The sequence below is a fragment of the Actinoplanes hulinensis genome, assembly GCF_019429605.1.
In the GTDB taxonomy this organism is placed as follows: Bacteria; Actinomycetota; Actinomycetes; order Mycobacteriales; family Micromonosporaceae; genus Actinoplanes; species Actinoplanes campanulatus.
Genome location: NZ_JAHXZI010000005.1, coordinates 56322 through 113101, shown reverse-complemented (window position 1 = coordinate 113101; position 56780 = coordinate 56322). Strand labels below are relative to the sequence as shown.

Below are 56780 nucleotides of genomic sequence, written 5' to 3'. Positions count from 1 at the left end.
CGAGGGCGGCCTGGATGGCGGAGATCTGGGTGAGGATGTCGATGCAGTAGCGGTCGTCCTCGACCATCCGCTCGATGCCGCGCACCTGGCCCTCGATGCGGCGCAGCCGGGACTGCAGGTTGTCCTTCGTCGCGGTGTAGCCGCGGGTCGGGGCGGGATTGGTCATGAGGACCATGCTACATCGCTTGGGTACCCCTACCGGGTATGTGTATGGTGAGGAGACATCACGACGAAGGGGGCACTTATGAGGACGCCGGTACGGCTGGCCGCGTTCGCGCTCGGGCTGGTCGCCGTCTTCGGGGTGGCGGCCGGCGCGGGGCGGCTGATCGGCCCGGACGTGCTGCCCGAGCCTGAGCCGGCGCACGGCGAGGCCCACGCGCCCGCCGCGCCGGAGATCCCGGGCGGACTGCAGATCGCGCAGGGTGGCTACCGGTTGAGCCCGGCCACCACCCGTCTCACCGTCGGGGAGCCGGGGCCGTTCGCCTTCCAGGTGCTCGGGCCGGACGGGAAGCCGGTGACGTCGTACACCCGCAACCACGACAAGGACCTGCATCTCATCGTGGTCCGGCGGGATCTGTCCGGCTATCAGCACCTGCATCCGGTGCTGGGCGCGGACGGCACGTGGTCGGTGCCGATCGGCGTGGACACCCCCGGGCAGTACCGGGTGCTCGCCGACTTCCAGCCGGCCGCCGAGCCGGAGGCGCTCACCCTGGGCGTCGACGTGCCCGCGCCGGGCGACTACCAGCCGGTGCCGCTGCCTCCGGCGGCGCGGACCGCCGAGGTCGACGGCTACACCGTCACCCTGGCCGGCGATCTCGCGGCCGGGGCCTCGTCGGAGCTCGACTTCACCGTCAGCCGGGACGGGCGGCCGATCACCGACCTGGAGCCCTATCTGGGGGCGCTCGGTCACCTGGTGGTGCTGCGCGAGGGAGACCTGGCCTACCTGCACGTGCACCCGGCGAGCGCGACCGCGCTGAGCTTCCGGGCCGAGGTGCCGTCGCCCGGGGTCTACCGTCTCTACCTGGATTTCCAGCACGCTGGAAAGGTGCGCACCGCCGAGTTCACCGCGACGACGACCGGTGTCACCCAGCCGCCGGCCCCGACCGAGACCGCCGATCCCGGGCCCAGCGCCGACGGACACGGCGCCGACGGCCACACGCACGACTGAGGGGGCAATCGCCATGAGCCTGCAAATCTCTCCTCAGCTGATCGAACTCGAGATCGGCGGGATGACCTGCGCGTCCTGCGCGGCCCGGATCGAGAAGAAGCTGAACCGGATGGACGGGGTGACCGCCACCGTCAACTACGCCACCGAGAAGGCGACGGTGACGGCCGACCCGGGCGTCACCACGGCCGACCTGATCGCCACGGTCGAAAAGACTGGATATTCCGCGAAAATTCCGGAAAAGGCGGAAGAAGCGCTGCCAGCGCATGATCCACTCCGGACCCGGCTGATCGTATCGATCGTGCTCAGCGTGCCGGTGATCCTGCTGGCCATGGTTCCGGCCTGGCAGTTCACCTACTGGCAGTGGGCCTCGCTCACCCTGGCCGCGCCGGTGGTCGTCTACGGCGGCTGGCCGTTCCACCGGGCGGCCGCGATCAACCTGCGGCACGGCGCGGCGACCATGGACACGCTGGTCTCGCTGGGGACGATCGCGGCGTTCGGCTGGTCGCTGTGGGCGCTGTTCTTCGGCACCGCCGGGGAGCCGGGCATGACGCACCCGTTCAGCCTGGCCGTCAGCCGCACCGACGGCGCCGGGGCCATCTACCTGGAGGCGGCCGCCGGGGTGACCATGTTCATCCTGGCCGGGCGGTACTTCGAGGCCCGGTCCAAGCGGCGTGCCGGTGACGCGCTGCGGGCGCTGCTGGAGATGGGCGCCAAGGACGTCGCCGTGCTGCGCGACGGCCGGGAGGTGCGGGTACCCGTCGAGGATCTGCGGACGGACGACCGGTTCGTGGTCCGCCCGGGCGAGAAGATCGCGACGGACGGCGTGGTCGAGGAGGGGTCGTCGGCGGTCGACCGGTCGATGCTGACCGGCGAGAGCGTCCCGGTCGAGATCGGGCCGGGCGGCGAGGTCGCCGGCGGCACGGTGAACGCGGGCGGCCGGCTGATCGTGCGGGCCACCCGGGTCGGCGCCGACACCCAGCTGGCGCAGATGGCCCGGCTGGTCGAACAGGCGCAGGCCGGCAAGGCGGAGGTGCAGCGGCTCGCCGACCGGATCTCCGCGGTGTTCGTACCGATCGTGATCACGCTGGCGGTGGCGACGCTGGGCTGGTGGTACGGGACCGGCGCCGGCTGGACGGCCGCGTTCACCGCCGCGGTGGCCGTGCTGATCATCGCCTGCCCGTGCGCGCTCGGCCTGGCCACGCCGACGGCGCTGCTGGTCGGCACCGGCCGGGGCGCGCAGCTCGGCATCCTGATCAAGGGTCCGGAGGCGCTGGAGTCGACCCACCGGGTGGACACGATCGTCCTGGACAAGACGGGCACGGTCACGACCGGCGTGATGAAGCTGGTCGCCGTGCTGCCCGACGATCCGGAGCTGCTGCGTCTCACGGCCTCCGTGGAGGCGGCGTCGGAACACCCCATCGCTCACGCGATCGCGGCCGGGGTGAGCGATCACCTTCCGGTGAGTGGGTTCACCAGCTTCGAGGGCTTGGGCGTACGGGGAACCGCCGGCGACCGTGACATTCTCGCCGGGCGGATCGGTCTGCTGGAGCGGGAGGGTTTCGAGGTCCCCTTCGAGGTCGCCCGGATCGCCGCCGAGCACGAGGCGGCCGGCCGCACCGCGATCGTGGCCGGCTGGGACGGTAAGGCCCGCGGTGTGCTGGCCGTCGCCGACATGGTGAAGCCGACCAGCGCCACCGCGGTCGCCGGGCTGCGCCGCCTGGGCCTGACCCCGGTGCTGCTGACCGGCGACAACGAGACGGTGGCGCGGGCCGTGGCGGCCGAGGTCGGCATCGACGAGGTGATCGCCGGGGTGCTGCCGGCCGGCAAGGTCGACGTGATCCGGCGGTTGCAGTCGGACGGCCGGGTGGTGGCGATGGCCGGGGACGGGGTGAACGACGCGGCCGCCCTGGCGCAGTCCGACCTGGGGCTGGCCATGGGCACCGGCACCGATGTGGCGATCGAGGCGTCCGATCTGACCCTCGTACGGGGTGATCTGACGGCCGCGGTGGACGCGATCCGGCTGTCCCGGCGGACCCTGCGGATCATCAAGAGCAACCTGTTCTGGGCGTTCGCGTACAACGTGGCGGCGCTGCCACTGGCCGCCGCCGGGCTGCTCAACCCGATGATCGCCGGCGCCGCGATGGCCTTCTCCTCGGTCTTCGTGGTCGCCAACAGTCTCCGCCTGCGCCGCTTCCGGCCCCTCCACTGACGGTTCGGCCCCGGCGTCCTCGCAGGCGCCGGGGCCGGCCCGTATCAGTCCAGGACGGCGGTCACCGTGCCGGCGGCGACCGTGCGGTTGCCCTCACGGACCGCGAAGCCCATGCCGGCCTCCAGTGCGATCGCCTTGCCCAGGGTGACGGTCACCCGGTCCAGGGTGTCGCCGGGCATGACCAGGTCACGGCCGCCGAGGTCCATCCCGCCGGACACGTCGGTGGTGTGGAAGTAGAACTGCGGCCGGTAGTCCGCCGCGAACGGCGTGTGCCGGCCACCCTCGGCGCTGGTCAGCGCGTACATCCGGGCCGTGAAGACCCGGTGCGGGCGCACGCTGGACGGCGCCGCGAGAACCTGGCCCCGCTGCACCTGCTCGCGCTTGACCCCGCGCAGCAGGACGGCGGCGTTGTCGCCGGCCTGCGCCGACTCCAGGACCTTGCCGAACGTCTCCAGGCCGGTGGCGACGCTGGCGACTGTCGGCCCGAGGCCGACCACCTCGACCGGCTCGCCCACGCGGAGCTCGCCACGCTCCACCTTGCCGGTGACGACGGTGCCGCGGCCGCTGATCGACAGCACGTTCTCGATCGGCATGAGGAACGGCTCGCCGAGTTCGCGCGGCGGGATCGGCACGTAGGTGTCGACCGCGTCGAGCAGCTCGGCGATCGACGCCACCCAGCGCGGGTCGCCGTCGAGCGCCCGCAGCGCGCTGACCCGGACCACCGGCACCTCGTCGCCGGGGAAGCCGTAGGCCGACAGCAGCTCACGGACCTCCAGTTCGACCAGGTCGAGCAGCTCCGGGTCCTCGGCCATGTCGCTCTTGTTGAGGGCCACCACCAGGTACGGCACGCCGACCCGCTGGGCGAGCAGCACGTGCTCGCGGGTCTGCGGCATCGACCCGTCCTGCGCCGAGACGACCAGGATCGCGCCGTCCACCTGCGCCGCGCCGGTGATCATGTTCTTCACGTAGTCGGCGTGGCCGGGCATGTCGACGTGGGCGTAGTGGCGGGACGCGGTCTCGTACTCGACGTGGGCGATGGTGATGGTGATGCCGCGGGCGGCCTCCTCCGGGGCCTTGTCGATCCCCTCGAACGCGACGTACCGGTTGGTTGCCGGGTCGCGGTCGGCGAGAACCTTCGTGATCGCGGCGGTCAGGGTCGTCTTGCCGTGGTCGACGTGACCCATCGTGCCGATGTTGAGGTGTGGCTTCGTACGGATGAACTGGCTCTTGGCCATTTTGCGAGTCCTCACTGGATGCGAGGCGGGAGGTGGAGCGCGGCCCGATGCCAGCCGGGACGCGCCAGAACCACGCACGGGGCAGCCACCCCTCCCCTGGGTTCTGCTGCTGGCGGGGAGGGGTCAGACTCGCGAATCAAGGCGCGCGGGAGCCGCCACGAGGGGCAGCTGCGGACCGGGCGCGAAGAACATGCCGAGAGGTTAGCGCGGCTCCCGGCGGGCGACCAGCGAATTAACGACGTCGATGATCGGGGCGGGCGGCAGGGGCGTCAGCCAGTTGGGGCGCACGTCGACGAACCGGACCCGGCCGGCCCGGTCGGCGACGACCACGGTGGCGAACGGCAGCACCGACCGGCCGGTGCCGAGCGGCTTGTCGGCGCCGGGGCTGCCGAAGCCGATGTTCAGGGCGTCGATCAGGACGTGCCGCGGGTCGGAGGCGACCAGCATGCGCAGGTCGTCGCGGTGTTTGAGGTCGGCCAGCCGGCCCGGCGCCTGGGTGCTGACGGCGACCAGGTGGGCGCCCAGGCCGGTGAGCGCGGGTTCGAGCTTCTCCGAGTAGGACCGCAGCAGCGCCTCGCAGTCGGCCGAGCCGGCGTAGCGGATGAAGACCAGCACGAGCGGGCCGGTGTGCAGGAGCCGGTCGAGGTGGATCGGTCCGAGATCCACCTCGAGCAGCGGCATCAGCGGCAGGCGGTCGCCGGCCTTGACCATTCGCTTCCAGATCGCGTTGCGGTCGAGAAGCCGCCGGAACGCTTCGTCGTCGACCCGGCGCAGGTCCTGCACGGTCGTCATCGTGGTCTCCAGTCCTCAGGGTGTGACCATAATACCCATCGGACCGATAGGATTACTAGGCTTACCCGACCCGGGTTCGCCGATCAAGAGGGTAGCGGGCGGCTCACGTCCCAGTGCTCGACGATCAGCCCGTCCTCGAAGCGCCAGATGTCGACGACCGCCTCGGACGGGCCCTCGGCCGGGATCAGGGTGTAGTGGGCCACCACGAACTGGTCGTCCGCGATGACGTGTTGCAGGTCGAGCTGGGCGGTGGCGATCGGTGAGTCGACGATGAACTCGATCCAGGCGTCGCGGCCGGCCGGGGCGCCCGGGCTGTGTGACAGGAAATCCTCGCGGAGGATCTCGCGGAGGACCTCGACCTCGCCGGCCGCGAACCGGCCGAAGGCATCGAGGAACCGTCTCTTGTTCTCTTCCGCCACATCGATGTCAGTCATGGGGACACCGTCGCACCTCGCCGATCGGGGTTCAAGGCGCTCAGGCGCGGGGGCGGACCAGGCCGGCGTTGAAGGCGGCGATCACCAGTTGGGCGCGGTCGCGGGCGGCCAGTTTGGCGAGCAGGTGGGTGATATGGGTCTTGACCGTCTTGACCGAGATGGCCAGCGCCGTGGCGATCTCGTCGTTGGCCAGGCCGTTGCCGATCAGGGCGAGCACCTCCACCTCGCGGGGCGTGAGGTGCCGCAGCGCGCGGACCCGTTCCGGACGGGGCGCCGCCACGTAGTGGGCCACCAGCCGGGTGAGGATCGACGGGGCGAACAGCGACTCGCCCCGGCCGGTGCGCCGGACCGCCTCCACCAGGTCCTCCGGCCGGGCGTCCTTGAGCAGGAAACCGGACGCTCCCGCCTGGAGGGCCTCGTAGACGTACTCGTCCAGCTCGAACATGCTGAGCACCAGCACCCGGATGCCGGTCAGGGCCGGGTCGGCGCAGATCCGCCGGGTCGCTTCAAGACCATCGACACCAGGCATGCGTACGTCCATGAGCACCACGTCCGGCCGCGCCGCCCGGGACCGCAGCACCGCCTCGGCCCCGTCCGCGGCCTGCCCGGCCACCTCGATGTCCGGCGCGTGCCCGAGGATCATGGCGAGGCTCTGCCGGAGCAGCGGCTGATCGTCCACCACCAGGACGCGGACAACCCCTTCCGCTGGCCGCTCTTCGCTCATTGCGACTGAGCCTGATGATTCGCTCGCAAGCCCGCTCATCGCGGCTCGTCCGGGATCCGGGCGGTGAGGCGGAAGCCCGCCTCGACCCGCTCCGCCGACAGCGTGCCGCCCAGGCTGCCGACGCGTTCCCGCAGCCCGGCGAGGCCGTGCCCGGCGCCCGGGGTGGGCCGCCATCCGTGGGCCGGGCCGCTGTCGGCCACGCTGACCACCACGTGTCCCCCGTCGCGGCGCACCCGGACCGTGGCATCGGCCGGACCGGCGTGCCGGGCCGTGTTGGCGAGGCCCTCCCGGACCGTCCGGCAGATCGCCACCTGTACGCCCGGCGGCACGTCCCCGAGCTCGCCGGCGTCCAGCCGGGCCCGCACCCCGGCGGCCGCGGCCGCGGCGACGATGCCGGGCAGCGCGCCGAGGCCCTCCACCGGCGCGCGCGGGCCGGGCGCGGTGGGCTCGCGGAGCACGCCGAGCATGCGGCGCAGTTCGGCGGTGGCGTCTCGGCTGGTCTCCTCGATGTCGTCGAGGGCGGCCCGGACCTCGGCGGGCGCGGGCAGGTGCCGGGTGGCCGCCGCCCGTACGGTGATCAGCCCGAGCCCGTGCGACACGAGATCATGCAGGTCGCGGGCGATGTGCAGCCGTTCGGCCAGCACCGCCTCGGTGGCCGCCCACTCGGTGAGCCGCCGCTCGTAGGCGGCCCGGTCGGCCCGCCACCGGCGCACCGCCCACACCGCCGCGGTGGCCGCCCCGCCGCCGATCACCACCGGGATGATCCGGGACAGCGGGCCGGACGCCCCGACCGTGCACATGGCCATGATCAGCACCGCGGCGACGGCCACGACGACCGGCACGGCCCGGCTGCTCCAGGCGGGCCGTGGGTTGGCGTTCACCGGGCCGACTCTATTCCTCGGACCTGGGTCGTAGACGGATGGCGGAATCCCGGAGCACGGTCCGATGCGGCCGCCCCGGGCCGCCGGTTGACTCCTCCTATGATCACGATCGATGGTGTCACCCGGGTTCGCGGCCGGACCCGGGTCCTGCACGAGGTGAGTTTCACGGCGCGTCCCGGGCGGGTGACCGGGTTCCTCGGGCCGAACGGCGCGGGCAAGACGACCACGCTGCGGGTGCTGCTCGGCCTGGATCGTCCGCAGGGCGGGACCGCCCTGATCGACGGCCGCCGGTACGCCGACCACGACCGCCCGCTCACCGTGGCCGGAGCGTTGCTGGACGGCAGCGGGGCCCACCGTTCCCGGTCGGCGCGGTCGCATCTGCGCTGGGTGGCGGCGAGCAACGGGCTGCCCCGCTCCCGCGTCGGCGAGGTGCTGGACCTGGTCGGGCTGGGCGCCGAGGCGGGCAAGCGGGCCGGCCGGTTCTCGCTCGGGATGAGCCGCCGTCTGGGGCTGGCCACCGCGCTGCTCGGCGATCCGCCGGTGCTGATCCTGGACGAGCCGGTGAACGGGCTGGACCCGGCCGGGATCCGGTGGATGCGCACGTTCCTGCGGGACAGCGCGGCCGCCGGGCGGACAGTGCTGCTCTCCAGTCACCTCATGGGTGAGCTCGCGGAGACCGTGGACGACGTGGTGATCATCGACCGCGGCCGGGTGGTGGCGGCCGGTGAGCTGGCCGAGGTGGTCGGCGGGCACGCCACCCTGGAGGACGCGTTCCTGGCGAAGACCGGGAGCGAGGGCGTGTCGTGGTGAGCCTGCTCGACGCCGAGCTGCGGAAACTGCTCGGGCTGCGGACCGCCTGGATCGGGCTGCTGGTGGGTTTCCTGGCCGCGCCGGCGCTGGTGTTCGTGTCGGCCGGCAGCACCCGCCGGGCGATCGCCGAGGGCCTCTGGACCGACTCGTCCGACCTGGGCTTCCAGACGCTGGGCATCGGCGTGCTGGGCGCGATGATCCTCGGCGTGGTGACGGTGAGCAGCGAGTACACGCCCACCGGGGACGACGCGCCGGGCGCCCGGCAGCTCACCACCACGCTGGCGGCGATGCCCCGGCGGGCACGGCTGCTGACCGCCAAGGGCGCCGCGCTGACGCTGGTGGTGGCGGTGCAGGGGCTGGTCACGACGGTGGCGACGCTGGCGCTGACCCGGCTGGTGCACGGTTCGCTGGTGCCGTCGCCGGCGCCCGGGCGGCTGGCCGGGGCGGTTCTCTACTGGGTGCTGATCGGGCTGCTGGCGTACGCCCTCACGCTGATCTTCCGCAACGGGATCGTCACGCTGACCGTGCTGGTGGTGAACACCTCGGTCGTCTCGGTGTCCTACCTGCTGACCAAGGTGACCAGCGCGGCCGTCTACCTGCCGGACATCGTGGGGGCGCACATGTTCCTGAACGAGGTGGGCGACCACGACGTCGCCCCGGTGACCGCCGGGCTGGTGATGTCGGCGTGGGTGGCGGCGCTGCTGGCCCTGGCCGGGTGGCTGTTCGGCAGGCGGGACGCGTGAACGCGGTCCGGGCCGAGGTGGGCAAGCTGCTCACCCTGCGGTCGCTGGCGCTCACCCTGGGCCTGACCTGGGCGGTCACGCTGCTGCTGGACGCGCTGGATCCGCCCGGTGGCTCGGTGCTGCCGTACGGGCAGGTGGGGTTCCTGATCCTGGGCGTGCTGGCGACGTCCCACGAGTACCAGGGCGGCGGCCAGATCCGGACCACCCTGCTGGCCATGCCGCGGCGGTACCGGCTCGCGGCGGCGAAGGCGGTGGCCCTGGTGGTGCTGGCGGCGCCGGCCGCGCTGCTGGTCGCGGGCACCGCCGGGGAGCCGGGCGGGACACTGTCGCTGGTGGTGGACACGCTGGTCGCGGCCGGGGTGGGGTTGCTGATCCGGCATCCGGTCGGGGCCGCGGGGGCGGTGCTCGTCGCGTACGAGATCGGGTTGCCCTTGATCCGCACGCACTGGGGTGAGGTGAACGACTGGCTGCCGCTCACCGGTGTGTTGATCTTCGCGGTGGCGTCCGTGGTGTTCGCGCGCCGCGACGGGGCAGACGGATCTTGACTCCGGGGTGTTCAATACGCGCAGCGCGGGGTCCCACCCCCAGAAGAACCCTCGCGCTGTACAGGCCGAGGAGAGACAGCGATGGCACAGCGCCCCTCGCTCGCGGAGATCCGTGAGCGCACCTATAAGCGCCGGGACTCCTGGTGGACGGTGTGGCTGGTGGATCCGCTCGCGTCCCGGCTGGTGTGGCTGGTCGCTCCGTGGCGCCGGGTCACGCCGAACGCGCTGAGTCTGGGCGCGTTCGTGCTGGGCCTGGGCGCGGCGGCCGCGTTCTGGCAGGCGGAGTACCGGTGGCTGCTGGCCGGCGCGCTGCTGTTCCACCTGGGTTTCGTGCTGGACTGCATGGACGGCAAGATCGCCCGGCTGAACGGGACGGGGTCGCTGTTCGGCACCTGGCTGGACTACGTCTTCGACCGGTTCCGGGTGGTGGTCTGCTCGCTGGCGCTGTTCGGCGGGCAGTGGCACCACACCGGCGAGACCCTCTACCTGTGGCTGGCCGCGACCGTCATCTTCCTGGACATGTTCCGCTACCTGAACGCGCTCCAGATGCAGAAGGTCAAGCTGACCATGAAGGAGAACCTGACGGCCGCGGCCGGGGCCGGGGCCGCCGGCAAGGCGATGGAGTACACGGACGAGACCGACGAGGAGATCCCGCTGGACGGCGAGGAGGCCCGGTCCGCGATCGACGTGCACGGCGACTTCCGCGCCCGGTTCGGTGGTTTCCTCAACTTCCGCAACTTCTTGCTACGGCAGCGCATCCGCGCACACGTCTTCAGCGGCATCGAGTTCATGATGTTCGTGTTCATCATCGGGCCGGTGGCCGGGTTGCTCGTGCCGGTCACGGCCGTTGCCGGCCTGCTGCTGCTGGCCTTCGAGTCGCTGCTGGTCTACAAGCTCTGGACCACCACCAGGACCTATCAGAGGCGGATCGCCGTCCTCTGAGCACACAGCTCACACGGGAACGTCACCTGGGAGTCCGGCGGCAACCGGTCGTACACCACCGGCACCGCGTCGGCGTACACCGTCAGCGACACCTGGAAGTAGCGCAAGGCTCAGCGGCCCGCCTCATGTGACGCGCACCGGCACCACGTCCGGAGCGCCGAGGCGGGCCGCGTCCGCCGTCTCGTCGTCCTGCTGCTCCTGGGACGCCCGTTCGGCCGCCACCCGCAGGCGGTAGTTCTCCACCTCACGGTCGCGCTGCTCGACCGTCCAGCCGAGCACCCGGCCCATCAGCTCGGCCGCGTGCGGGGCGGCGACCACGCCACGGTCGAACGTCTCGATCGAGATGCGGGTCCGCCTGGTCAGCACGTCCACCAGGTGCCGGGCGCCCTCCGCGGCGGCCGCGTAGACGAACTCGGCACGCAGGTAGTCGTCGGCGCCCTCGATCGGGCGGCCCAGATCCGGGTCGTCACGGATCAGCGCCAGCACCTCGTGGATCAACGCGCCGTACCGGCCGAGCAGGTGCTCGACCCGGGCCACGTGCAGGCCGGACTCGACGGCCAGGATGCCCCGGCGGTTCCACAGCGCCGGATAGCCGTCGGCGCCGACCAGCGGCACCCGGTCGGTGACCGAACGCGGCACGGTCCGCGCCAGGTTGTGCACGCAGGCGTCGATCGCGTCCTTCGCCATCACCCGGTACGTCGTGTACTTGCCGCCGGCCACCACCACGAGCCCCGGCACCGGGCTCGACACCGAATGCTCCCGGGACAGCTGCGATGTCGACTCCGACTCGCCGGACAGCAGCGGCCGCAGCCCGGCGTAGACGCCCTCCACATCGGCGCGTTCCAGCGGTGTCGCGAGGACCTTGTTGACCTCGCGGAGCAGGTAGTCGATGTCCTTGCCGGACGCCGCCGGGTGCGCCTTGTCGAGCCGCCAGTCGGTGTCGGTGGTGCCGATGATCCAGTGCCGGCCCCACGGGATGACGAACAGCACGCTGGTCGCGGTCCGCAGGATCAGCCCGGTCGACGACTGGACCCGGTCGCGGGGAACCACCAGGTGGATGCCCTTCGAGGCGCGTACGTGGAACTGTCCCCGCTCGCCGACCAGGGACTGGGTGTCGTCGGTCCACACCCCGGTGGCGTTGACGATCTGCTGCGCGCGGATCTCGTACGTCCGGTCGTGTTCCAGGTCGTGCACCCGTACCCCGGTCATCCGGGAACCCTCCCGGAGGAAGCCGACGACCTCGGTCCGGGTGACCACGTGGGCGCCGTACGCGGCCGCGGTCCGGGCCAGGAACATGGTGTGCCGGGCGTCGTCGACCTGCGCGTCGTAGTACTGCAACGCGCCGACCAGGGAGTCCCGGCGCAGCGACGGGCAGGCCCGCAGCGCGCCGCGCCGGGTCAGATGCCGGTGCCGGGGCATGTTCGCCCAGCCGGCCAGGGTGTCGTAGAGGGTGACGCCCGCCCCGGCGTACAGGCGTTCCCAGCCGCGGTGCTTGAGCGGGTAGAGGAACCGGACCGGGCGGGCCAGGTGCGGCGCGAGGCGGTGCAGGATCAGCCCCCGCTCCCGCAGCGCCTCGCGGACCAGCCCGAAGTCCAGCATCTCCAGGTAGCGCAGCCCGCCGTGGATCAGTTTGCTGGACCGGCTGGACGTGCCGGAGGCGAGGTCGCGCGCCTCGACGAGGCCCACGGTCAGTCCCCGTGTGACCGCGTCGAGCGCGCAACCCGCCCCCACCACTCCCCCACCGATCACCAGCACGTCGACCTCCCGCTGCTCGAGAGCTTGCGAGGCGGCGTCCCGGTACGAAGGAGAGAGAGCCGTCATGATCAGTCCACATCCACCCAGTCGAGGGTCCGCTGCACCGCCTTCTTCCACTTCCCGAAGCCCTGGTCGCGCTGTTCGGCGGACCAGCCCGGCTGCCAGCGCTGCGACTCGTTCCAGTTCTCCCGCAGCTCGTCGGTGTTCTTCCAGAACCCGACCGCGAGACCGGCCGCGTAGGCGGCGCCCAGGGCGGTGGTCTCGGCGACCACCGGCCGGCTGACCGGCACCCCGAGCACGTCGGCCTGGATCTGCATGCACAGGTTGTTGACGGTGATGCCGCCGTCCACCTTGAGCACGTCCAGGGTCACGCCGGAGTCCTGCGCCATGGCGTCGACCACGTCCCGGGTCTGGTAGCAGATCGCCTCCAGGGTGGCCCGGGCGATGTGCGCGCCGGTGTTGAACCGGGACAGCCCGACGATCGCGCCGCGGGCGTCGGAGCGCCAGTACGGCGCGAACAGCCCGGAGAACGCCGGGACGAAGTAGACGCCGCCGCTGTCCGGCACCTGCGCGGCCAGCGACTCGCTCTCCCCGGCCGAGTTGATGAGGTGCAGCTGGTCGCGCAGCCACTGCACGGCCGAGCCGGTGACCGCGATCGAGCCCTCCAGGGCGTAGACCGGGGCGGCGTCGCCGAACTTGTAGCAGACCGTGGTGAGCAGCCCGTTCTCCGAGCGCACCAGGTTCGTGCCGGTGTTGAGCAGCATGAAGTTGCCGGTGCCGTAGGTGTTCTTGGCCTCGCCCGGGTTGAAGCAGACCTGCCCGACCGTGGCGGCCTGCTGGTCGCCGAGGTCACCGGTGAGCGGCACGTCCCCGCCGAGCGGGCCGTCGACGTGGGCGATGCCGTACCCGTTGGGGTCGGACGACGGGCGGATCTCCGGCAGCATGGCCCGCGGGATGCCGAAGAAGGACAGCAGTTCGTCGTCCCAGTCGAGGGTCTCCAGGTTCATCAGCATGGTGCGGCTGGCGTTCGTCACGTCGGTGACGTGGTTGCCGCGCGTGATGTTCCACAACAGCCAGGAGTCGGTGTTGCCGAACAGCGCGTCACCGCGCTCGGCGGCCTCCCGGACCCCCTCGACGTTCTCCAGGATCCACTGGATCTTGCCGCCGGAGAAGTAGGTCGCGGGCGGCAGGCCGGCCTTGCGGCGGATCACGTCGCCGCGCCCGTCCCGGTCCAGAGCGGAGGCGATCCGGTCGGTACGGGTGTCCTGCCAGACGATCGCGTTGTAGTACGGCCGCCCGGTCCGCCGGTCCCACACCACCGTGGTCTCGCGCTGGTTGGTGATCCCGACCGCGGCCAGGTCCGAGGCGCTCAGGTTCGCCTTCTGCATGGCGGTGCGCACCACGGCGACCGTGCGCTCCCAGATCTCGATCGGGTTGTGCTCCACCCAGCCGGCTTGCGGCAGGATCTGCTCGTGTTCGAGCTGGTGCCGGGCCACCTCGTTCCCGCCATGGTCGAAGATCATGAACCGGGTGCTGGTGGTGCCCTGGTCCACTGCGCCTACGAAGTCAGCCACGGTTGGCCTCCACGGTGGTCTGGTCTGTCGGTGTCGGAACGCGCCCCGGCTCCGGCGGCTCGGCCGTGGGCAGGAAGCGTCCGATCAGAGTCTGGTACAACCCGGCGCCCACGATGCCACCGATGACGGGCCCGACTATCGGGATCCAGAAATAGAGATACCCGGTCTGGTCACGGAACGCCGTCTCGTACCCGGTCAGGAAACTCGCGAGCCGCGGCCCGAAGTCGCGGGCCGGGTTGATCGCGTAGCCGGCGTTGGTGCCCCAGGCCATGCCGATCGCGACGACCAGCAGGCCCACCACGACCGGCCCGAGGTTGGCGGCCGGCGCCGTGTTGTTCATGTCGGTCAGCGCCAGGATGACGAAGAGCAGGATCGCCGTACCGATGATCTGGTCGCGGAAAGCGCCCCACTCGCCCACCGGAAGCGTCCCGTTGCCGGGCAGTGTGGAGAAGACGCCCTGCGTCTTGATCGTCAGGCCGGGGTCGGCGGCCCGCAGCACCTCGGTGTAGTTCCAGCGCACGATCAGCGCGGCGACGAACGCGCCGAGGAACTGGGCGATCGAGTAGGGGGCCACCTTCCGCCAGGAGAAGCCCTTGAAGACGGCGAGCGCGATGGTCACCGCCGGGTTGAGGTGCGCGCCGCTGATCCGCGCCGCGACGTAGACGCCGAGTGTCACACCCAGGCCCCAGGCCCAGGCGATGCTGTCGTGGTCCCCGATCTCGGCGGCGGCGACCTGCGCCACCACCCCCACGCCGAACAGAATCAGAATCATGGTGCCGGCGAACTCGGCCGCCAACTCGCCGGCGAGCCCTGGAAGTTTGAGTCGTGTTGCCATGCTCCCTCCCTGTGTCAGACGCCTCGGACGCTAGGCAGGGGCCGGAAAGGGAGCAATGAACACCGGTCGGCATTGTCGAACATCAATTACAGCGGGTCGTCACAGGGTGGCTTAGAGTCCGGAACATGCCCGGAACGGTGCAGGCGATCGAACGAGCGGCCGCGATCCTGCGGACCCTCGCCGGTGGGCCGGGCCGTCTCGGGCTCAGCGAGATCGCCCGCACGCTCGACCTGGCCAAGGGCACCACCCACGGCATCCTGCGCACCCTGCAACTGGTCGGGTTCGTCGAGCAGGACCGGGTCTCCGGGCAGTACCAGCTCGGCGGCGCCCTGCTCCACCTGGGCACCAGCTATCTGGACATCAACGAGCTGCGGTCCCGGTCGATCAACTGGGCCGACCCCCTCGCCGCACGCAGCGGCCAGGCGGTCCGGATCGGCACCGTGCTGGAGGGGCAGGTGCTCGTGGTGCACCACGTGTTCCGGCCGGACGACACGTTCCAGACCCTGGACGTCGGCGCCCTGCTGCCGCTGCACGCCACGGCGCTCGGCAAGGTGCTGCTCGCCTACCGGGCCGGCGGCCCGGCGCCGAACCTGGAGCCCTTCACCCGCCGCACCCTCACCGATCCGCGCGCGCTCGCCGTCGCGCTGGAGGGGGTACGGGAGTCCGGCTGGGCTTTCGAGGTGGACGAGTTCCTGATCGGCCAGGCGGCGGTGGCGGCGCCCATCCGCGGCTACGGCGGGCTGGTCGTCGGCGCGATCGGCATCTCCGGCCCGGTCGAGCGCCTCTGCGACAGCCACTACCGGCCGCTGCCGAGGCTGGTGACCTACGTCCGCGACGCCGCCCGGGCGATCTCCCGGGATCTGGGGGCCACGCGATGACCGAGAAGTATGTGCTCGCGATCGACCAGGGCACCACCTCGACCCGGTGCATCGTCTTCGACCGGCGGGGGCAGCTGGTCTCCCTGGCCCAGCAGGAGCACAAGCAGTACTTCCCCCGGCCCGGCTGGGTGGAGCACGACGCCATGGAGATCTGGCGCAACGTGGAGCGGCTCGCGCCCCGGGTGCTGCGGCGGGCCGGGATCGGGCTGGACCAGCTGGCCGCGCTGGGCATCGCCAACCAGCGGGAGACCACGGTCATCTGGGACCGGCGTACCGGTGTGCCGGCCGGGCGGGCGATCATCTGGCAGGACACCCGGACCGACGCGCTGGTCCATTCGCTGGCCGCATCTCCCGCCGCCGCCGACATCTCCGAGATCTCAGGACTTCCCCTGGCGACCTACTTCTCCGGGCCGCGCCTGCGCTGGATGCTCGACCACACGCCGGGCCTGCGCGCCCGGGCGGAACGCGGCGAGGTGCTCTGCGGAACCATGGAGACCTGGCTGATCTGGAACCTCACCGGCCGGGCCCAGCACGTCACCGACGTGACGAACGCGAGCCGGACCATGCTGCTCGACGTGCGCGGTCTCGACTGGTCACCGCGGGCGCTCGACTTCTTCGGGATACCCCGCGCCATGCTCCCGGAGGTGCGGCCGTCGATCGGCGGCTTCGGCACCGCGTCCGAGGCCTTTCCCGGGGTACGGATCGGGGCGGCGCTCGGCGACCAGCAGGCGGCGCTGTTCGGGCAGACGTGCTTCACCCCCGGCGAGGCGAAGTGCACCTACGGCACCGGCAGCTTCCTGCTCCTGAACACCGGCGCGGAACTGGTCCACCCGGGGAACGGGCTGCTCAGCACGGTCGCCTACCAGATCGCCGGCGCCCCGGCCGTCTACGCCCTGGAGGGCTCGATCGCGATCACCGGATCCCTGGTCCAGTGGTTCCGCGACCAGCTCGAACTGATCTCCAGCGCGCCGGAGATCGAGACCCTGGCCCGGACCGTCGCCGACAACGGCGGCTGCTACATCGTGCCCGCCTTCTCCGGCCTGTACGCCCCCTACTGGCGCAGTGAGGCACGCGGCGTGATCGTGGGCCTCACCTCGTACATCACCAAGGGTCATCTGGCCCGTGCCGTGCTGGAGGCGACCGCCTGGCAGACCCGCGAGGTGGTGGACGCCATGAACGCCAACTCCGGTCTCACCCTCACCACCCTCAAGGTGGACGGTGGGATGACCGCCGACAACCTGCTGATGCAGATGATCGCCGACGTGCTGGACGTGCCGGTGGTCCGCCCACTGGCCGTGGAGACGGTGTCGCTGGGCGCCGCCTACGCGGCCGGCCTGGCCGTCGGCTACTGGCCCGACCTGGACGGCCTGCGCCGCAACTGGCACATCGCCGGCCAGTGGATGCCGGCCATGGACCCGGCCCTGCGCGACGGCGAGTACGCCAACTGGCGCCGCGCCGTGGAACGCACCTTCGACTGGATCCAGCCCGCCTGACCGGCTCAGATGGCGGCCCGCAGGCGCGGGTCGGCCTTGCGGAAGCCGAGGCAGTGGCCGCACACCATGTAGTGGCCGGCCGGCTTGACCGGGAACAGCGGCACGAAGAACAGGGTGAACTTCGTGGTGCGCCGGATCAGCTGCTGCGGGGCCTCCCAGCGGCAGATCTCACACGTCATCGTCCGGGTGCCGACCAGGTGGTCCTTGCTCCGCAGACCGAACAGCACGAACATCGGGCAACTCCTCGGATCGCCGGCGGTTTCTCCTCATGGTCATACCCACCGGCAAACGCGAGGTGCGCCCGGCGACCCGATCCGCCCGAATCGGCGCGGGAGTTTCTTCCGATGCCCCGGCCCCGCACCGCTCGGTACGGTCGCAGTCAGGTACGACAGCGGCGCGGAAAGGGTGCGTCACGTGTACGACGACGAGTTCCGGATCGACCCGGCGATCACCGTCTCCGTCCATCGCCTCCGGTCCGGTGACGTGCTGGCCCGGGTGGTCGGGGAACTGGACCTCCAGAGTGCTCCGGCGCTGCTGCGGGAGTTGCGCCCCGCGCTCGGCGAACGGGAGGTCACGACGCTCCGGCTCGATCTGGCCGGCGTCACCTTCTGCGATCAGGCCGGGCTGCGGGCGCTGCACGCGCTGAGCGCCGAGGCCGGGCCGGACCGGGTGCGGATCGTGGCCGTCCACCAGTGCGTGGACGTCCTCCTCCGGCTCTGCGGCATCGACGTGTTTCTGGGCTGGAGGGCGGGGGCGACCACCCGGACCGGCTGATCGGCCAGCCCCTGACGAGGGGTGTGCGCACCATGATGGAGGGGTGGGCGCACACCTCGACAACGGACGGATCACGGCCGAGATCGTCCGGATCGCGGCGATGCCCGGCGGTGCCCGGCAGCGGGCCGAGGCACTGATCGACAGTCTGCGCCCGCTGCTGCGGCACGACGCGGCCTGGCTGAGCCTCCTCGACCCGGAAGGACGGCGGCAGCAGCCGATCACCGCGCCCGGCCACACCGGCCGGCTCCAGCGGCACCTGGCCGGGCGGGAGTTCATGGCCGTGCTGGAACGGGTCGGCCTGCACCGCGCGCGCCGCCCGATGCGGGTGTTCGAGTCGCCGGTGCCGGCCGAGGAGCTGCCGTCGTGGGTGGACTACTTCCGGCCGGACGGGTTCGCCGAGGGGGTGGCCCTTCCCCTGGTCACCACGGACGGCCGATACCTGGGCCTGCTGGGCGCGCACGCCGGATCGCCGGATCCGTTGTGCGACGACCTGTGCGACCTGCTGGCGACGCTGGCCCCGTTGATCGCGCACGCGGTGGACCCGCTGCGCACGCTCACCGCCCTGGCCGGGATGGTGCACGGCGCGACGGCCGGGGTGGTGCTGACCCGGGCGGGGCGGACCGAGCTGCTGCCCGGCATGCCCGGCCCGGACGCGTTCGGGGTGGAGCCGCCGGCGCTGCATCTGGTGGGGGCGCTGCTCGCGCCGGGCCGGTCGATCGCCCGGTTCATGGTGCCCAGCACCGACCCGGAGCGCGGCCTGGTACAGGTGACCGCACTGGCCTGCCCGCCGGAGCCGCCCGGCCACCACCGGGCGCTGGTGCTGCTCGGGCCGCCGCCGGAGACCTACGGCCTGACCCGCCGGGAGATGCAGGTGCTGGGGTTGCTGGTGGAGGGCCGCAGCAACGCGGCGATCGCCGGCGCGCTGCGGATCACGCCGCGGACCGCGATCGGCCACCTGGAACACATCATGGCCAAGATGGGGGCGGAGTCGCGGACGGCCGCCGCGGTCCGGGCCGACCGGCAGGGCCTCTACGTCCCGGCCGAGCTGCTGCGCCGCGGCTCCTGAGTGTCCCGCAACAGAGCCCACACCATCTTTCCGGTACGGGTGGGCATGGCGCCCCACGCCTCGGCCGCCGCGTCGACGATCCGCAGCCCGTACCCGCGTTCGGTCAGCAGCGTCTCCAGTGGCGGCTCGTTCCCGCCGGGCATCGGCGGCAGCGCCGGGTCGCCGTCCACCACGACCAGGTGCAGCAGGTCCGGGCCGCGCCGGGAGATGAGCACATCGATCGGGGTGCCGGCGTGCTCGGCCGCGTTGACCACCAGCTCGGACAGCACGATCCGGGCCCGGGGCACCAGCCGCGGCATGCCCCACCCGGCGCAGGCCTCGGACACCACCTGCCGGGCGGCGACCGCGGCCGACGGCTGCGGGGGCAGCCGCAGCCGCATCTGACCGGTCAGCGGACGCCGGGCGGCCAGGAAGGACCGGGCCAACGGCACGGTGGCGAAGACCGGCAGCACGCCCTGGGCGGGCGGGAGGTCGAGCCGGGTCGCCAGGCGGGTGAGGACCGGCAGGCTGGCCGCCACGCGTACCGTCGGATCCATCCGCGTTCCCTGGGCCGCGGCGGTGAGCCAGAGGGGCGCGCTGCTCGCGCCGGGGTCGTCGAGTCCGTGCAGGTCGAGCAGGACGCCGGCGGGGTGCTGGGCGAGGCACTTGTGCAGCGCCTGGTAGGCGGAGAGCCACAGGGGCCGCCCCCAGGAACCGCGCACGGTCAGCTCGACGAGCCAGCTCTCGTCGTCCACCACCGCCGTGACCGATGGGACGGGCACCGCCTGACCGCCTGACCGAGTTCTCCGGAATGTTTCCAGAAACGGTATATCCGCGGCGCGCCGATGCCAATCACCGGTGGGCATGCCACGTCCCGTTGGCGGACGGGACGTGGCATGCGGTCTCTCAGCGTTCGCCGAACGTGTCGTGGGTGATGTACTGCCCGGTCGGCGGGGTGACCGTGGTGCGGTTGGCGCCCGGCTCCCAGGTGACCGTCCCGTCCGGGTCCTTGACGATGTACTTGAACTCGACGGCGGTGTTCGGCGGCAGGCCGGCGTTCCCGGTCCACACCGGATAGCCGTCGGCGGTCAGCGGCACGGCCCGCGCCGGATCCCATCCGCCCAGCTCGGGGAGGTTTCCGGCGACGAAGACGTTCTGGCCGTACCAGGTGGTGCGGGTGACGTTGAAGGTGGCCGCGATCCGGTTCGCGGGCGGGCGGAAGGTCACCCCGGCGCCCTCGGTGAGAACCGGGGCGTCGACGCTGTACGCCAGCCCGTCCGTCCCCGTCGCGTTCTCGATGCCGATGGTCGCGCTGTTCCCGGTGGCGCGGGTCCCGGTCAGGCCCCGGTACCGGTAGGTGACCGTGCCGTCGGCGTGCAGGATCGCGCTGATCGAGATCCGGTCCGCGGTGGTCGGGTAGAACCTGACGTTGCGCCACTCCACCACGAAGGTGTCCGCGGTCGCCGCCGTCCAGACGCCGGCCTGGTCGTCGACGATCAGGTCGTCCCAGAGCGCGAAGAGGGTGTCGTTCGGCTCCAGGCCGCTCGGCGGCGCCAGGTTCATGTACGACGAGCTGACCGTCCCGAACCCGATCACACCGTTGGTGCTGACCCAGGCGCGGGTGCGGGCGGTTCCGTAGTGCGGCACGGCGAACGGCAGGGTGATCTCGGTGGCCGCGTCGTCGCCGGTGAGGGCCAGCAGGTCGGTCCCGGCGCGGTACTCCTCGGTGGCGGCGGCGCAGCTGTGCCCGTACCGGTCGGTGTTCTGATCGAGCGGGACGTCGAGCGTGAGGTCGCCGCCGACCGTGAGGGACCGGGTGGCGGCGGTGAAGCAGCCGCCGGGCGGGCGGACGGTGAGCTCGTAGTCGCCGACCGGCGCGGCCAGCCGGAACCCGCCGTCGGCGCCGGTGGTGACCGTGACCGGCGTGCCGGTGAGCGCGACCGTGGCGCCGGCGAGTGCTGCCCCGGCGCCGCTGACGTGCCCGGAGACGACACCGGAACGGCTGGTGGCGAGTGCCGCGTCCACGTCGGAGCCGTCGTTCGCGGTGATCGTCACGCCGGTCTCGTAGGTGTCGTAGCCGAACGCCGTCACCCGGATCCGGTAGTCGCCGGCCGCCAGCCGCCCGAAGCGGTAGCCGCCGTCCGCGCCGGTCGTCGCGGCCCGGGTGGCGGTTCCGCTGAGCGAGACGGTCGCGCCGGCCAGGGGCACACCCGCGCCGGTCACGGTTCCGGTCAGGCGTCCGGCCGGGCGCAACGCCAGATTCACCGCGGCGTACGCGTCCAGCCGCCCCTGCCCGAACACGTTGTTGTCGGTGGCCGTCCCGCCGCAGCCGGTGTCGTTCGTGTCGATCGCCGTCTCGTCCAAAATCTCCCGGGTCGCGGTCACGTCGCGGCGCAGTGCGGGCGCCGCCGACCAGATCAGCGCCACCGTGGCGGCGGTGTGCGGGGAGGCCATCGAGGTGCCGCTGTAGGAGGCGTACCCGCCGCCCGGGACGCTGGAGCGCACGTCCACGCCCGGCGCCGACAGGTCCGGTTTCACGCCGCCGTCCTGGCCGGTGCCCCGGCTGGAGAACGAGGCGATCGCGTCGTTGACGTCGGTCGCGCCGGAGGAGTAGGTGTCGGTGTAGGAGCCCGGCGTGGACGCGGTGGCACAGCCCGGGCCCGCGTTGCCGTTGGAGAAGGCCGGGAAGATCCCCGCCGCCACCCACGACCGCACCACGTCGGAATACCACGGATCGAAGCCGGACGCCCCGCCCCACGAGTTGTTCACGACATCCGGCGCGAGGTCCGGCCGCGGGTTCCGGCCGTTGCGGTCGGTCGGTGCGACGATCCACTGCCCGGCCCCGAGCAGCGCCGCCACCGAGCACGAGTTGGACTCACAGCCCTTCGCCGCGATCCAGGTGACCCCGGGCGCCACCCCGATGCCGCCGGCCCCGGCCATCGTCCCCATGGTGTGGGTTCCGTGCCCGTTGTTGTCGCACGGGTTCGCGTCCGGGCAGACGTGCGCCGGATCGAACCAGTTGTAGTCGTGCTGGACGGTGCCGTCCGCCTGCCGCCCCCGGTAGTTCGCCGCCAGCGCCGGGTGGTCGAACTGCACCCCGGTGTCCACGTTGGCGACCACGATCCCCTGACCGCGGTCGTCCCGCTCGCCCCACACGCGGGGCGCGCCGATGCGGTCCACGTTCCACTCGTTGGCGTCGACGGCCGCCTGCACCGCACCCGCGGCCGGCGCCGGCAGGGTGACCGGCGTGTCCGGCAGCACCGCCTTCACCTCGGGCCGGGCCGCCACCTCCTCGAGCAGCGCGGCGTCGCCGGTGACCTTGACGGTGTCCGCGATCCAGAACTGCTCGAACCGTGCCTTCCGCTCGGTCAGCAACTTCCGCAGCCCGCCCTGGTGCCGGGCCGTGCTGGCGCGCGCCGCGTCGTGGACGGCCTTCGCCCGCGCCCTGCCCTTGGCCTTGGCGGCCGGGGCGAGGTCGGGACGGTCCCGCAGCACCACCCAGAAGGTGGCGTCGCGCCCGCCCTCGACCGCATCGGCCACCGCGGCCGCGACCTTCGGCTCGCTCTCCGCCGCCCGGGCCGGGTTCGGCGCGCCGACCAGCGCGATCAGCATGGCGCCCGCGCCGATCAGCGCGGTGGCGGTCCGTCGTCTCCGCTCGTTCCGTTCCGGGTCCGGGCCGCTCCGGTCCTGTCGCATGACGTCTCCCTCGGTCGAATGCCGCGCGCTCCACCGGGATGGGGCGCGATACGGACATGGCCGGCCGGACCACGGAAACGAACGCTATTGACATCCTCCACTCTCTGCAAGTTCTTGCAGTTCTTTCACAATGTTTCAGGCCGATGTCAAAATGCGCGCGGCACAGTGGACAGTGCAGCTAGAAGTCCCGCGCCACCTGCGCTTTGATCATCTCGGCGATACTCCGGATGACGAATGTCACTGCCATCCGGCATCGCTTCCACGCACAAATATTTCAGCCCCGAGTTGCGCATGTTTCATCGTCTTTCAACCCCGGGGCGACCCTCACCCCGGGGTGGATTCGGCGACGTGCGTACACAATGGGGTCAGCCCGGGACGGCCACCGACTGGCGGGTGAGGCGGGCGACCGTGCGCTGCTTCAGGGCGAAGCCCTGTTTGGCCGCGTCGCGCAGGTGGGCGACGAGCGGCGACCGGGAGCGGCGCGCCCACGGGACCGGGACCTCGGTGGTGCCGTACTTGACCTTGTACGCGTTCCCGCCGACGAAGTCGAACTCGGTGACGCCACGCTCCTTCGCCCAGCGCAGCGCGTGCCAGATCAGAGCCTCGTTGGGGCGCAGGTGCTGGAACGGGCGGTAGCTGGCGCCGCCCCAGAAGTACATGGTGCGGTGGTACCAGGGCAGGACGGCGGTGGCGATGCTGCGGCCGTCGGCGTCGCGGGCCCGCAGCAGCAGGAGGTTGCCGGCCGGGGCCAGGTGACGGATCAACGACCGAACCCTGTCCACCGAATAGGTCGGCACCAGATTCTGTTTGGCGAATACATCACGCAATTGATCGTAGAATTCGTCGGCGAATGCGGGATCATCACCCGCGTCCTCGATGACGACGCCGGACTTCGCGGCCTTGCGGATGTTTCGGCGGCATGCGCTCGCCATCGCCCCGAAGAGTTGATCCTCTGTCGGATTCAGGTCGATGACCGCGGTGGGCGCGGCATCCCAGCGCAGTCCGAGGCCGCCGAGATCGTTTTCCGTCAGGCCACGATCGCGGATCTCCAGATGGGCGGCGCCGGCCTCGCCGAAGGCGAACGGCATGAGCGCCTCCAGCGCGGCGCGGCGGGAGACACCCGGGCGCAGGTTGAAACCGACGTACGACGTGGTCCAGCCGGCCATCGGACTGCCCAGGATCCGCATGCCGAAACGCCTGGCCAGGAGCCCGGTGAAGTGGCCGACGGGCCGACCGCCGTCGGTGACGACGGCGAGCAGCGGCTCGGCGCGCTGGCACTCGGCGACGAAGCGGATCCACTCCCGGGTGTGAAAGATCAGGCGATCCTCGTAGGTGGCCCGGTCCGCCCAGAGCTCAGCGGACGGTTCCACCCGGTGCAACTTCAACATGGGGTCCCCGATCGAATTACAGCACGGCCGGCACGATGATGCTCAACCATAAGACCATTCCGCAAGAAGCCGATCGGGCCTATTTTCAATTGACGCGAATATCTTTCGCGTTCATTATGACAATTGCTACTGCCGCACCTCTCGCGCATTTGCAATCGTGGGTGAAGGCCGCGGGGCGACGACCCGTGGCCGTGACCTGTCGAACGAGCGGGAGGGTGCCGATCCCATGCAGCCGCCCACAGCCTTCAAACGACGCCTGAACGAGCTGGGCCTGCGCAGCCGGCTGCGCGCCCGGCCCCGGTTGCAGGGTCGCATCCTGGCCGCGGCGGGGCTCCGGCGCCGCCTGCCCAGTACCCCCGGCCTGTACTTCCCCTTCTACCACGACGTTCCCGCGGAGTACGCCCGCGACTTCCGCCGCCACCTGGGGGCACTGTCCGCGATCGGGCCGATGGTGTCCTGGGACGAGGCGTTACGGGTGCTCGGCGGTGAGCTCCCGCTGACCGAGCCGATGTTCTGTCTGTCCTTCGACGACGCCCACCTGACCTGGCGGGACGTGGCCGCGCCGGTGCTGCTGGAGATGGGCGTGCCGGCGATGTTCTTCGTCACCTCCGGCATGGTCGGGCAGCCGGGGAACCTGACCTGGCAGGACTGCCGGGAACTGCGGGCCGCCGGGTTCGCCTTCGGGTCGCACACGGTCAGCCATCACCGGCTCGCCGACCAGGACGACGCCGCGGCGGCCCGGGAGATCGTCGACTCCAAACGGGAGATCGAGGACGAGCTGGGTGTGGAGGTCCGGGACTTCGCCGCCCCGTACGGCCATCCCGCCGTCGACTTCCGCAAGCGGGACGTGGAGGTGGCCCGCGAGGCCGGCTACCGCAGTTTCGCGACCACCCTGCGGCCGGCCATGCACGCCGGCGGCGATCCGATGTTCATCCACCGGCAGGGTCTGCACCCCGCCTGGCCGATCCTGGCGGTGAGGACGCGCGTCCATGACTGACACCCGCATCTACCTGTCCCCACCGGACGTCAGCGACCTCGAGCGCAAGCTCCTGCTGGACGCCTTCGACTCGAACTGGGTGGCCCCGGTCGGCCCCGACCTGGACGCCTTCGAGGAGCAGGTCGCCGAGGTCGTCGGCGTGCGGCACGCGGTGGCGCTGAGCAGCGGCACCGCCGCCCTGCACCTGGCCCTCATCGCGGCCGGGGTACGGCGCGGCGACACCGTGCTGGTGCCGTCGTTCACCTTCGCGGCGACCGCGAACGCGGTGGTCTACCTGGGTGCCCGCCCGGTGTTCGTGGACTCCACCCCGGACAGCTGGAACGTGGACCCGGCCCTGGTCGCCGAGGAGCTGCGGGCCCGCGCCGAACGGGGCCAGCTCCCCCGGGCGGTGATCACCGTCGACATGTACGGCCAGTGCGCCGACTACGACCCGCTGATGGAGGCGTGCGACCGGTACGGCGTCCCGCTCATCGAGGACGCCGCCGAGGCCCTGGGCGCCTCCTACCGGGGGCAGCCGGCCGGGTCGTTCGGGCTGGCCGGGGTGCTGTCCTTCAACGGCAACAAGATCATCACCACGGGTGGCGGCGGAATGCTCGTCACCGACGACGGCCGGGTCGCCAAGCAGGCCCGGCACCTGTCCACCCAGGCCCGCGAGCCGGTGCCGCACTACGAGCACCGCACGGTCGGCTACAACTACCGGCTCAGCAACCTGCTCGCCGCGGTGGGCCGGGGCCAGGTGCAGCGGCTCGACCAGATGATCGCGGCCCGGAAGGCGACGTTCGAGTACTACCGGGCCGCGCTGCCGGAGCTCACCTTCATGCCGGTCGCCGGCTACGGCACCCCGAACTACTGGCTCAGCTGCGCGCTGGTGGACGGCGACGACCGGGACCGCCTCATCGCCCGTCTCGCACAGCGCAACATCGAGGCCCGGCCCGCCTGGAAGCCGATGCACCTGCAACCGGTCTTCCAGGACTGTGTGGTGCGCGGCGGCGGGGTCAGCGCCGACCTGTTCCGCCGCGGGATGTGCCTGCCCAGCGGATCCGCGTTGACCGAACACGACCGGGAACGCGTCGTCGGCGCGATCCGGGAGGGCTGAGCCGAGATGCGGATCGTCTACATCCACCAGTACTACTGCAACCCGGGCATGGCCGGTGGGATCCGCTCGTACGAGCAGGCCCGCCGCCTGGTCGCCCGCGGGCACACGGTGGACGTGATCACCACCGACATCACCCCGGGCGCCCGGGACCTGGGCTGGCGCACCACGGACGAGGACGGCGTCACGGTCCACTGGTTCCGGGTCCCCTACAACAACAACATGTCGTACGCCCGGCGGATCCGCGCGTTCGCCGAGTTCATGATCCTGGCCACCGCGAAGGCCGCCCGCCTCCGGGCCGACCTGGTCTTCGCCACCAGCACGCCGCTCACCGTGGCGGTGCCCGGCGTGATCGCCGCGAAGCTGCGCCGGGTGCCGTTCGTCTTCGAGGTCCGCGACCTCTGGCCGGAGGTCCCGATCGAGATGGGCGCGCTGCGCAACCCGGTCGTCCAGCGCCTCGCCGGCGGCCTGGCGACCTTCGCCTACCGCAACGCGTCCGAGGTTATCGCCCTCTCCCCCGGCATGGCCGCCGGTGTGGTGGCGCGCCGCCCGGGCACCCCCACCACGGTCATCCCGAACGCCGCCGACCTGGACCTGTTCGCCGTCGACGAGGAGCGGGTGCGCCGGTTCCGCGAGTCGCACGACTGGCTCGGCGACCGGCCGCTGCTGGTCTACACCGGGGCGCTGGGCGTGGTGAACGGCGTGGAGTACCTGGTCCGGGCCATGCGCCGGGCCCGTGAACTGGACTCGGACGTGCGGTTCCTGATCGTCGGCCACGGCAAGGAGTGGGAGCCGACCAAGGCGCTCGCCGCCGAACTGGGGCTGCTCGGCGACGTGGTGCACATGTGGGAGAAGGTGCCCAAGTCGGAGCTGCCGGTGATCCTCGGCGCGGCCACCATGTCGAGCAGCACGGTCCGGCCGATCCGCGGGCTGTGGGACAACTCGGCGAACAAGTTCTTCGACGCGCTGGCCGCGTCCCGGCCGATCGCCATCAACTACGGCGGCTGGCAGGCGGACCTGCTCACCGAGACCGGGGCCGGCCTGGTGCTCGACCCGGAGGACACCGACGAGGCCGGTTATCAGCTGGTCCGGCACCTGCGTGACGAGGTGTGGCTGAAGCGGGCCCGGGAGGCCGCGTACCGGCTGGCCGTCGAGAGGTTCTCCCGGGACCTGCTGTTCGACGAGTTCGAGGCGGTGCTGAACCGATCGGCACGCCGGAAGAAGCAGTCCGTCCAGTCCTGACGAATCGGGGGAAGTCAGCGTGGAACTGCGCGCTTACGTACGGGCCTGCCGGCGCCGATGGCTCTGGCTGGTGGTTCCGGTGCTGGTGGCGGCCGGCATCGCGGCGGGCCTGACGGCGGCCGGATCACCCGGCTACAAATCGTCGCTGACCCTCTTCGTCAGCGTCGGCACCGGCGATCCGGACGCCGGGGCACGGCGCCTCAACTCGTACATCGCCCTGCTGACCGGCCCTCGGGTGGCCCAGGCCGTGGTCGACCGGATGGGCCCCGACGTCACCGCCGGCGAGGTGCAGAAGAGCCTGTCGGCGCAGGTGCGTGAGGGCACCGACCTGCTGGTGGTGTCGGCGGTCGCCGACTCCGAGGAGGAGAGCCGGCAGATCGTCACGACCGCGGCGGCGGTCCTGGTCGGCCTGGCCCGGCAGATCGGCGCGCCGGCCGACCCGCGGGACGGTCCCGCCCCGGCGGTCTCGATCGTGCAGGACGCGGTCACCGTGGAGGAACCGGGCAACCTGGGCCGCAACGCCGGCTTCGCCGCCGTGCTGGGGCTGCTCATCGGGGCGGTCGCGGTCGCGGTCCGGGAGGCGACGGCGCGTACGGTCACCGACGAGGCCGACCTGCGGCGCCTCGGCCTGGACTCGGTCGGGGTCATCTCGATCGGCGGGCGGCCCCGTGACGGCCACCCCGATCAGGCGCTGGCCGAGGCGTTCCGGCGGCTGCGCAGCCTGCTGCCGGTGCTCGCCGACCCGCACGCCGGCATCCCGCGGCGCGGCCGGTCGCTGCTGCTCACCGGTGCGAGCCGGAAGGAGGGCACCACGGCGGTGGCGTGCGGGCTGGCCATAGCGATGGCCGAGACCGGGGCGCGGGTCGTGCTGGTCGACGCCAACATGCGTACGCCCGGCGTCGGCCGCTACCTGTCGCTGGAAGCCTCGCCCGGCCTGGCCGAGGTGCTCGCCGGGACCGCCCGCGTGCCGGACGTGCTGCAGAGCTCGCTGGGCGGCCGGGTGACGGTGCTCCCGGCCGGGGAGCACGCTCCGGACCCCGGTGAGCTGCTGGCCTCGCCCCGGCTGCCGGCCACGGTCCGGACCCTGACCGAGCGGTACGACATCGTGCTGGTGGACGCGCCCGCCCTGCACGGGGTGGCCGACGCGTCGGTGCTGGCCCACGTCACCGACGACGCGCTGCTCGTGGTGCGGGCCAACCGGACCCGGACGGCCGATGTGGAGAAGTCGATCGACCTGCTGCAACGGGTCGGCGCCCGGCTGGCCGGCGCGGTGCTGAACTCCCTGCCGCGCAAACTGCCGACCGGCGGCTCCTGGCAGGACTCCGCCCAGGTCGGCGGCGCGGACAGCCCCGATCTGATCTTCGGGTTGGACGGGGATCAGCCGTCCGCCCGGTTGGAGGACACGTTCGTCTCGCTGCCCCCGGTCGGGACGGCGCGCGGCCGGGCCCGGGTGGTGAAGCCGGAGATCGAGAAGGCGCCCGAGGCTGAGACGCCGGAGGTTCCCACACAGCGCGAGGCGTCGCGGGAGGAGCCGGCGGCCACTCCGGACGAGGAGCAGCAGCGCGGTGAGTGAGCTGCGGGTCGAGGAGGCCGCCCCGGCCCGGGCGGCACTGGCCGGCCGGGTGCTGCGGGAGCCGTCCGTCCAGCTCCTGGCCTCGCAGGTGCTGACCGGTGGGGTGGCGATGGCGGCCAACATCCTGATGGTCCGGTCCCTCAGCCCCACCCATCGTGGTGAGGTCGCCCTGATGCTCCAGGTGGTGTACCTGGCCACCCAGGTCCTGTTGATGGGCACCGAGCGCAGCTTCGTGGCCGCGTACCACAACGTGGCGCCCGCTCCGGCGGTGCGCGCGTACGCCCGCCTGCTCGCCGTACCGTGTCTGGTCTTTCTCTCCGGGGCGGTGATCTGGCACCTGGCCGCGCCGGACCGGTTGACACCGAGCGGGGTGATCGTCGCCATGCTGGCGGTCTTCGCGCTGATCGAGGCCGCCAGCCTGGCCACCCGGTCGATCGCGATCGCGGTGGGCCGGGTCCGGGACTTCCTGGTGGCCCGCATCCTCGAGGCGCTGCTGCTGCTGGCCATGCTGATCGGCCTGTACGTGTCCGGCGCCGCCCGTCCCGAGCTGTGGTTCCTGGCCTACCTGTTCGCCGGCGCCACGCCCACCGTCGTCTACCTGCTGATCTGGACGCGGCTTCCGGTGAGCGCGGCCGCCACCCCGCTGGACCCGGCGGTGAACCGTCAGGTCCGGCGGGAGGGCCTGGCGCTGTTCCCGGCCGCGCTGTCCAACATGGCGATGCTGCGGGTGGACCGCCTGGTCATCCCGGCGCTGGCGTCCACCGCGGCGCTCGGCCACTACGCGTCGGTGGCGACCATGACCGAGCTGCTGGCGTGGCCGGTGCGGGCCTACGCCGACTCCCGGCTGGGCCGGTGGCGGGCGTCGCACCGGGAGGGGACGCTGCGGACCGCGCCGATCCTGCTGGCCGTCGGCGCGTACGCCCTGGTGGTGGTCCCGATCGTGGCCGGTGGCCTGTACCTGCTGATCGAGCCGCTGTTCGGCCACGACTACGCGGACGCCAAGGTGGTCGTGCTGCCGCTGGTGGTGGCGGCCGGTCTGTACGCGGTGTCCCGGGTCAGCCTGGGCCTGCTGATCGCGAAGGGGCACGGCGGGCTGGTGTCGGCCGCCGAGATCATCGGTTTCGTGGTGAGCTTCGCGGCGTACATCCTGCTGATCCCGCGGATCGGGATCCTCGGCGCGGCCTACGGGTCGCTGGCCGGGTACGGCGCCTGCCTGGTGTTCGCGATGATCGCGACGAACATCGTGAGAGAACGATGAGGCGGGCGTTCCTCGCCCCCGGCCTGCTGCTGATCCTCGTGGCGATCGGCGGCCGGTACACGCTGGACCGGGCCGGGCTGATCGATCTGGCCTGGGTGGACCTGCGGGTGATCGGCGTGCTCATCGCGCTGGCCGTCCTGATCCTGAATGCCGCCGAGCTGAGGAGCGGGAAGGCGGGACGGGAGGGCTGGATCATCGTGGCCCTGCTGTTCTTCCTCTTCCAGATCGCCTCGGCGCTGTGGGCCCCGCCGGCCGCCCGGGTCGGCCCGCAGGTGCTGGACCTGGTGCTGCTGGGCGTGCTGCTGGTGGCGACCTACCAGTACACGACCGGCGACCCGGAGACCGTCATCCGGTTCACCTTCCAGCTGTTCTTCGTGGCCGCGATCGTCTACGCGCTGGCCGCGATCTTCATCAGCGGGCCGGGCGAGCAGGGCCGCTACTCGGCCTTCGGGGGCGGGCCCAACGTGTTCGCCCGGATCGAGGTGCTCGGCGTGATCAGCGCGATCGCCCTGTTCATGCTGACCGGCCGGATGCTGCCGCTGCTGGTGATCCCGCTCTTCCTGCTGGCCACGGTGCTGTCCGGTTCGCGCGGCACGCTGGTGGCCGGTGGAGTCGTCGGTTTCGCCGCGCTGCTCAAGCTGCGGCACCGGCTGAGCGCCGCCGGGATCGCGGCGTCGGTGGTGGTGTCGCTGGTCGCGGTGGGCCTGATCTGGGTTCTGGCTCCGCCGGAGTTCACCGACCTCTTCCAGGAACGGTTCGTTGAACAGACCGTGCAGGAACAATATCTCTCCGGACGGACCGACATCTGGATGGCCGCGGTCCGCCTCTTCGCCGACCATCCGATCGGCGGCGCCGGCATCGACGGGTTCTACGGCCTGATCGGCGTCAACCAGGCCGTCGAATATCCACACAACTACGTGCTCGCGGTCGCGGCCGAGGGCGGGCTGATCGGTCTCGGGCTGCTCACCCTGTCGGTGCTGCTGTGGACCCGGATCGTCCACGGTGGCGGGCACCGGCCCCAGCTCGCCGGGCTGGCCGTGGCGTCGGCCGTATTCGTGGCGCTCAGCGGCCTGTTCTCCGGTGACTACTACGACTCCCGGCTGGCCTGGATGTTCGCGGCGATGGCGGCCGCGGCGGCCCTGGTCGCGCCGGCGCCGGCGCCCACTCCCGTGACTCCGTTGGCGACGGTGGCGCAATGAGGCGGCGGGCGCTGTTGGCGGCCTCGCTCGGCGGGGCGGCGGTCGCGGGCGCGGTCGGGCTGCACCTGGTCCGGGCGGCGGGCGAGGACGTGCCGGACGTCCGTGATCCGATGCCGGTCCCGCCGCCGTCGATGCAGGAGGCGCTGAAGATCAAGACGGTGGCCTACTGGACCGGGGTCTATCTGCGCAGCTGGGACTTCTCGCTGCGCAACGGGCTGCCGCTGAGCCGGTCCACGGACAGCCGGGACCACTACGACCTGGCGTACGACATCGACGCGTGCACCGCGATGTTCCGGGCCACCGGCGACCACCGCTACCTGGACCGGGGGCTGACGTTCATGGAGAACGTGGTGGCCTCGGCCCGCCCGTCGAAGTCGCTGCCGAAGAGCTCGTTCCGGGACCGGTTCTCCGGCTGGGCGTCCAGCCGCTCCGGCGAGGGCGGCGACGAGGTGCCGCTCTACGAGTCGTACCTGTGGCGGTACGGCACGAACCTGCTGGTCGCCATGAAGGGCCTGACCAACGCCGGATACCGGGCCCGCTACGCCCGGCTGCTCGCCTTCGCCGAGACCGACGTCTTCGACAAGTGGCACACCCGGGGGACGAAGGACTACCTCTACCGCGAGCGCACCCACATGGCGTCGCACTGGGCGCTGATCGCCATGAACCTGGCCCACCTCACCGCCGACCAGGGCCGCAAAGCCCGGTGCAACGCGGTGGTCGACGAGATCAGCACCCGGTTGCGCGGGCAGTTACGGCGCAATCCGGCGGAGCCGACCGCCTGGTTCTGGAGCGACGTGTGGGGCTCGATGAAACGGCCCGGCCAGGACGTGGGCCACGGCAACGCGGTGGTCACCTACGTGGTGGAGGCCCACGACCGCGGCCAGGGCTGGTCGACGGCGGACATGGCGGCGTTCTCGGCCCTGCTGACCAAGGTGGTCTGGCCCGGCGGGACGACCTATCACGCCTACGTGGACGGCACCGGAACCGACAACGGCTGGTGGTCCGACGGCTTCGTGAAGCTGGGCCGCTACGACCCGGCCGTGCAACTGCGGCTGGAGAGACACCAGGTGGTGAACGATCAGTTCGCCGCGAACATGGCGCTCAACGCCCGCCTGCTGCGGGCCTGAACGCCGGAAGGAGACAACGCGACATGACGGCATCGCTGCTGGATCCGGCGGCCCGCGAGTGGAAGGAGACGCTCCAGCACGTCGGTCACGACATGTACCACGTGCCGGACTACGTGGTTCTGGACGCCCGGCTCTACGGCGGGGCGCCGGCCGCGTTCCACTACGAGAGGCACGGCCGGCGGGTGCTGATCCCGCTGATCCTGCGGGAGATCCCGGACTCCGGGCTGCGGGACGCGATCTCCCCGTACGGGTATCCCGGCCCGGTCGGCCGCGGTGACCCGGTGTTCTGGGACCAGGCGTGTGCGGCGTTCGTCGCGACGCTGCGGGAGGAGGGCATCGTCTCGGCGTTCATCCGGACGCACCCGCTGTTCGACGCGCCCGCGCCGGTCCTCTCCGCGCACGGCGCCCTGGTCCTCCACGGCGAGACCGTCTCGATGGATCTGACCGTCTCCGAGGAGGAGATGTGGAAGCAGACCCGCAGTGACCACCGCAACCACATCAACCGGGCGAAACGTGCGGGCACCGAGATCGTGTTCGACGACTGGAGCCGGCTCGGCGAGTGGGTCGACGTCTACCACGACAACATGCGGCGGGTCGGCGCGACGTCGTACTACTTCTTCACCGTCGAGCACCTGACGGCGCTGCACGACGCGGTCGGTGACCGGATGCACCTGGTCGTCGCGCTGGAGGACGGCGAGGTGGTGGGCGGCAACACCTTCTTCTCGTACGACGGGATCGCCACCGGATACGTCTCGTCCACCCGGCGGGCGCCGAAACGGTACGCCGACGAGCTGCTCTACGACTCGGTGCGCCGCTGGTGCAAGGAGCGCGGCGACCGGGTGTTCCACCTGGGCGGGGGCAAGGGCGGCGCGAACGACTCGCTCTTCTCGTACAAGGCGGGGTTCTCGCCCAGCCGGCACCCGTTCCACACCTGGCGCGTGGTCGCCGACCCGGCGGCGTACGAGGACCTGGTCCGCGAACGCAAGCCCGGCGCCGACCCGGCCGACCTGACCACCACCTTCCCGTCCTACCGCTGAGGAGCATCGTCATGCGGATCACCTGCGTCGGCGGCGGTCCCGCCGGCCTGTACTTCGCGACGCTGGCGAAGCTCGCGGACCCGGCGAACGAGGTCACCGTCCTGGAGCGCAATCCGGCCGGGGTCACCTGGGGCTGGGGTGTCGTGTTCTGGGACGACCTGCTCGACGACCTGTTCGAGTACGACCCGGTCAGCGCCGGGCGGATCTGGGACGCCGCCTACAAGTGGGACGAGTACGCGGTGCGGGCCACCGGCAAACCGGACACCCACCTGGCCGGCTACGGGTTCAGCCTGGGCCGGCACCGGCTGCTGGAGATCCTCGCCGAGCGGGCCGTCGAGCTCGGTGTGGACATCCGGTACTCGGACGAACTGGCCGACCTGTCCGATCTGCCGCCGTCCGACCTGATCGTGGCGTGCGACGGGGCACGCAGCCGGATCCGGGAGGCGCACGCCGAGCACTTCGGCGCCGAGGTGGAGGTCGCCCGGAACCGCTACATCTGGCTGGGCACGCCGAAGGTGTTCGACACGTTCACCTTCGGGTTCGAGGAGACCGAGGCCGGGTGGATCTGGTTCCACGCGTACCCGTTCGATTCCAAGACCAGCACGTTCATCGTGGAATGCACCCCGGAGACGTGGGCCGGCCTGGGCTTCGACCGGATGGACGCGCGTGCCGGGACGGCCCGGCTGGCGGAGATCTTCACGAAGCATCTGGACGGCGCCGAGCTGATCGACCATCGGGCCGAGGTCGGCGGCACCGGCTGGCTGAACTTCCGCCGGGTCACCGCCCAGCGCTGGGACCACGGGAACATCGTCCTGATGGGAGACTCGGCGCACACCACCCACTTCGCGATCGGCTCCGGGACGAAGCTGGCCATGCAGGACGCGATGGCGCTGGCGGACGCCGTCGCATCCGGCGACGATCTGCCGGTGGCCCTGGAACGCTACGAGCATCGCCGCAAGGCGGCGCTGGCGCCGTTGCAGAAGGCGGCCCGGGCGAGCAGCGCGTGGTTCGAGCGGATGCCCGAGTACGCGAGTCTTCCGGCCAAACGTTTCTCGTACGCGCTGTCGAACCGGCGCGGCGAATATCCGACGTGGCGTTACCTGCTGCACATGGCGACGCAGAGCACGGTCCCCCGCACGCTGCTGCGGTGGACGTTGAGCGCGCGCCGGGCCGGCCGGGCCCGGCGCCGGCCCACGACGGCCCAGATGGCGACGCGACAGGCGATACCGCATACGGCGTGACACCCGACCGAAGGGATGACCGATGGCCGAAGGCGCCCTGCTGCACCCCGGCGACCCGGCGTGGACCGAGGCGCTGCGGCGTGTCCACCACGACGTCTACCACCTACCCTCCTACGTGACGCTCGACGCCCGGCTCTCCGGGGGTACGCCGATCGCGTTCCGGTACGACGAGATGGGCCAGGTGTTACTGCTTCCCCTGGTGCTGCGCGACGTGCCGGGCACCGGTTTACGGGATGCCGTCTCCCCGTACGGCTACCCCGGGCCGGTCAGTGACGTGCCACCGTCGGAGACCGGGTTCTGGGAGCGGGCCACCCTGGCGATGGCCGGTGTGCTGCGCACCAACGACGTGATCAGCGTCTTCGCCCGGCTGCATCCGCTGCTGCCGTCGGCGGCGGCCGTGCTGGCCGGCACCGGGACGGTCGTCCACCACGGGGAGACCGTCTCGGTGGACCTCACCCTGAGCCCCGAGCGGCTCTGGCAGGAAACCCACCGGAGCCACCGCAATCAGATCAACAAGGCGGGCCGGGCCGGGGTGGAGATCGTCGTCGACGACTGGGGGCTGCTCGACGCGTGGGTGGAGACGTACCACGCCACCATGCGGCGGGTCGGCGCCACGGCGTTCTACTTCTTCGACCGGGATCACTTCCAGCGGCTGCGGGAGGCGCTCGACGGGCACGTCCACCTGGCCGTGGCGCTGCGGGACGGGGAGGTGCTGGGCGGGAACCTGTTCTTCGCGTACCGGCGGATCATGCAGACGCATCTCCAGTCCACCCGGGACGGGCAGATCTGGTGGGCGGACAAACTGCTCTATCACGAGGTACGGCGGTGGGGCCGGGAGCACGGCAACCTGGTGCACCATATCGGCGGCGGGGTGGGCGGGGCGGACGACTCGCTGTTCCGCTACAAGGCGGCCTTCGCGTCCGGGCGCCAGGACTTCCACACGTGGCGGATGGTGACCGACCCGGTCGCGTTCGAGAAGCTGGCCGGCACCCCGACACCCGACCTCATGTCAGGACGATTCCCTCCGTACCGATGATTTGGCATCATATCGGACATGAGGCCGGAGACGATCGACGAGTACACCGAGCTGAACGACCGGATCCTGGCCCGGCACCGGGTCAGCCGGCGGGCGGCGCTGCGGGCCGCGCTGACCGGCGGCGGTCTGGTGTACGCCCAGTACCGGCTGGCCGGTGCGGCGTTCGCGGCCGGCGGGGGCAGGGCCGGGCGGGCGGGGGTGGTGGTCTCCGGCCGCCACCTGTCGTTCGTCCCCGGGGCCGACGGCGTGCCGCGGCGGGCGATGGCGGTCACCGCTCAGCTCGTGAGCAGCACCGGCAAGCTGCCGACCGGGCTACGGGCGATCGTCGAGGTGGGCACCGCGCCGGGCGGCTACGGCGCGACCTTCCCGGCCGAGATCCGTCACCTGACCGGCAGCGACGCGATCATCGGCGGCCCCGTGTGCAGCCAGTTCTACGTCAAGGCGGTGATGGACCGGCTGACGCCGGGCGCCGTGCACCACTACCGGATCCGCCTCTCCGACGGCACCGTGACCGGGGACGCCCACTTCACCGCCGCCCCCGGGCCGGCGGCCGCCCGGTTCTCCGCCGGGTACGGCACGGTGGCCGCGCCGTTCACCTTCACCGCGTTCGCCGACGTCGGCACGCACACGGCGCCGACCGACCCGCGGCACTCCTGGCATCAGCAGCCGGCCGTGGTCCGCCGGGCCGGAGGCGCCTGGCCCGCCGCCGTATTCGACAACAACTCCTACCTGAGCACCGATCCGGTGGCCGGGGCCGGTGGCGCCGATCCGTGGCCGGCGGTCACCCAGGTCGATCTGATGCGCACCCAGAATCCGGTGTTCGCGCTGCTCGCCGGGGACATCTGCTACGCCAACCCGAGTGGCCAGGGCCTGCCCGCCGACGACAGCATGGCCATGTCCCGCACCGCGCCGACCGGAAAGAACCTCTTCAACCCGTACGTGTGGGACGTCTTCCTCAACCAGATCGAACCGCTGGCGGCCTTCGTCCCGTGGATGTTCACCACCGGCAACCACGACATGGAGCCGATCCACGGCGACCACGGCTACGGTGGCCATCTCGCCCGGCTGGACCTGCCCGGCAACGGCCCTCAAGGCTGCCCGTCGGCGTACCGGTTCGTCTACGGCAACGTCGGCTTCCTGGCCATCGACGCCAACGACCTGTGCGCCGAACTCCAGACCAACACCGGCTACTCGGGCGGCCGGCAGGTGCGCTGGGTGGAGTCGGTGCTGCGGGAGTGGCGGTCCGGGACCACGGTCGACTTCATCGTCGCGTTCTTCCACCAGTGCGCCTACTCGACCTCGGACAAACACGCCTCCGACGGCGGTGTCCGGGACGCCCTCGACCCGCTCTTCTCGAAGTACCGGGTGGACCTGGCCATCCAGGGCCACAACCACCAGCTCGAACGGACCGACCCGATCCGGTTCGGCCGTAGGACCCGCTCCGCACCGGACGGCTCCACGATCCGCCCGGCCGACGACGGCGTCACCTACATCTGCGCCGGCGCCGGCGGGCGGCCCCGCTACCCGTTCCGCCCGGCGCCCGGCCCGGAGGCGCCGGCCCCGCCCGGTGTGAAGCCGTCCGGCGCGCACACGCTGCCCGAGGGTGAGCGCTACCGCGGCTACCGGCCGAGGAATCCGGAGAACAACACGGAAAGCGTCGACAACAGCTACGTCTGGTCCGGTGCGACGACGGTGATCGGCAAATCAGGACAAAAAGCGGGGGTACGGGTCCCGGAGGCGATCGACTGGTCGCAGGTCCGCTACGACGCCTACGCCTTCCTGGCCGTCGACGTGGTCCCGGCCGCCCCGGGCGGGACCACCACACTGACCGTGCGGACGCTGGCCGACGCCCTGCCCGGCACCAAGCAGCCCTGTACCGAGATCGACCGGATCACCCTCGCCCGGATCGCCGGCCGCGGCATGGTCACGGTCGCCCACTGACCGCGTACCGCTCCACCAGGCCGGCCAGGATGTCCCGCGTGCGGTGCAGGTCCGCCATCTGCGCCTCCACCCGGCGCAGTTCCTCGCCCAGCCGGCCGGCCAGCCACGGCGTACGGATCGCCTCGTCGGCCACGCACGGCAGCACGTCCCGGATCGTGGCGGTGGACAGCCCTGCCGCCAGCAACGTCCGGATCAGGCCCACCCGCTCGGTCGCCGCCGCCGGGTAATGCCGCTGCCCGCCCGTGCCGCGCTCGCTGCCGAGCAGCCCCTGCTCCTCGTAGTACCGCAACGACCGCGCGCTGGCGCCGGTGGCGGCGCTGAGTTCCCCGATCCGCATACCTGTCTCCCGGCTCACAACGCTTGACCCTCACATCAGTGTCAAGTCTTAGCGTCACCCCATGGCAACGACAACCGCCCACCGCTCTCCCGCCGCCGGCCCGCTCGGCCTGGCCGCCGCGAACGTCCCGTTCACGCTCGCCGGGCTGGATCTGCCCACCCGTTTCGTGATGGCGCCGATGACCCGTTTCCGCTCCCCCGGCGGCGTGCCCACCGCGGAGGTCGCCGACTACTACCGTCGCCGGGCCGAGAACGGCGTCGGCCTGATCGTCACCGAGGGCACGCTGGTCGGCCACCCGAGCGCGAGCCACGAGACCACCGTCCCGCGAATGACGGCGGGCGCGGCCGAGGCGGGCTGGCGCGGCGTCACCACGGCGGTCCACGCCGTGGGCGGCCGGATCGCCGCCCAACTGTGGCATCTCGGCAGCGAGCGCCGCCCGGTCGACGGTGTCGAGGCGTGGACCCCGTCCGGGGTGGGCGGCCACGCCATGTCCACCGCCGACATCGACACCATCGTGGCCGCCTTCGCCGAGTCGGCCCGGGTAGCGGCCCGCGCCGGGTTCGACGCCGTGGAGATCCACGGCGCCCACGGCTACCTCCTGGACGAATTCCTCTGGCCGGCCACCAACCACCGCACCGACGCCTTCGGCGGCTCCCCCGCTCGCCGTGCCGCGTTCCCGGCCGAGGTGATCCGAGCGGTCCGCGCCGAACTCCCGGTGATCTTTCGCTTCTCACAGTTCAAAGAACGCGACTACCAGGCCCGCATCGCCCAGTCCCCCGCCGAACTCGCCGACATCCTCACGGTGCTCGCGGACGCCGGCGCCGACGCCTTCCACGCCTCCCAGCGCCGTTTCTGGGAACCGGCCTTCCCCGGCTCCCCGCTCAACCTGGCCGGCTGGGCGAAGAAGCTGACCGGCCGCCCGTCGATCACCGTCGGCTCGATCGGCCTGACCAGCGATTTCCCGCAGCTCTCCCGCCTGGCCGAGGGCCTGACCACCGGCGAGTACGACCTGGTCGCCGCAGGTCGGATCCTGCTCGGCAACCCCGCCTGGGCCCGCCTGGTGACCGAGAACCGCCTGACCGAGATCCGCGACTACGACAAGTCCCACGAGGACGTCTACTTCTGACGTGCCTCATCCGGTAGGGACTCGAAACACGAACTGTTTCCTCGGGGGCAAGGGATGACCCAGCCGGTATGCCCAGCCCGGAGATCAACCACAGGTCATTTATAGACTTCGATGTTTCGATGCGGTTTCCCCCAACGGCAGAAGGAGGAACCCATGCAGGACAACGAAGCCTTCGTGCGCGAGGTGCACGACAAGGGCCTCGCCTACGACCTACCCGTCATGACACGGCGGCGGATGCTGTCCACGATCGGCGGGGCCGGCGCCCTGGCCGTGGCCGGTGGCGCAGAGCGTCACCAACCTGAGCCGGGTCACCCTGGCCAGTGACATGGTGTTCGGTGACGACCTGGCCGCCACCCAGATGGCGACCGTGACCGGATCGGTGTCGGCCGGCTACGTGGCGAACCTGACCATCACGGTTCCCTAGAAGCGGTCACCGGCGCAGCACGCCGTGCGGGTCCAGCACGTACTTGCGGGCCGCCCCCTGGTCGAACTCCTGGTACCCCCGCGGAGCCTCGTCCAGGGGGATCGGCGTGGCGTTGACGTTGCGCGCGATCCGCACCCGGTCGTGCAGGATAGCCATCATGAGCTGGTGGTTGTACTTCATCACCGGACACTGGCCGGTGACGAAGGAGTGCGACTTCGCCCAGCCCAGGCCGAGCCGCAACGACAGCGAACCGGTCCGCGCGGCCTCGTCCACCCCGCCCGGGTCACCTGTCACATACAGACCGGGCACGCCGATCGCCCCGCCCGCCCGGGTGAGGTCCATCAGCGAGTTCAGCACGGTGGCCGGCATCTCGGTCGACGAGTCCCGCCCGTGTCCCCGGGCCTCGAACCCGACCGCGTCGACAGCCGAGTCGACCAGCGGCTGCCCGATCGCGGGAGCCGCCCGCCCGAGGATCTGCTGCACCTGCTCGACCGGGTCACCGTGCGCCACGTTGATCGTCTCGCACCCGAAGCTGCGGGCCTGCGCGAGCCGCTCGTCGTTGAGGTCGCCGACGATGACGACCGCCGCGCCGAGCAGGAACGCCGAGGTGGCGGCGGCCAGCCCGACCGGTCCGGCGCCGGCGATGTAGACGGTGGAGCCGGTGGTCACGCCCGCGCTCACACAGCCGTGGTAGCCGGTCGGGAAGATGTCGCTGAGCATGGCCAGGTCGAGGATCTTCTCCATGGCCTGGTCACGGTCCGGGAAACGGAGCAGGTTCCAGTCGGCGTACGGGACCATCACGTACTCCGCCTGGCCACCGACCCAGCCACCCATGTCGACGTACCCGTACGCTGATCCGGGCCTGTCGGGGTTGACGTTGAGACACACGCCGGTCTTGCGCTCCTTGCAGTTGCGGCACCGGCCGCAGGAGATGTTGAACGGCACCGACACGATGTCGCCGACCCGGACGAACTCCACGTCGGGTCCGACGTCCACCACCTCACCGGTGATCTCGTGCCCGAGGACCAGGCCCTCCGGAGCGGTGGTCCGGCCGCGGACCATGTGCTGGTCGCTGCCGCAGATGTTGCTGACCACGGTCTTGAGGATCGCTCCGTGCGGGGTCCGGCGGCCCACGTTCTCCTTGTTGACCCCCGGCCCGTCCCTCATCTCGTACCCGGGGTAGTCGATGTCGTGCACCTCGACCCGTCCGGGGCCCTGGTAGACAACGGCTCTGTTGCCCATGGCGCCTCCTTCACTAGTCACGGCCAGTCTCATCCGCAGCGTGACGTGAAGAAAACCCTCAGTAGTGACAAATGATGCCTAGACGGGCCGCGGCCCGTACTTGCCCTCCAGTTCCGTAATCAGCGCCGTGTCCTCGAAATTCAGCCGGCGCTCGTCGTAGCGGGCATCGTCGCCGGTGTCCCAGACATACACGGTCACGTTACGCAGCGGTGCCAGCTCGCTCGTCCAGATCACCTTGGTGGTCTCCTCCGCCACCGGCCCGAGATCGGCGCCCTCCCGAACGCCGACGCTGGCATCCAGTGACTTCCCGGCGGTGATGTTGTTCTGATAGCTCAGCGTCGTCCGCACAACATCGGGATTCTCCGCCAGCACCGCCTCCATCCGTTGCGTGATGGCGTTGTTCGCCTCCCGGGTCTCCGGGCTCTGAGCGCAGCCCGATATCCCGAGAATCAGCAGCATGACTGCCAGCGGTATCCAACGGCGGTTCACGGGGGCTCCTGTCATGGTTCGCGGCTCAACTCGAAGACGCGGGAGGTCACAGCCGCGTCGCCGGAGGGAAGGAAGGCGGAGGCACTGTTCCGGAAGCCCACGACCGACGGGTGCGTGCTCCCGTCGAGGTTCCGGCCGGCCGGAAGGTAGGACTCGGTCGTTCCGTGATTGCCCTCGAAGGTTCCATGCTGGTCGCCGAAGGTCACGGTGGTCCGGTTAGGGCGGTCGGGATTGTCGGCGGCGTCGAGGTGCGGCACGATGTCGTTCTTGTTCTCCAGGGAGAGCACCTGAACGTCGTCCGGAACCTCGATGCGGCCGACCGGCGAACCGGCCGTCACCACGTGGGTGACGTTGAAGTCGAAGTCCGCGGTTCCCCGGTCGTGCGCGGCCTGCATCGCCACCATGCCACCCTGCGAATGCCCGACCAGCATCACGGGATCGGTGCTACTGGCGCCGGCCTGCTGCAGCGCCATCGCGATCGCGCGTTCCCGGGCGGTCACGTCGCCGCCGAGCACGTGCACATTCGTGCCGAGGTCGTTCAGTTCACGGTTGAATCCGTCGGTGGGCAGGTTCCAGTCCTTGGTACCGGGCAGGTTCACGACGAACGACTTCGTACCGTCCGGACCGGCGATCTGCTTCACGTCGATCCGGTCCGGCTGCCCTTCGGTCACGGTGCGGTTCTGATGATCGAGGCCCTCGAAGATGTCGCCCAGGTTCCTCGGCACCGCCTGTGCGCGATTGTCGATGCCCTCGACCTCGGTGACCCTCGGCGTGCCGTCCGGGTAGAGGCCGGCGATCAGGTCGGCGCCGCCCTTCACGTCGGTGACCACCGCGCCGCCGGAGAGCAGGTTCAGCAGCCCCGGCGCCCCGCCCACGACCGCGTCCACGATGCCCGGGTGGTCGGTGATGATCCGCTGGAACGAGCCCGGATCCTCGATCAGCCCGGTCACGATGCCCGGGTCGGTGATCAGCAGCCCGGCGATCCCGGCCGGCAGCGTCACCGGCGCCATCGCTCCGGCGCTCCACCGGACCGCGTCGATCAGGGCCGCCCCGGCGGCGTCGGTGGCCTCGTACGACGCCGAAGCCGCCCGCAGCCCCACCGCCCGTACCCCGAACTCGGCCGCCTGCCCGCTCAGCCCGCCGGGTCCGTCGAGCGCCTCCACCAGCGCCGCCTCGAAGCGGGCCGCGGTGATCGGCGACAGCACCGCCGAGGCGAGAACGTCCGGGTCGGCGGCGACGGCGTGGCAGTCCACACTGATCCGTCCCAGGGTGAGGGCCAGGTCGTCGCTGCCGCGGGCCAGCATGTCCAGGTCCGCGTAGTCGGCGCTGACCCCGCCCGCGCCACCGGTGATCTCCGGTTCAGCCATGGGAGGCCTCCAGCACGGTGGTCAGTGCCGGGGCCAGCCAGCTCGGGAAGTCGGCCGCCTCGACCGGCTCGAACCGGACCCTCCGGCCGGGCAGCGGCCGCATCCCGGTCCACCGGTCGCCGGTACGCAGCCACACCACCCGCCCGGCGAGCACGCCGGAGTTCGGCGCCCGGCCGGTGACCAGCGCCGACAGCGTCCCGTGGGTGACGGCGCGGGCCCGGGCCACCGGTCCCGTCGTGTCCCGTGGCAGCCAGGTGAACCAGGCCGGATCCGGCTCCCGCAGCTCGTCCAGCGGCACGGTCCCGGTGAGCACCGAGGCCGGGTTGAGCACCGACAGCACCGAGGCCGGCTCGTCGGGTACGGCCCGCAGCAGCTCCCGCCCGATCTCCACGGCCGGGAAGAGGGACAGTTCGGCCCGGTCGCCGGGCAGCGCGAACAGGCTCGCCCCGAACATCCCGGCCAGCGCGTACCAGCCGCGCAACGCCCGCCCGTCGATCCCGGCCTCGACCCGCACCGCCGCCACCGGCCGGGCGAGCACACCGAGGTTCACGGCGAGCGCCTCGACCGCGGGCGGGCCGGAGACCACCGGACGGCCGGAGTCCGTGACGATGCCCGGCGGCAGCGCGAGCCCCAGCTCCCGGGCGTAGCCGAGCAGTTCGTCGCCATCGAGGACGAGCCGCCGGGCCGCCGTCACAGCGCTCCCTCACCGCGCATGAACCGCCCCACCTCGAGCCACCGGATGTCACCGGCGGCGGGCAGGTTGTCCGGCCGGACCGGCCAGTTCACCCACGGCGGCTCGGTCAGCCCTCGCCGTAGCGTGCGCCCGGCCGCCTCGATCAGGTCGTCGGCCCGGTCCACCAGGCTCTTCCCGGTGTCCACGAACCACTGGCGGGTCTCGCGTTCGATCCGGGCGATGTCGGCGATGATCTGCCGGACGCTCTCCGCGTGCTCGGCGAGCAGAGCGGCCGCGTGTTCGATCTCGGCGGCCTGCCGGTCCACTTCGGCCCGGTCCCGGCTGAGCCGCTCCCGGTAGGCGGCGGCCCCGTCGGACACCCACTCGGCGGCGTGCCCGCGCGCCTCGTGGGTGGCCGCCTCGTCACGGATCCGTGCGGCCCTCTCCCGGAGCCGGGCGGCCAGCCGGTCGAGCTCGTCCGGGTCCCCGTACAGCCCCATCGCGCCCACCTCCCAGCATGACGTCTCGCTGGGGTCTACGCCGGGCGCCCGGTTTCCGTTCAGAGGCGCCGCGAAGTCGGCACCACCATCCGGGCCCCGAGCGAGTGCGCGATCAGCACGCCCGCGGCGGCCACGAAGACGATGTCCTTGATGATGTACTGCGCCTCCAGCGTCGGCCGGAAGTTCACGAACAGGTCGGCCGGGAACAGCACCAGCGGCGACATCATCCCGGCCAGCACCGGCAACAGCAGCGTCAGCCCGGCCCGCAGCGCGATCCCGCTGATCAGCACCACCCCGAGGGCGACCTCCACCAGGGCGGTTCCGACGACCGCGGCCCGCCCGCCGATCAACCCGAACGTCAGCAGATCCACGGTCCGCATCACCAGCGCCTCGGCCGGTGACGCTCCCGGGACGAATTTGAGGTTCCCGAACATCACCAGGATCATCCCGAGCGAGATCCGCAGCGCTTCCGGGCTGCGCGCACCCAGCCATGCGGCGATCCGCACCCGCATCGGGATCTCCTCACCGACTCGTACCAGCTCACCGACGCTCATGACGCCTCCCCTCCGGACCTTCGCGCGTCTGCCGCGCTCTGCCCTTAACGATCCGGCGGCGGCTTTCGCCGACGAATCCGCCGCCGCGCGTCGCTCCCGCCGCGTGAGTCCGCTCACCCCGCTGCCTCCGCTTGAACCCCATTCCCGGTACGCCTACAGCGCCCCCAGAAGCAGAATCAACGCCCCGCCCGCGCCGAGCGACCACCTGCACCCTCCAGGCCGTAACGCCCGCGTCCGGCCGATGCGGCCCCTCACCCACCATCCGTCCACAAACGAGGACAAGCAGCCGATCTTGCGCAGCTGGCTCCCAGAGCCGTCTCACGCCCCGAGACAGCGCTCACGGCCGGCCGGGGGTGAGGGTGAGTGGGCAGCTCAGCCCGGCGGGCGCGGCAAAGGCGTGCGTGGGCAGACGCTCGCGGGTATTCCACGGCAGAGCACCAGGGGCGTACCGGAAAGGGGCGTGAGGGAAGGTCCTGGATGGAGTGACGCGGGGTGAAAGACGTCCCCGGCCGACGGGCGGCCGGGGACGTGGGCGGAGCGAGGCTGGTCAGGCGGTGTGGGTGAGGACACCGCCGCGGGTGGGGGCCGGTTCGGTCTCGGCGAGGGCGACGCGGGTGCGGACCGGTTCGCGGGGCAGGGGTGCGGCGCCGGCTCCGGCGGTGGGGCGTGGGCGGCGCGGCTGGAGGCGGCCGGCGCTGCCGCCCCGGCCGGGGTAGATGAGCAGGCCGTTGACCGGGTCGGGGACGGCGTCGAGGGCGGCCTGGACGGCGGGCAGCTCGCGGAAGGCGGGCCAGGCCTCGGCGTCCTTGAAGGCGATCTCCAGGAGCAGGCCCCAGCGGAACGGATGCCACGCCCACTGCTGGGCGCCGTGGGACACCGCGGCGGACAGCAGGACCTGCTCGTGCGAGTCCCGCCATCGCTCGGCGGACGACAACGGCCCGTCAAGGATCTCGATCGACCACCATTGCAGACTCATATCGACCACCGCCGCAGCTCACCGTGCCCCCGATGCTACTGCGGCGGATCGGCGAGGTGGGCGGATCCGGCACGTTCACGGCCGAGGTTGGCACCCATGACGACGGCGGCCGGCGCCCCTCCGGCGTTGCTCCTGATCATGTGTTCGTTCCTCCGGGTGGGGGAACGCCGGGTCGCGTCCCGGCCACGAGGTTCGCCGGCCTGGAGGGGCGTGTGTGGTGAATCGAACGACTGCTAGGCCGCGTGCCGTCCGGAACGCCGCGGGGCGGCCGGGAGAGCGGCACGCCGGTGGGCGCGCCGCAGGCCGTTCCGGGCCGGCCTGGCGGTGCGGGCCTCGGGCAGTTGCGGGCCGGCCCAGGAGGGGATGGCGCCGGGCGGGCTCAGGGTGCGGTCCGGGGGGACCCACAGCGGCTGCGGGGTGATCGGCGAGCCCCACCACATGATCGTCCCGTAGCCGCGGACCAGTGGCGGCTGGAGCGCCGGCCAGTACGCCTCGGCGGGGATGGCCAGCCGCCATGTCTCGGCGGGCACCAGCGCCAGCCCGGCCCGTGGCGGCGGCACCATGACGGCCGTGCCGGCGGGGGCGAACGCGGGCTCGTCGCCGGCGGGGGCGACCGCGGCGGGCGCCGAGGCCAGCACGATCGCCGAGCCGACGGTGACCGCGCCGGCGGCCAGGGCGGCCCACTCCCAGCCGGGGCGGACGGTGTCGCCGATCAGGGTGAGCGCGATGATCGACGGCAGCACCACCTCGCCGGTCCAGTGGACCGCGGTGACCCGGCCGACCTCGCCGCCCTGGAGGGCGCTGGCGTAGAGCAGCATCCCGGTCAGCGCGAACAGGATCATGGTCCAGGTGACCGGCTCGGTGACCACCGCGACCACGGCGGTGGACGCCTGCCGCATCTCCTCGTCGGGGAACTGGAGGGCACGGCCGGAGATCGCCGCGCCGCCGAGGGAGAAGCCGCCGATCATGGCGATCAGGCCGGGCCGGCCGGTCCTGGTGGCGCCCCAGCCGAGCGCCCACAGGCACAGCAGCGCCGCGACCAGGCCGATCCGCACCCGCGTGGACGGCAGCATCTCGTGCTGCTGCCCGGCGGAGAGCGCCAGGACGCCGAGGGCGGTGGTCGTGCAGACGATGGCGGCCACGTCACGGCGGCGCAACTTGGAGCCGAGGAACAGCCACGCGCCGACGGCGGTGACCGCGAGCGAGCCGGCCAGGACCGACTCGACCACGTAGACCGCGAGGTGCTGGAGGGCGACGATCGCGCCGACCCAGGCGACGATGTCGAACCCGATGCCGATCAGGTAGAGCGGGTGACCCAGGGTGCTGACCGTGCTGTGGCTGCGCTTGGCGCCGACGGCCTGGAGGATCGATCCGGTGGCGTAACTGAACGCCCCGAACATCGCCATCCCCAGCGCGAACCAGCTCATGGAGGTCATCGCCCAACCCCCACAAGATCACGCTCGGTGGATCGATCGGTCACACTCGGATCATATGACCCGGAAAAGATCCAAGCGAGCAAATCCTTCGATGGTCTCCGCGATACGCCGCAGATCCCCCGGGCCGCACCGGTGGTCGACCGGCAGGGTCAGCATCCGGTCGGCCAGGCCGGCCGCCTCGTCGTCGCCGCTCCAGAACCCGGCCCGGTCCTGCCGCCAGTGCACCGGCGCGTAGATCCCGTGGCGGGCCAGGTGGGCGAGCAGCGCGTCGCGTACCTGCCCGGAGGGGCAGGTGAGCTGCACCCGGAAGCCGTCGGAGGTCACCCGCCCGACGAGGGCCGCCACGATCTCGGCGGCGTTGCGGGCACTCGCCGCGCGGATCCCGGCGACGTCGAGGACCGGCAGCACCGCGGTGGTGAACGCGGAGGCCGCCGCCGCGCTGCCCAGCAACTGCTGCTCTCCGCGCTGCTGGAGCTCACGGAAGTGGTCCTTGGGCACCGGCCGCCCGTCCAGCCAGGCGGCCTTGAGCAGCATGGCGGTCAGTTTCAGCTCGGCGCCGCCGGACGCCGGACCGGACGGTACGGGCAGGTCTAGCCCGCGCGGCGACCACAGCAGACCGCCGTCCGGCAGCGGCAGCGTCTTGCGGAGCGAGGCCACCGCGTACGCTGCCGTGCTGGCACAGGCCCACTCGCTGAACGGGTCGTGCGAATGGTCCTCGATCACCGTGACGCCCGGGTGCGCGCGCATCCACGCGTCCCAGGCGGTGCCGTCGTCGCGGCCGAACAGGCTCTGCGCCAGCACCACGTCGCCGTCCGCCGCGCGCAGCGTGTCCCAGTGCGGCCCCCGCCCGTCCGGCAGGTGCCGGTACCAGGTGACCGGGACCTGGGCGGACAGCGCCTCGGCCACACCCATGCAGAAGTAGGTGGGCACGTGCAGCCGCCCGGCCGGGGTCAGCAGGTCCAGCAGCGAGCTGAGCGCGCCGCACCCGGTGGCGAACAGCGCTCGCCGGGTGGGCAGCCAGCCGGGCAGACCGCCCCGCTCAGTACTGAGCAGGGCGGCCGGGTCCCAGTGGAACTCGGAGCCGATCTCAGCCGACACGGCTGACTTCCTCCGCGGGGGCCTGCTGACGGGTGATGTTGAGCTGGTCGACGTGGACCGGCGGCTCGTCGCGGTTCAGGCTGACCGCGGTCCGCCACACGATCCTCAGGTCGAGCAGGGGTGACCAGTTGTCGACGTACCAGCGGTCCAGGACGAACCGCTGCGCCCAGTCGATGTCGTCACGGCCGTTGACCTGCGCCCAGCCGGTGATGCCGGGCTTCACCTCGAGGCGGCGGGCGTCCTCCGGTGAGTAGCAGGCGACCTGCGGCAGCACGTCCGGGCGGGGGCCGACCAGGTTCATCTGCCCGCGCAGCACGTTGATCAGCTGGGGCAGCTCGTCCAGGCTGGTCCGCCGCAGGAACCGGCCGCACCGGGTGATCCGCGGATCGTTCTCGACCAGGCCGAACGGGTCGTCGATGCCCAACTCGGCGCTCATCGCCACCGAGTTGTGCACCATCGAGCGGAACTTGAGCATCCGGAACGGTACGCCGTTCCTACCGCCGCGGTCCTGGACGAAGAGGACACCCTTGCCGTCGGCGATCCGGATCCAGGCGGCCAGGGCCAGCATCACCGGGGCGAGCAGGAGAAGAAGGAGCAGGGCGGTCAGCCGGTTGAGGCCGTTCCAGATCGGGCGCACGATGTTCCTCTTCTCTTACAGCGACTCGACGTTCGGGCCGGTCAGGCGGTGCCGGGTGTCCAGCACGTACGGCGCGTGTTCCAGGACCAGGTCGAGGTCGAAGTCGTCGTGGTCGGCGAGCAGCACCACGGCGTCGGCGGCGGCGATCTGGTCGGCGGTGAGCGGGACCATGCCGACCCGGCTGTCGACGTGGGCGTCCTCGACCACGTGCGGATCGGTGGCCCGGACCTCGGCGCCCATGTCCAGCAGCAGGGACGCGACACGGCGGGCCGGCGACTCCCGGGCGTCGCCGCTGTTCTTCTTGTAGGCCAGGCCGAGCAGCAGGATCCGCGACCCGTTGACCGCCTTGCGGCGCTTGTTGAGGGCGGCGACCAGGCGGCGTACCACGTAGTCGGGCATGTGGTTGTTGATGTCGTTGGCCAGCTCGACGAAGCGGAAGCTCTGCCCGAGGGTCCGCTGCACCCGCCAGGACAGGTAGGACGGGTCGATCGGCAGGCAGTGGCCGCCGACGCCGGGGCCCGGGGTGAACCGCATGTAGCCGAACGGCTTCGAGCCGGCGGCCGCGATCGCCTCCCAGACGTCGATGCCGAGGTCGTGCGCGTACACCGCGAGTTCGTTGACCAGGGCGATGTTGACGTGCCGGAAGGTGTTCTCGAGCAGCTTGGCCAGCTCGGCGACCTTCGGGTCGGAGACCGGCACGGTCTGCTCGACGACCGAGGAGTAGAAGGCCTGCACCCGCTCCAGGGAGGCCGGGTTGATGCCGGAGACCACCTTGGGCGTGGTGGTGAGGTTCCACTCCCGGTTGCCCGGGTCGATGCGCTCGGGGCTGTAGCCGAGGTGGAAGTCGACGCCGGCGATCAGCCCGGAACCCTCCTCCAGCAGCGGCGCGACCAGCTCGGTCGTGGTGCCCGGGTAGGTGGTGGACTCCAGCGCCACGGTGGCGCCCGGCCGCAGGTAGCGGGCCAGGGTGCGGGCCGAGTCCTCGATGTAGGTGAGGTCGGGGCTGCCGTCGCGCAGCGGTGTCGGCACGGCGATCACCGCGACGTCGAAGCCGGCGCACGCGCGGGGGTCCGACGACGGGTGGAACGAGCCGCTCGCGAGGACGCGTTGCAGGTGGGCGGAGGAGACGTCGTCCACGTACGACTCACCGGCAGCGAGGCGTTTGATCCGCTCGTCGTCGACGTCGAACCCGACGACGGTGTGCCCGACCTCGGCCGCGCGGACCGCGAGCGGCAGTCCCACGTAACCCTGACCGGCGATGACGACCCGCATGGGCGTGTTCTCCTTCAATATTTTCCGGGCCTTGCGCAGGCGGCGCCCGTAGCGCCGGTTCTTCACGGACGCCGGCCCGGTGGGACGGCGGCGGTCTCGGGGCGGCGCTGTTTGCCGGCGATGACCGGGTGCGGCTTCTTCGGCAGGGCAGGGCTCGCGGCGAGCCAGTGCAGGACGGCGATCAGGTCCTCCCGGGGCGATGACGGGTCGAGCAGGGACAGCACGGCCCCGTCCAGCTGTGGCACCGGCGCCTGCGAGATCAGCGGGTGGTTGGGCCGGTGGTCCGGCTCGTCCGGCCCGAGCAGCACCTCGGCCAGCTTCTCGGCGGGCCGCAGGCCGGTGTAGACGATCTGGATGTGCTGGTCGGCGGCGTCGGCGATGCGCTTGGCGACGTCGGCGATGCGTACCGGCTCGCCCATGTCGAGGATCAGCACCTCGCCCTTGCTCTCCAGGGCGCCGGCCTGGATGACCAGCCGCACCGCCTCCTGGACGGTCATGAAGTAGCGGGTCACGTCCGGGTGGGTGACGGTGATCGGGCCGCCCGCCTCGACCTGCGCCGCGAAGGCGGTGAGCACCGAGCCGCGGGACCCGAGCACGTTGCCGAACCGGACGCTGCAGTAGGTGCCGGGGACCAGGGCGTCGGCGGCCGCGGTGAGCCGCTCGGTGATCCGCTTGGAGTAGCCGAGGACGCTGCACGGGTCGGCGGCCTTGTCGGTGGAGATGTTGACCAGCCGGTCGACGCCGTGCCGCATCGCGGTCTGGAGGATCTGGTACGTCCCGATGATGTTGGTCTTGAGCGCCTCGGACGGGTGCATCTCCAGCAGCGGCAGGTGCTTGAGGGCCGCCGCGTGGAAGACCACCTGGGGCTTGTGCTCGGCGAACACCTCGTCGAGGCGCTGCTCGTCGCGGATGTCGGCGACCACCAGGTTGCGGTCGTCGAGCTGGCCGCGGCCGTCCAGGGACAGCTGCACGGCGTGCAGGCCGGACTCGTCGCGGTCCAGCATCACCAGCTTGGCCGGGTTGAACCGGGCCACCTGCCGGCACAGTTCCGAGCCGATCGAGCCGCCGGCGCCGGTGACCAGCACCCGGCGGCCGGACAGGTATCCGGCGACGGCCTCCAGGTCGATGCCGACCTCGCGGCGGCCGAGCAGGTCCTCGTGGCTGACCGGGCGGATGTCCTCGACCCGGACGGTACGCCCGAACAGCTCCACCACCGGCGGGACCACCCTGAGGTCGACGTTGAGCGGCTGGGCCAGTTCGGTGAGCGCCCGGATCAGGTCGGCGCTGGCGCTCGGGATGGCGATCACCACCGCCTCGGCGCGGAACCGGCGGACCACGTCGGCCATGTCGTCGCGGGTGCCGACGACCGGCACGCCCATCACCCGGAAGGTGCGCTTGGCCGGGTCGTCGTCGAGCAGGGCCACCGGCACGTACGGGCTGGACGGGCTGCGCAGCATGGCCCGGATGACCGAGGTGGCGCCCTCCCCGGCGCCCATCACCACGACCCGGGCGCCGCGGTCCGGGGACGGCCGCAGCCGGCTGTCCTGGAGCGAGCGGACCATGTAGCGGACGCCGGCGGTGAGCACCAGCGCGAACATGCCGGCCGCGATGATCGCCGTGCGCGGCACGAGCCGGCCCAGCACGGTGTCCAGGAGCAGCACCGCCGGCACGGTCACGGCGGAGGTCTTGACCAGTGCGGCGATCTCCTCGAAGCAGCCGTACGCCCACCGTCCGGTGTAGAGCCCGAAATTGATGCCGGCCAGCGTGTGCACGGCCGCGGCGACCGCGGACAGCACCACCAGACCGGTGAGATCGACGTTGCCGATGTGCCCGTCGTGCCGCAGCAGCGTGGCGATCAGCAGCGCGGTGGCCAGGGCCGCCGCGTCGGTGAGCGCCCGCGCGGCGCGGCCGGGCAGGGCTCGGCGATGCCACGGGACCGGGTGTGCGCCCGGGCCGCGCGACTCGCCGAACGCTTGTCGCCGTACCTGCATGGATTCCCCCTCGTACGATGCCGGCGCGGCCGGCCGCGGATCCTTCGCTCGACAAGGAAAAACGAGTCGGCGCAAATGCATTTCCGGACATTGAAATGCGGGCAGCGACTCGTCTGCGTAGCGTCCTATCGACCTTTCGCAAATTTAGAGTTCCAGTCAGCGAGGTCGGTTTACAGTAGCAATTGTCATGGGCTATGCGAGTAAACCTCATGTTCGCCGTTCCATTGAGGACAGGGCCTTGATCGGCATTTCCGCGAGATACTTCCGGATGGCTACGGATGGCCATTCGGCGGAGGATGTCATATCCACGATGAGAAGGACTCACTTTAGGCGTGACATCTGAGACTTCCGTTGCGACGCCGTTTCCGGCAGCGTCTTGAGCGCGGGTGTCGCAAGCGTTCTGTCGAGAATGCGACCGGGGGACAAAGACATGAGGGTGCTGCATGTGATCAGCACGCTGGAACCGGGTGGAGCCGGGCAGCAATTGCGGTTGCTGGTGCGCCGGCTGCCGTACGAGAGCGAGGTGGTCACCCTGGCGCCGGCCGGCGCCGTGGACGTGCCGGACGGCGTCGAGGTCCACCGGATCACCACGTCACGTGACCACGACCCGGCGGCGGTCCGGCGGCTGCGGCAGCTGATGCGCGCCGGCCGGTACGACGTGGTGCACACCCACCTGTACCGGGCGTGCGTGCAGGGCCGGATCGCGGCCCGGCTGGCCGGCGTCCCGCACGTGGTGGCGACCGAGCACCACCTGGGCACCGAGACCATCGAGGGCCGCCGGGTCTCCCCCGCGGTCCGCGCCCTCTACCTGGCCGGTGAGCGCCTCGGCCAGGTCACCATCGCGGCGTCCCCGGCGATCGCCGGGCGGCTGCGCTCGTGGGGCGTCCCGGAGCGGCGGATCGCCATGATCCCCAAGGCGATCGACGCCCGCGAGTTCCGGTTCGACCCGGCGCTGCGGGCGGCGGCCCGGGCCCGGCTCGGCGTGGCGCCGGACGTGCCGGTGATCGGCGGACTCGGGCGACTCGAACCGGACAAGCGGTTCGACCTGCTGATCCGCGCGGTCGCCGAGGTGCCGGATTCGGTGCTGCTGCTGGTCGGCGACGGTTCGGCGCGCGCCGCCCTGGAACGGCTCGCGGTGATCGCGGGCGTCGCCGACCGGGTGCTGTTCGCCGGGGCGGTGGCCCACCCGAGGGAGATGCTCTGCGCCATGGACGTCTTCGCGTCACCCGACCACACCGCCTTCGGCACGGCCACGCTGGAGGCGATCGCCTCCGGGCTGCCCGCCGTCTACGGCTCGTGCCTGCCGCTGGAGGAGCGGGTGGCGGCGCGCGCGACGGTCCGCGGCACCCACCGGCTCTCCCTGGACCGGGAGTCGCTGCCGCGGGCGCTGCGCGCCGAGGTGCTCTGCCTGGCCGAACGCCGCGGGCGACGGCTGCCGGCCCGGTCGGCGGGAGTCCGGTACGACGCCGACCACCTGGCCGCCTCGGTCGGCCGGCTCTACGAGCGGATCGGCGACCGGCCCGGGCCCCGCCGGGTCATCGCACCGCTGCTGGGCTACCGCGGCCGGTTCGGTCGAAAGAACAGTTTTCCACTGCCCGGCGGAAATGTACGAAACGCATGAGCCGGCGGAATATCAGATAGCCCACCACGGTGCCGAACGTGTTCGACGTCAGGTCGTGCACATCGGCCCAGCGCAGGCCGTGCAGGGTCAGCAACAGGAACAGCTGGGCCGACTCGATGCCGAGGCTGATCGCGAAACCGATCTTCACGACCGCGCCCCAGCCGCGCACCCCGAAAACCATGTGCAGTACGGCGCCGAGCGGCAGCGTCATCACCATGTTCAGCACGAAGTCGCGACGGCGCATGTCCTCGATCGGCACCCAGAGGATCCGCTCCAGGTCCGGGCCGCCGGTGCCCGGCCCCCAGGACAGACTCATCGGGAGCATCGTCGCGCCGAGAATGGCCACCGCATACCACCCGGCGAACCAGAAGACGATGAGCCGGCCCGGGGTCAACTGCCCACGGCGGTGCAGGAACACCGTGGAAACGATCATCAGAATGACACCCAGAGGCAGCAGAACGGGCAGCGCCGGGATGTCGAGTCGATGGACTGGCATCCGTTCCCACGCTACCCGGCCGCACCGGTCAGCGAAGCCATCCCTCCTTGCGGGCGATCCGGATGGCGTCCAGCCGGTTGCGTGCCCCGGTCTTGGAGATGATCGCGGACAGATAGTTGCGCACCGTCCCGCCGGACAGGTAGAGCCGGCCGGCGATCTCCTTCACCGACTCGCCCTCCGCGGCCAGGCCGAGGACCTCCAGCTCGCGGGTGCTCAGGCCACGATCGGTGTTCAGCGAGGCGGCCTGCAACATCGGCGACACCACGCGCTCGCCGCGGGCCAGGCGCCGCACCGCGTCCGCCAGCATGGCCGGTGACGAGTCCTTGACCAGGAAGTTCAGCCCACCGTTCCACCGGCGGGGCGGCAGCATGCCCCGTTTCGACGGATCACACAGCAGCAGCATCGAACAGGACGGGATCGCGGTGTGCAGCCCGTCGGCTATCGGCAGGACCTGGCTCACCATGTACTGCGTGTCGATCACGACGACGGCCGGCCAGAGCTGGGCGGCACGCTGCGCCAGATCGGCGCCGATCGGGAGGGTGTCGACGTAGTGCATGTCCGGTTCGGTCTCGAGGAACGCTCGCACCGGGACACCGAAGTATCCCTCGTCTCTCACCACAACGACCCGGATCATCACACCACCCTTGCCGAGGGACGCCGGCTTCCGGCCGGTTCGTCGACCTGTCAGGAACGTTGGATGCACATACCTTTCTATCGCCCCGTGTCCATTCGGACGACCTCGGGTCGACAGATCTTCCATTGATCCGGGAAAACGGTCGTTCACCCAGCTCAACCCTAATCCGTGCCAATGGCGATCTCCACGGGGCACACACTTAACGTAACGGTCCGGAGCACTCTCCGCACACAGTGATAGCCGATCGAACGAGTCAGGTATGCCGGATCAACGATTCAGGGGGCCGAAATGACCGGGACATCGATCAGTTACTCGCCAGAAACCTGGGCGATGTCCCGATTTATCTGGACCAAAGGTACAGCGAACTGATCGAATATAGCCATTCCGATCACCTGAAAGTGACCACGATTCCCTCGCCGCAACCGGACCGTTATCCAAACCATTCATGATCATCCAGAATTGGATCACGAACTCATTGCCCGAAAAGGATTACACCGTTCCCTCGCACGGGTGACGATCCGCCGCTCCCCTTCCGCGGTCGCCCTTCCGGTTTCACTCACGCACCCTCATCGGTACGCGTGACGCCGCCCCCGACCGCAACCCGCCCCGCCCCGCCGGTTCGGCCTGCCTCACCGCGACTCCAGGCCCCCGCGCCCGCGCCGGCCCGGCCGGCCTCACCGCGACTCCAGGCCTCCACGCCCGCGCCGGCCCGGCCGGCCTCACCGCGACTCCAGGCCTCCACGCCCACACCGGCCCGACCGGCCTCACCGCGACTCCAGGCCTCCACGCCCACACCGGCCCGACCCCCACACGGGCAAGGCCGGCGCCGGCCGAGCCGCCCACCCCCAGCGATCACCAACCGCGACCGGCACGGCGAGCGTGTGGAAGATCGCGGCAGTTCCCCAGTCTCCTTCCCGGTTGTCGCCCGGCCCCGGTGTCACGTCGCCTGTTCGCGTGTCCCCCGCCTTCGCCGCGAGATTCGGCCGCTCCCCGCCGCCCGGTCCCCGCCTGCCAGTCACCCCCGGCCAGTCACCCCCGGCCAGCCACCCCCGGCCAGCCACCCCCGGCCAGCCACCCCCGGCCAGCCACCCCCGGCCAGCCACCCCCGGCCAGTCACCGCCGGCCGGCCGAGCCGTCCGCGAGCGCCGATGTGAATCTTGGGCGATCATTGCCGAGCGGCGCGATCTTGGGCGATCATGGCCGTCCGGGTGCATCCGATAACCCAATGTCTCCAGGGAAAATAGATCATGGACGATGATCTACCACCGGACGACAACCAGGAATCAAGATCGCCCCGAAACTACAAATCACCCAAGATCGTCGGCGAGTCGGGGTGACGCCGCAGCCATCCGAATGCGCGACTCGACATCGCGGCCGCCCACAACCGAGAAGCAGGCTCCCTGGCTACCTCGGTCTTCCACAAAGGTCGGTGAGCGGGGTCCCTCGCTCACGCGGGGTGCCGCCGGTCGGGTTTGGAGGGAGCGCAAACGAAAGCCACCGGGTGGGCAGCCGTCACGGCGATCGGGCGGGGTGGGCGCACACACCAGCGATTTCGTGGTCGCCTACGGGGCCTACAGCGATGCTGGCCGCGCACGCGGCGACCTGCGTGTGCGCCCACCGCAGCATCAACAACCCGAATGTGTGCACCCACTCGCGTCAAGCCCGACCGCATGCACCCACCCATCGTCAAAACCCGACCGTGTGCACCCACCCCCGCCGGGCTCGGTGGCCGTGTGGCCACCGGGCCCGGCGAAACCGCGGACCGATCACCGTGACCGCGCATCTGCCGAGAGTGGGCAGGCCCGGCGCCTGGAAAGCAGAGCGGTGACCAACAGCCAACGCCACCGGCGCGCGGAGCAGGAGCCACTCACCCCGCCCAACACAGCCTTGGCAGTCGACCACAAAGATCCAAGCGCTCCCTCAGAACGGCGGAGACCACCCTGGAACAAGCCACAAAGATCCAGCTGGACGCCAGCGCCCCCTCAGAACGACCGAGACCGCACTGCGAGCCAGCCACAAAGATCCAGCTGGACGCCAGCACTCCCTCAGAACGACCGAGACCGCTCTGCGAGCCAGCCACGAAGATCCAGCTGGACGTCAGTGCTGACCTTGCTGGTCAATTGACCCATGCCGATCAACTGCCCGCCCTCCGGCCCGGCACGCGCACACGTTGCGCCGCCCGTGGGCCTGGGCTGCCGCCGGAACGCGGGTATGCGACCACGGACGGCGTTTCGTGCGCGCC

Annotated in this window: 52 protein-coding genes (1 of these 52 only partly in view); 24 read left to right on the top strand and 28 right to left on the bottom strand. The window is 71.4% G+C overall.

The window, feature by feature from the left end:
* A protein-coding gene (locus tag KZ829_RS11095; protein ID WP_041831370.1) for a metal-sensitive transcriptional regulator crosses the window boundary here: on the bottom strand, window positions 1-166 show its 5' portion. The gene continues 131 nt to the left of window position 1, outside the view; 166 of the gene's 297 nt are visible here — the first part of the coding sequence; it begins with the start codon at window positions 164-166; the stop codon falls past the left edge of the window.
* Window positions 167-244: 78 nt separating this feature from the next.
* Between KZ829_RS11095 and KZ829_RS11090 the strand changes: the two genes are divergently transcribed.
* Entirely contained in the window at window positions 245-1168 is a 924-nt protein-coding gene (locus KZ829_RS11090) for a DUF8832 domain-containing protein (RefSeq protein WP_220143765.1), read from the top strand.
* Window positions 1169-1181: 13 nt separating this feature from the next.
* On the top strand, window positions 1182-3377 hold the full coding sequence (locus KZ829_RS11085; RefSeq protein ID WP_220143764.1) for a heavy metal translocating P-type ATPase: 2196 nt from the start codon (window positions 1182-1184) through the stop codon (window positions 3375-3377).
* Window positions 3378-3421: 44 nt separating this feature from the next.
* On the opposite strand, the gene tuf is transcribed toward KZ829_RS11085, so the two are convergent.
* From tuf to KZ829_RS11060, 5 genes are all read right to left on the bottom strand, one after another.
* The gene (tuf, locus tag KZ829_RS11080; RefSeq protein WP_220143763.1) at window positions 3422-4612 is read right to left on the bottom strand and encodes an elongation factor Tu; all 1191 of its coding nucleotides are present in this window, start codon (window positions 4610-4612) and stop codon (window positions 3422-3424) included.
* A gap of 201 nt (window positions 4613-4813) precedes the next feature.
* On the bottom strand, window positions 4814-5404 hold the full coding sequence (locus tag KZ829_RS11075) for a redoxin domain-containing protein (protein ID WP_220143762.1): 591 nt from the start codon (window positions 5402-5404) through the stop codon (window positions 4814-4816).
* A gap of 83 nt (window positions 5405-5487) precedes the next feature.
* Window positions 5488-5838, bottom strand: coding sequence for a nuclear transport factor 2 family protein (locus KZ829_RS11070; RefSeq protein WP_220143761.1), 351 nt, complete (start codon window positions 5836-5838; stop codon window positions 5488-5490).
* A 40-nt stretch (window positions 5839-5878) separates the two neighbouring features.
* Window positions 5879-6562 carry a response regulator gene (locus KZ829_RS11065; protein WP_220143760.1) on the bottom strand — a complete coding sequence of 228 codons (684 nt, stop codon included), beginning with the start codon at window positions 6560-6562 and terminating at the stop codon, window positions 5879-5881.
* Between the two features lie 35 nt (window positions 6563-6597).
* Window positions 6598-7443, bottom strand: a complete 846-nt coding sequence (locus KZ829_RS11060) for a sensor histidine kinase (RefSeq protein ID WP_220143759.1) — start codon at window positions 7441-7443, stop codon at window positions 6598-6600.
* Between the two features lie 99 nt (window positions 7444-7542).
* On the opposite strand from KZ829_RS11060, the gene KZ829_RS11055 reads away from it, so the two are divergent.
* The 4 genes from KZ829_RS11055 (at window position 7543) to KZ829_RS11040 (ending at window position 10483) form a co-directional block, all read left to right on the top strand.
* On the top strand, window positions 7543-8253 hold the full coding sequence (locus KZ829_RS11055) for an ABC transporter ATP-binding protein (RefSeq protein ID WP_220143758.1): 711 nt from the start codon (window positions 7543-7545) through the stop codon (window positions 8251-8253).
* Window positions 8250-8996, top strand: coding sequence for an ABC-2 transporter permease (locus KZ829_RS11050; RefSeq protein WP_220143757.1), 747 nt, complete (start codon window positions 8250-8252; stop codon window positions 8994-8996). Before KZ829_RS11055 ends, KZ829_RS11050 begins: the two co-directional genes overlap by 4 nt.
* Window positions 8993-9541: a hypothetical protein gene (locus KZ829_RS11045; protein WP_220143756.1), complete on the top strand. Its 549-nt coding sequence runs from the start codon at window positions 8993-8995 to the stop codon at window positions 9539-9541. Before KZ829_RS11050 ends, KZ829_RS11045 begins: the two co-directional genes overlap by 4 nt.
* A gap of 81 nt (window positions 9542-9622) precedes the next feature.
* Entirely contained in the window at window positions 9623-10483 is an 861-nt protein-coding gene (locus KZ829_RS11040) for a CDP-alcohol phosphatidyltransferase family protein (protein ID WP_220143755.1), read from the top strand.
* Window positions 10484-10606: 123 nt separating this feature from the next.
* Here the strand turns inward: KZ829_RS11040 and KZ829_RS11035 are convergent, their stop codons facing one another.
* The 3 genes from KZ829_RS11035 to KZ829_RS11025 are packed head-to-tail and all read right to left on the bottom strand — an operon-like array spanning window position 10607 to window position 14647.
* Window positions 10607-12304, bottom strand: coding sequence for a glycerol-3-phosphate dehydrogenase/oxidase (locus KZ829_RS11035; RefSeq protein ID WP_220143754.1), 1698 nt, complete (start codon window positions 12302-12304; stop codon window positions 10607-10609).
* Window positions 12305-12306: 2 nt separating this feature from the next.
* On the bottom strand, window positions 12307-13812 hold the full coding sequence (glpK, locus tag KZ829_RS11030) for a glycerol kinase GlpK (protein WP_220143753.1): 1506 nt from the start codon (window positions 13810-13812) through the stop codon (window positions 12307-12309).
* A complete protein-coding gene (locus tag KZ829_RS11025; protein WP_183219650.1) occupies window positions 13805-14647 on the bottom strand; it encodes an MIP/aquaporin family protein in 843 nt (280 codons plus the stop codon). Before KZ829_RS11025 ends, glpK (KZ829_RS11030) begins: the two co-directional genes overlap by 8 nt.
* A 125-nt stretch (window positions 14648-14772) precedes the next feature.
* On the opposite strand from KZ829_RS11025, the gene KZ829_RS11020 reads away from it, so the two are divergent.
* On the top strand, window positions 14773-15525 hold the full coding sequence (locus KZ829_RS11020; protein ID WP_220143752.1) for an IclR family transcriptional regulator: 753 nt from the start codon (window positions 14773-14775) through the stop codon (window positions 15523-15525).
* Window positions 15522-17018 (top strand): glycerol kinase GlpK, encoded by a 1497-nt coding sequence (gene glpK / locus KZ829_RS11015; protein WP_220143751.1) that lies wholly within the window; start codon window positions 15522-15524, stop codon window positions 17016-17018. The genes KZ829_RS11020 and glpK (KZ829_RS11015) overlap by 4 nt, the downstream gene beginning before the upstream one ends.
* A gap of 5 nt (window positions 17019-17023) precedes the next feature.
* Here glpK (KZ829_RS11015) and KZ829_RS11010 read toward each other — a convergent pair whose 3' ends face one another.
* Window positions 17024-17251: a zinc-ribbon domain-containing protein gene (locus KZ829_RS11010; protein ID WP_220143750.1), complete on the bottom strand. Its 228-nt coding sequence runs from the start codon at window positions 17249-17251 to the stop codon at window positions 17024-17026.
* Between the two features lie 181 nt (window positions 17252-17432).
* Here KZ829_RS11010 and KZ829_RS44455 point away from each other — a divergent pair, with 181 nt between their 5' ends.
* Both KZ829_RS44455 and KZ829_RS44450 read left to right on the top strand, forming a co-directional pair.
* A complete protein-coding gene (locus KZ829_RS44455) occupies window positions 17433-17792 on the top strand; it encodes an STAS domain-containing protein (RefSeq protein ID WP_220143749.1) in 360 nt (119 codons plus the stop codon).
* Window positions 17793-17835: 43 nt separating this feature from the next.
* On the top strand, window positions 17836-18858 hold the full coding sequence (locus KZ829_RS44450; RefSeq protein WP_220143748.1) for a LuxR C-terminal-related transcriptional regulator: 1023 nt from the start codon (window positions 17836-17838) through the stop codon (window positions 18856-18858).
* Here KZ829_RS44450 and KZ829_RS10995 read toward each other — a convergent pair.
* The 3 genes from KZ829_RS10995 to KZ829_RS10985 form a co-directional block, all read right to left on the bottom strand.
* Window positions 18822-19619 carry an ATP-binding protein gene (locus tag KZ829_RS10995; protein WP_308285427.1) on the bottom strand — a complete coding sequence of 266 codons (798 nt, stop codon included), beginning with the start codon at window positions 19617-19619 and terminating at the stop codon, window positions 18822-18824. The two genes, KZ829_RS44450 and KZ829_RS10995, sit on opposite strands and share 37 nt — an antisense overlap.
* Window positions 19620-19743: 124 nt before the next feature.
* Window positions 19744-22533, bottom strand: a complete 2790-nt coding sequence (locus KZ829_RS10990; protein WP_220143747.1) for a S8 family serine peptidase — start codon at window positions 22531-22533, stop codon at window positions 19744-19746.
* A gap of 365 nt (window positions 22534-22898) precedes the next feature.
* Entirely contained in the window at window positions 22899-23921 is a 1023-nt protein-coding gene (locus tag KZ829_RS10985) for a lipid II:glycine glycyltransferase FemX (protein WP_220143746.1), read from the bottom strand.
* 226 nt (window positions 23922-24147) lie between these two features.
* On the opposite strand from KZ829_RS10985, the gene KZ829_RS10980 reads away from it, so the two are divergent.
* Genes KZ829_RS10980 through KZ829_RS10930 form a run of 11 tightly spaced genes read left to right on the top strand, consistent with a single transcriptional unit; the run spans window position 24148 to window position 37665 of the window.
* Window positions 24148-24918, top strand: coding sequence for a polysaccharide deacetylase family protein (locus tag KZ829_RS10980; protein WP_220143745.1), 771 nt, complete (start codon window positions 24148-24150; stop codon window positions 24916-24918).
* On the top strand, window positions 24911-26014 hold the full coding sequence (locus KZ829_RS10975; protein WP_220143744.1) for a DegT/DnrJ/EryC1/StrS family aminotransferase: 1104 nt from the start codon (window positions 24911-24913) through the stop codon (window positions 26012-26014). Before KZ829_RS10980 ends, KZ829_RS10975 begins: the two co-directional genes overlap by 8 nt.
* A 6-nt stretch (window positions 26015-26020) precedes the next feature.
* Window positions 26021-27253, top strand: a complete 1233-nt coding sequence (locus tag KZ829_RS10970) for a glycosyltransferase family 4 protein (RefSeq protein ID WP_220143743.1) — start codon at window positions 26021-26023, stop codon at window positions 27251-27253.
* 19 nt (window positions 27254-27272) lie between these two features.
* Entirely contained in the window at window positions 27273-28826 is a 1554-nt protein-coding gene (locus tag KZ829_RS10965; protein WP_220143742.1) for a tyrosine-protein kinase domain-containing protein, read from the top strand.
* The gene (locus tag KZ829_RS10960; protein WP_220143741.1) at window positions 28819-30084 is read left to right on the top strand and encodes a lipopolysaccharide biosynthesis protein; all 1266 of its coding nucleotides are present in this window, start codon (window positions 28819-28821) and stop codon (window positions 30082-30084) included. Before KZ829_RS10965 ends, KZ829_RS10960 begins: the two co-directional genes overlap by 8 nt.
* A complete protein-coding gene (locus tag KZ829_RS10955) occupies window positions 30081-31283 on the top strand; it encodes an O-antigen ligase family protein (RefSeq protein ID WP_220143740.1) in 1203 nt (400 codons plus the stop codon). The genes KZ829_RS10960 and KZ829_RS10955 overlap by 4 nt, the downstream gene beginning before the upstream one ends.
* The gene (locus KZ829_RS10950) at window positions 31280-32410 is read left to right on the top strand and encodes a hypothetical protein (RefSeq protein WP_220143739.1); all 1131 of its coding nucleotides are present in this window, start codon (window positions 31280-31282) and stop codon (window positions 32408-32410) included. The genes KZ829_RS10955 and KZ829_RS10950 overlap by 4 nt, the downstream gene beginning before the upstream one ends.
* 23 nt (window positions 32411-32433) lie before the next feature.
* Window positions 32434-33447 carry a GNAT family N-acetyltransferase gene (locus KZ829_RS10945; protein ID WP_220143738.1) on the top strand — a complete coding sequence of 338 codons (1014 nt, stop codon included), beginning with the start codon at window positions 32434-32436 and terminating at the stop codon, window positions 33445-33447.
* A gap of 11 nt (window positions 33448-33458) precedes the next feature.
* Window positions 33459-34688 (top strand): FAD-dependent monooxygenase, encoded by a 1230-nt coding sequence (locus KZ829_RS10940; protein ID WP_220143737.1) that lies wholly within the window; start codon window positions 33459-33461, stop codon window positions 34686-34688.
* Window positions 34689-34710: 22 nt separating this feature from the next.
* The gene (locus KZ829_RS10935; protein ID WP_220143736.1) at window positions 34711-35724 is read left to right on the top strand and encodes a GNAT family N-acetyltransferase; all 1014 of its coding nucleotides are present in this window, start codon (window positions 34711-34713) and stop codon (window positions 35722-35724) included.
* A gap of 18 nt (window positions 35725-35742) precedes the next feature.
* On the top strand, window positions 35743-37665 hold the full coding sequence (locus KZ829_RS10930) for a purple acid phosphatase family protein (RefSeq protein WP_220143735.1): 1923 nt from the start codon (window positions 35743-35745) through the stop codon (window positions 37663-37665).
* Here KZ829_RS10930 and KZ829_RS10925 read toward each other — a convergent pair.
* Entirely contained in the window at window positions 37649-38002 is a 354-nt protein-coding gene (locus KZ829_RS10925; protein WP_220143734.1) for a MerR family transcriptional regulator, read from the bottom strand. The two genes, KZ829_RS10930 and KZ829_RS10925, sit on opposite strands and share 17 nt — an antisense overlap.
* Before the next feature lie 61 nt (window positions 38003-38063).
* Between KZ829_RS10925 and KZ829_RS10920 the strand changes: the two genes are divergently transcribed.
* Both KZ829_RS10920 and KZ829_RS10915 read left to right on the top strand, forming a co-directional pair.
* Window positions 38064-39128 carry an oxidoreductase gene (locus tag KZ829_RS10920; RefSeq protein WP_220143733.1) on the top strand — a complete coding sequence of 355 codons (1065 nt, stop codon included), beginning with the start codon at window positions 38064-38066 and terminating at the stop codon, window positions 39126-39128.
* Window positions 39129-39281: 153 nt separating this feature from the next.
* Complete coding sequence (locus KZ829_RS10915; RefSeq protein ID WP_220143732.1) at window positions 39282-39452, top strand: hypothetical protein; 171 nt, start codon at window positions 39282-39284, stop codon at window positions 39450-39452.
* A 106-nt stretch (window positions 39453-39558) separates the two neighbouring features.
* On the opposite strand, the gene fdhA is transcribed toward KZ829_RS10915, so the two are convergent.
* The 12 genes from fdhA to KZ829_RS10855 all read right to left on the bottom strand — a co-directional run bounded on the left by fdhA (window position 39559) and on the right by KZ829_RS10855 (window position 51787).
* Window positions 39559-40794 carry a formaldehyde dehydrogenase, glutathione-independent gene (gene fdhA / locus KZ829_RS10910; protein ID WP_246635443.1) on the bottom strand — a complete coding sequence of 412 codons (1236 nt, stop codon included), beginning with the start codon at window positions 40792-40794 and terminating at the stop codon, window positions 39559-39561.
* 78 nt (window positions 40795-40872) lie between these two features.
* Window positions 40873-41253: a hypothetical protein gene (locus tag KZ829_RS10905; RefSeq protein WP_220143731.1), complete on the bottom strand. Its 381-nt coding sequence runs from the start codon at window positions 41251-41253 to the stop codon at window positions 40873-40875.
* Window positions 41254-41294: 41 nt separating this feature from the next.
* Window positions 41295-42650: an esterase/lipase family protein gene (locus KZ829_RS10900; RefSeq protein WP_220143730.1), complete on the bottom strand. Its 1356-nt coding sequence runs from the start codon at window positions 42648-42650 to the stop codon at window positions 41295-41297.
* On the bottom strand, window positions 42643-43344 hold the full coding sequence (locus KZ829_RS10895) for a hypothetical protein (RefSeq protein ID WP_220143729.1): 702 nt from the start codon (window positions 43342-43344) through the stop codon (window positions 42643-42645). Before KZ829_RS10895 ends, KZ829_RS10900 begins: the two co-directional genes overlap by 8 nt.
* Entirely contained in the window at window positions 43341-43823 is a 483-nt protein-coding gene (locus KZ829_RS10890; protein ID WP_220143728.1) for a hypothetical protein, read from the bottom strand. The genes KZ829_RS10895 and KZ829_RS10890 overlap by 4 nt, the downstream gene beginning before the upstream one ends.
* A gap of 59 nt (window positions 43824-43882) precedes the next feature.
* Window positions 43883-44377: a DoxX family protein gene (locus tag KZ829_RS10885; protein ID WP_220143727.1), complete on the bottom strand. Its 495-nt coding sequence runs from the start codon at window positions 44375-44377 to the stop codon at window positions 43883-43885.
* Between the two features lie 547 nt (window positions 44378-44924).
* Window positions 44925-45353 (bottom strand): hypothetical protein, encoded by a 429-nt coding sequence (locus tag KZ829_RS10880; RefSeq protein ID WP_220143726.1) that lies wholly within the window; start codon window positions 45351-45353, stop codon window positions 44925-44927.
* 233 nt (window positions 45354-45586) lie between these two features.
* Window positions 45587-46789, bottom strand: a complete 1203-nt coding sequence (locus KZ829_RS10875; RefSeq protein ID WP_220143725.1) for a DMT family transporter — start codon at window positions 46787-46789, stop codon at window positions 45587-45589.
* A gap of 51 nt (window positions 46790-46840) precedes the next feature.
* A complete protein-coding gene (locus tag KZ829_RS10870; protein ID WP_220143724.1) occupies window positions 46841-47887 on the bottom strand; it encodes a hypothetical protein in 1047 nt (348 codons plus the stop codon).
* On the bottom strand, window positions 47877-48524 hold the full coding sequence (locus tag KZ829_RS10865; RefSeq protein ID WP_308285426.1) for a sugar transferase: 648 nt from the start codon (window positions 48522-48524) through the stop codon (window positions 47877-47879). The genes KZ829_RS10870 and KZ829_RS10865 overlap by 11 nt, the downstream gene beginning before the upstream one ends.
* Before the next feature lie 15 nt (window positions 48525-48539).
* The gene (locus KZ829_RS10860; RefSeq protein ID WP_220143723.1) at window positions 48540-49796 is read right to left on the bottom strand and encodes a nucleotide sugar dehydrogenase; all 1257 of its coding nucleotides are present in this window, start codon (window positions 49794-49796) and stop codon (window positions 48540-48542) included.
* Between the two features lie 62 nt (window positions 49797-49858).
* The gene (locus KZ829_RS10855) at window positions 49859-51787 is read right to left on the bottom strand and encodes a nucleoside-diphosphate sugar epimerase/dehydratase (RefSeq protein WP_220143722.1); all 1929 of its coding nucleotides are present in this window, start codon (window positions 51785-51787) and stop codon (window positions 49859-49861) included.
* Between the two features lie 430 nt (window positions 51788-52217).
* Here KZ829_RS10855 and KZ829_RS10850 point away from each other — a divergent pair, with 430 nt between their 5' ends.
* On the top strand, window positions 52218-53408 hold the full coding sequence (locus tag KZ829_RS10850) for a glycosyltransferase (RefSeq protein WP_220143721.1): 1191 nt from the start codon (window positions 52218-52220) through the stop codon (window positions 53406-53408).
* Here KZ829_RS10850 and KZ829_RS10845 read toward each other — a convergent pair.
* Both KZ829_RS10845 and KZ829_RS10840 read right to left on the bottom strand, forming a co-directional pair.
* Window positions 53323-53904, bottom strand: coding sequence for a VanZ family protein (locus KZ829_RS10845; protein WP_220143720.1), 582 nt, complete (start codon window positions 53902-53904; stop codon window positions 53323-53325). The genes KZ829_RS10850 and KZ829_RS10845 overlap by 86 nt on opposite strands.
* Window positions 53905-53932: 28 nt before the next feature.
* The gene (locus KZ829_RS10840) at window positions 53933-54538 is read right to left on the bottom strand and encodes a response regulator transcription factor (RefSeq protein WP_220143719.1); all 606 of its coding nucleotides are present in this window, start codon (window positions 54536-54538) and stop codon (window positions 53933-53935) included.
* Window positions 54539-56780 lie beyond the last annotated feature (2242 nt).

What these genes read in the sequence shown, in the direction of transcription:
- KZ829_RS11090 (WP_220143765.1), top strand. Translation starts at nt 245, where the DNA reads ATGAGGACGCCGGTACGGCTGGCCGCGTTCGCGCTCGGGCTGGTCGCC.
- KZ829_RS11085 (WP_220143764.1), top strand. Translation starts at nt 1,182, where the DNA reads ATGAGCCTGCAAATCTCTCCTCAGCTGATCGAACTCGAGATCGGCGGG.
- tuf (WP_220143763.1), bottom strand. Translation starts at nt 4,612, where the DNA reads ATGGCCAAGAGCCAGTTCATCCGTACGAAGCCACACCTCAACATCGGC.
- KZ829_RS11075 (WP_220143762.1), bottom strand. Translation starts at nt 5,404, where the DNA reads ATGACGACCGTGCAGGACCTGCGCCGGGTCGACGACGAAGCGTTCCGG.
- KZ829_RS11070 (WP_220143761.1), bottom strand. Translation starts at nt 5,838, where the DNA reads ATGACTGACATCGATGTGGCGGAAGAGAACAAGAGACGGTTCCTCGAT.
- KZ829_RS11065 (WP_220143760.1), bottom strand. Translation starts at nt 6,562, where the DNA reads ATGAGCGAAGAGCGGCCAGCGGAAGGGGTTGTCCGCGTCCTGGTGGTG.
- KZ829_RS11055 (WP_220143758.1), top strand. Translation starts at nt 7,543, where the DNA reads ATGATCACGATCGATGGTGTCACCCGGGTTCGCGGCCGGACCCGGGTC.
- KZ829_RS11040 (WP_220143755.1), top strand. Translation starts at nt 9,623, where the DNA reads ATGGCACAGCGCCCCTCGCTCGCGGAGATCCGTGAGCGCACCTATAAG.
- KZ829_RS11035 (WP_220143754.1), bottom strand. Translation starts at nt 12,304, where the DNA reads ATGACGGCTCTCTCTCCTTCGTACCGGGACGCCGCCTCGCAAGCTCTC.
- KZ829_RS11025 (WP_183219650.1), bottom strand. Translation starts at nt 14,647, where the DNA reads ATGGCAACACGACTCAAACTTCCAGGGCTCGCCGGCGAGTTGGCGGCC.
- KZ829_RS11020 (WP_220143752.1), top strand. Translation starts at nt 14,773, where the DNA reads ATGCCCGGAACGGTGCAGGCGATCGAACGAGCGGCCGCGATCCTGCGG.
- glpK (WP_220143751.1), top strand. Translation starts at nt 15,522, where the DNA reads ATGACCGAGAAGTATGTGCTCGCGATCGACCAGGGCACCACCTCGACC.
- KZ829_RS11010 (WP_220143750.1), bottom strand. Translation starts at nt 17,251, where the DNA reads ATGTTCGTGCTGTTCGGTCTGCGGAGCAAGGACCACCTGGTCGGCACC.
- KZ829_RS10990 (WP_220143747.1), bottom strand. Translation starts at nt 22,533, where the DNA reads ATGCGACAGGACCGGAGCGGCCCGGACCCGGAACGGAACGAGCGGAGA.
- KZ829_RS10985 (WP_220143746.1), bottom strand. Translation starts at nt 23,921, where the DNA reads ATGTTGAAGTTGCACCGGGTGGAACCGTCCGCTGAGCTCTGGGCGGAC.
- KZ829_RS10980 (WP_220143745.1), top strand. Translation starts at nt 24,148, where the DNA reads ATGCAGCCGCCCACAGCCTTCAAACGACGCCTGAACGAGCTGGGCCTG.
- KZ829_RS10975 (WP_220143744.1), top strand. Translation starts at nt 24,911, where the DNA reads ATGACTGACACCCGCATCTACCTGTCCCCACCGGACGTCAGCGACCTC.
- KZ829_RS10970 (WP_220143743.1), top strand. Translation starts at nt 26,021, where the DNA reads ATGCGGATCGTCTACATCCACCAGTACTACTGCAACCCGGGCATGGCC.
- KZ829_RS10955 (WP_220143740.1), top strand. Translation starts at nt 30,081, where the DNA reads ATGAGGCGGGCGTTCCTCGCCCCCGGCCTGCTGCTGATCCTCGTGGCG.
- KZ829_RS10950 (WP_220143739.1), top strand. Translation starts at nt 31,280, where the DNA reads ATGAGGCGGCGGGCGCTGTTGGCGGCCTCGCTCGGCGGGGCGGCGGTC.
- KZ829_RS10945 (WP_220143738.1), top strand. Translation starts at nt 32,434, where the DNA reads ATGACGGCATCGCTGCTGGATCCGGCGGCCCGCGAGTGGAAGGAGACG.
- KZ829_RS10940 (WP_220143737.1), top strand. Translation starts at nt 33,459, where the DNA reads ATGCGGATCACCTGCGTCGGCGGCGGTCCCGCCGGCCTGTACTTCGCG.
- KZ829_RS10935 (WP_220143736.1), top strand. Translation starts at nt 34,711, where the DNA reads ATGGCCGAAGGCGCCCTGCTGCACCCCGGCGACCCGGCGTGGACCGAG.
- KZ829_RS10930 (WP_220143735.1), top strand. Translation starts at nt 35,743, where the DNA reads ATGAGGCCGGAGACGATCGACGAGTACACCGAGCTGAACGACCGGATC.
- KZ829_RS10925 (WP_220143734.1), bottom strand. Translation starts at nt 38,002, where the DNA reads ATGCGGATCGGGGAACTCAGCGCCGCCACCGGCGCCAGCGCGCGGTCG.
- KZ829_RS10920 (WP_220143733.1), top strand. Translation starts at nt 38,064, where the DNA reads ATGGCAACGACAACCGCCCACCGCTCTCCCGCCGCCGGCCCGCTCGGC.
- KZ829_RS10915 (WP_220143732.1), top strand. Translation starts at nt 39,282, where the DNA reads ATGCAGGACAACGAAGCCTTCGTGCGCGAGGTGCACGACAAGGGCCTC.
- fdhA (WP_246635443.1), bottom strand. Translation starts at nt 40,794, where the DNA reads ATGGGCAACAGAGCCGTTGTCTACCAGGGCCCCGGACGGGTCGAGGTG.
- KZ829_RS10905 (WP_220143731.1), bottom strand. Translation starts at nt 41,253, where the DNA reads ATGCTGCTGATTCTCGGGATATCGGGCTGCGCTCAGAGCCCGGAGACC.
- KZ829_RS10900 (WP_220143730.1), bottom strand. Translation starts at nt 42,650, where the DNA reads ATGGCTGAACCGGAGATCACCGGTGGCGCGGGCGGGGTCAGCGCCGAC.
- KZ829_RS10890 (WP_220143728.1), bottom strand. Translation starts at nt 43,823, where the DNA reads ATGGGGCTGTACGGGGACCCGGACGAGCTCGACCGGCTGGCCGCCCGG.
- KZ829_RS10885 (WP_220143727.1), bottom strand. Translation starts at nt 44,377, where the DNA reads ATGAGCGTCGGTGAGCTGGTACGAGTCGGTGAGGAGATCCCGATGCGG.
- KZ829_RS10880 (WP_220143726.1), bottom strand. Translation starts at nt 45,353, where the DNA reads ATGAGTCTGCAATGGTGGTCGATCGAGATCCTTGACGGGCCGTTGTCG.
- KZ829_RS10875 (WP_220143725.1), bottom strand. Translation starts at nt 46,789, where the DNA reads ATGACCTCCATGAGCTGGTTCGCGCTGGGGATGGCGATGTTCGGGGCG.
- KZ829_RS10860 (WP_220143723.1), bottom strand. Translation starts at nt 49,796, where the DNA reads ATGCGGGTCGTCATCGCCGGTCAGGGTTACGTGGGACTGCCGCTCGCG.
- KZ829_RS10855 (WP_220143722.1), bottom strand. Translation starts at nt 51,787, where the DNA reads ATGCAGGTACGGCGACAAGCGTTCGGCGAGTCGCGCGGCCCGGGCGCA.
- KZ829_RS10850 (WP_220143721.1), top strand. Translation starts at nt 52,218, where the DNA reads ATGAGGGTGCTGCATGTGATCAGCACGCTGGAACCGGGTGGAGCCGGG.
- KZ829_RS10845 (WP_220143720.1), bottom strand. Translation starts at nt 53,904, where the DNA reads ATGCCAGTCCATCGACTCGACATCCCGGCGCTGCCCGTTCTGCTGCCT.
- KZ829_RS10840 (WP_220143719.1), bottom strand. Translation starts at nt 54,538, where the DNA reads ATGATCCGGGTCGTTGTGGTGAGAGACGAGGGATACTTCGGTGTCCCG.